The 56160-nt window shown below is 63.4% G+C and carries 55 protein-coding genes and 2 pseudogenes (2 of these 57 running past the window's edge); 25 read left to right on the forward strand and 32 right to left on the reverse strand.

Features of this window, described 5'->3' with window-relative positions; all coding sequences use genetic code 11:
* Together aroQ and J7I89_RS21505 are read left to right on the forward strand one after the other, a co-directional pair.
* Nucleotides 1–136 carry the end of a type II 3-dehydroquinate dehydratase gene (gene aroQ / locus J7I89_RS21500; protein ID WP_214974554.1) on the forward strand. It extends 341 nt beyond the left edge of the window, so only the last 136 of its 477 coding nucleotides appear in the window; the start codon falls outside the window, past its left edge; its stop codon occupies nt 134–136.
* Between the two features lie 173 nt (nt 137–309).
* Nucleotides 310–603 (forward strand): hypothetical protein, encoded by a 294-nt coding sequence (locus J7I89_RS21505; RefSeq protein WP_251045673.1) that lies wholly within the window; start codon nt 310–312, stop codon nt 601–603.
* Between the two features lie 442 nt (nt 604–1045).
* Here J7I89_RS21505 and J7I89_RS21510 read toward each other — a convergent pair whose 3' ends face one another.
* The 10 genes from J7I89_RS21510 to J7I89_RS21555 all read right to left on the reverse strand — a co-directional run bounded on the left by J7I89_RS21510 (nt 1046) and on the right by J7I89_RS21555 (nt 9977).
* Nucleotides 1046–1696 (reverse strand): aldolase, encoded by a 651-nt coding sequence (locus J7I89_RS21510; protein WP_214974559.1) that lies wholly within the window; start codon nt 1694–1696, stop codon nt 1046–1048.
* A complete protein-coding gene (gene otnK / locus J7I89_RS21515; RefSeq protein ID WP_214974561.1) occupies nt 1693–2946 on the reverse strand; it encodes a 3-oxo-tetronate kinase in 1254 nt (417 codons plus the stop codon). Before otnK ends, J7I89_RS21510 begins: the two co-directional genes overlap by 4 nt.
* Nucleotides 2943–3596 carry an aspartate/glutamate racemase family protein gene (locus J7I89_RS21520; protein WP_214974563.1) on the reverse strand — a complete coding sequence of 218 codons (654 nt, stop codon included), beginning with the start codon at nt 3594–3596 and terminating at the stop codon, nt 2943–2945. The genes otnK and J7I89_RS21520 overlap by 4 nt, the downstream gene beginning before the upstream one ends.
* Entirely contained in the window at nt 3593–4528 is a 936-nt protein-coding gene (locus J7I89_RS21525; protein ID WP_214974565.1) for an SMP-30/gluconolactonase/LRE family protein, read from the reverse strand. Before J7I89_RS21525 ends, J7I89_RS21520 begins: the two co-directional genes overlap by 4 nt.
* Nucleotides 4525–5313 carry an HpcH/HpaI aldolase/citrate lyase family protein gene (locus tag J7I89_RS21530; protein ID WP_214974567.1) on the reverse strand — a complete coding sequence of 263 codons (789 nt, stop codon included), beginning with the start codon at nt 5311–5313 and terminating at the stop codon, nt 4525–4527. The genes J7I89_RS21525 and J7I89_RS21530 overlap by 4 nt, the downstream gene beginning before the upstream one ends.
* Before the next feature lie 9 nt (nt 5314–5322).
* Nucleotides 5323–6102 (reverse strand): IclR family transcriptional regulator, encoded by a 780-nt coding sequence (locus tag J7I89_RS21535; protein WP_214974569.1) that lies wholly within the window; start codon nt 6100–6102, stop codon nt 5323–5325.
* A gap of 71 nt (nt 6103–6173) precedes the next feature.
* Entirely contained in the window at nt 6174–6923 is a 750-nt protein-coding gene (locus J7I89_RS21540; RefSeq protein ID WP_214974571.1) for an SDR family NAD(P)-dependent oxidoreductase, read from the reverse strand.
* A 44-nt stretch (nt 6924–6967) separates the two neighbouring features.
* Nucleotides 6968–8359 (reverse strand): MFS transporter, encoded by a 1392-nt coding sequence (locus tag J7I89_RS21545; protein ID WP_214974572.1) that lies wholly within the window; start codon nt 8357–8359, stop codon nt 6968–6970.
* Between the two features lie 552 nt (nt 8360–8911).
* Nucleotides 8912–9739: a Gfo/Idh/MocA family oxidoreductase gene (locus J7I89_RS21550; RefSeq protein ID WP_308159997.1), complete on the reverse strand. Its 828-nt coding sequence runs from the start codon at nt 9737–9739 to the stop codon at nt 8912–8914.
* Nucleotides 9740–9806: 67 nt separating this feature from the next.
* Nucleotides 9807–9977, reverse strand: coding sequence for a hypothetical protein (locus tag J7I89_RS21555; RefSeq protein ID WP_214974574.1), 171 nt, complete (start codon nt 9975–9977; stop codon nt 9807–9809).
* A 1710-nt stretch (nt 9978–11687) separates the two neighbouring features.
* Between J7I89_RS21555 and J7I89_RS21560 the strand changes: the two genes are divergently transcribed.
* Nucleotides 11688–12335: a DUF3223 domain-containing protein gene (locus J7I89_RS21560; RefSeq protein WP_214974581.1), complete on the forward strand. Its 648-nt coding sequence runs from the start codon at nt 11688–11690 to the stop codon at nt 12333–12335.
* Between the two features lie 213 nt (nt 12336–12548).
* Here the strand turns inward: J7I89_RS21560 and J7I89_RS21565 are convergent, their stop codons facing one another.
* The 9 genes from J7I89_RS21565 to J7I89_RS21605 all read right to left on the reverse strand — a co-directional run bounded on the left by J7I89_RS21565 (nt 12549) and on the right by J7I89_RS21605 (nt 23188).
* Nucleotides 12549–13001, reverse strand: coding sequence for a hypothetical protein (locus J7I89_RS21565; protein ID WP_214974583.1), 453 nt, complete (start codon nt 12999–13001; stop codon nt 12549–12551).
* Between the two features lie 360 nt (nt 13002–13361).
* The gene (locus J7I89_RS21570) at nt 13362–15767 is read right to left on the reverse strand and encodes a carbohydrate-binding protein (RefSeq protein WP_214974585.1); all 2406 of its coding nucleotides are present in this window, start codon (nt 15765–15767) and stop codon (nt 13362–13364) included.
* A gap of 127 nt (nt 15768–15894) precedes the next feature.
* A complete protein-coding gene (locus tag J7I89_RS21575) occupies nt 15895–16902 on the reverse strand; it encodes a sugar phosphate isomerase/epimerase (protein WP_214974587.1) in 1008 nt (335 codons plus the stop codon).
* A 2-nt stretch (nt 16903–16904) separates the two neighbouring features.
* Nucleotides 16905–18077: a Gfo/Idh/MocA family protein gene (locus J7I89_RS21580; RefSeq protein ID WP_214974589.1), complete on the reverse strand. Its 1173-nt coding sequence runs from the start codon at nt 18075–18077 to the stop codon at nt 16905–16907.
* 9 nt (nt 18078–18086) lie between these two features.
* The gene (locus J7I89_RS21585) at nt 18087–19241 is read right to left on the reverse strand and encodes a Gfo/Idh/MocA family protein (RefSeq protein ID WP_214974591.1); all 1155 of its coding nucleotides are present in this window, start codon (nt 19239–19241) and stop codon (nt 18087–18089) included.
* The gene (locus J7I89_RS21590; protein ID WP_214974593.1) at nt 19238–19990 is read right to left on the reverse strand and encodes a sugar phosphate isomerase/epimerase; all 753 of its coding nucleotides are present in this window, start codon (nt 19988–19990) and stop codon (nt 19238–19240) included. The genes J7I89_RS21585 and J7I89_RS21590 overlap by 4 nt, the downstream gene beginning before the upstream one ends.
* 48 nt (nt 19991–20038) lie before the next feature.
* Complete coding sequence (locus tag J7I89_RS21595; protein ID WP_214974595.1) at nt 20039–20947, reverse strand: carbohydrate ABC transporter permease; 909 nt, start codon at nt 20945–20947, stop codon at nt 20039–20041.
* Between the two features lie 8 nt (nt 20948–20955).
* On the reverse strand, nt 20956–21903 hold the full coding sequence (locus tag J7I89_RS21600; RefSeq protein WP_374102035.1) for a carbohydrate ABC transporter permease: 948 nt from the start codon (nt 21901–21903) through the stop codon (nt 20956–20958).
* A 1-nt stretch (nt 21904) separates the two neighbouring features.
* Entirely contained in the window at nt 21905–23188 is a 1284-nt protein-coding gene (locus J7I89_RS21605) for a sugar ABC transporter substrate-binding protein (RefSeq protein WP_308159998.1), read from the reverse strand.
* A gap of 245 nt (nt 23189–23433) precedes the next feature.
* On the opposite strand from J7I89_RS21605, the gene J7I89_RS21610 reads away from it, so the two are divergent.
* The 4 genes from J7I89_RS21610 to J7I89_RS25680 all read left to right on the forward strand — a co-directional run bounded on the left by J7I89_RS21610 (nt 23434) and on the right by J7I89_RS25680 (nt 26289).
* A complete protein-coding gene (locus tag J7I89_RS21610; protein WP_214974597.1) occupies nt 23434–24534 on the forward strand; it encodes a LacI family DNA-binding transcriptional regulator in 1101 nt (366 codons plus the stop codon).
* A 243-nt stretch (nt 24535–24777) separates the two neighbouring features.
* Nucleotides 24778–25449, forward strand: coding sequence for an HAD family hydrolase (locus tag J7I89_RS21615; protein ID WP_214974599.1), 672 nt, complete (start codon nt 24778–24780; stop codon nt 25447–25449).
* Nucleotides 25450–25490: 41 nt separating this feature from the next.
* Complete coding sequence (locus J7I89_RS21620; protein WP_214974601.1) at nt 25491–25958, forward strand: GNAT family N-acetyltransferase; 468 nt, start codon at nt 25491–25493, stop codon at nt 25956–25958.
* Nucleotides 25959–26055: 97 nt separating this feature from the next.
* Nucleotides 26056–26289 carry a DapH/DapD/GlmU-related protein gene (locus J7I89_RS25680; protein WP_308159999.1) on the forward strand — a complete coding sequence of 78 codons (234 nt, stop codon included), beginning with the start codon at nt 26056–26058 and terminating at the stop codon, nt 26287–26289.
* Nucleotides 26290–26744: 455 nt separating this feature from the next.
* Here the strand turns inward: J7I89_RS25680 and J7I89_RS21630 are convergent, their stop codons facing one another.
* Nucleotides 26745–27299: a pyridoxamine 5'-phosphate oxidase family protein gene (locus tag J7I89_RS21630; protein ID WP_214974605.1), complete on the reverse strand. Its 555-nt coding sequence runs from the start codon at nt 27297–27299 to the stop codon at nt 26745–26747.
* A 189-nt stretch (nt 27300–27488) separates the two neighbouring features.
* Between J7I89_RS21630 and J7I89_RS21635 the strand changes: the two genes are divergently transcribed.
* From J7I89_RS21635 to J7I89_RS21645, 3 genes are all read left to right on the forward strand, one after another.
* Nucleotides 27489–28145, forward strand: coding sequence for an alpha/beta hydrolase (locus J7I89_RS21635; protein ID WP_214974607.1), 657 nt, complete (start codon nt 27489–27491; stop codon nt 28143–28145).
* 112 nt (nt 28146–28257) lie between these two features.
* Complete coding sequence (locus J7I89_RS21640) at nt 28258–29148, forward strand: aminoglycoside 6-adenylyltransferase (protein ID WP_214974609.1); 891 nt, start codon at nt 28258–28260, stop codon at nt 29146–29148.
* Nucleotides 29149–29186: 38 nt separating this feature from the next.
* Nucleotides 29187–29594 (forward strand): RidA family protein, encoded by a 408-nt coding sequence (locus J7I89_RS21645; protein WP_214974611.1) that lies wholly within the window; start codon nt 29187–29189, stop codon nt 29592–29594.
* Between the two features lie 137 nt (nt 29595–29731).
* On the opposite strand, the gene J7I89_RS21650 is transcribed toward J7I89_RS21645, so the two are convergent.
* Nucleotides 29732–30622: a dienelactone hydrolase family protein gene (locus J7I89_RS21650; protein WP_214974613.1), complete on the reverse strand. Its 891-nt coding sequence runs from the start codon at nt 30620–30622 to the stop codon at nt 29732–29734.
* A 130-nt stretch (nt 30623–30752) separates the two neighbouring features.
* On the opposite strand from J7I89_RS21650, the gene J7I89_RS21655 reads away from it, so the two are divergent.
* From J7I89_RS21655 to J7I89_RS21665, 3 genes are all read left to right on the forward strand, one after another.
* Nucleotides 30753–31133, forward strand: coding sequence for an HIT family protein (locus J7I89_RS21655; protein WP_214974615.1), 381 nt, complete (start codon nt 30753–30755; stop codon nt 31131–31133).
* Between the two features lie 127 nt (nt 31134–31260).
* On the forward strand, nt 31261–31950 hold the full coding sequence (locus tag J7I89_RS21660; protein ID WP_214974617.1) for an HAD family hydrolase: 690 nt from the start codon (nt 31261–31263) through the stop codon (nt 31948–31950).
* Between the two features lie 87 nt (nt 31951–32037).
* On the forward strand, nt 32038–32625 hold the full coding sequence (locus J7I89_RS21665) for a GNAT family N-acetyltransferase (RefSeq protein ID WP_214974619.1): 588 nt from the start codon (nt 32038–32040) through the stop codon (nt 32623–32625).
* Nucleotides 32626–33109: 484 nt separating this feature from the next.
* On the opposite strand, the gene J7I89_RS21670 is transcribed toward J7I89_RS21665, so the two are convergent.
* On the reverse strand, nt 33110–33733 hold the full coding sequence (locus tag J7I89_RS21670) for a DUF402 domain-containing protein (RefSeq protein WP_214974621.1): 624 nt from the start codon (nt 33731–33733) through the stop codon (nt 33110–33112).
* A gap of 182 nt (nt 33734–33915) precedes the next feature.
* Between J7I89_RS21670 and J7I89_RS21675 the strand changes: the two genes are divergently transcribed.
* On the forward strand, nt 33916–34467 hold the full coding sequence (locus J7I89_RS21675; RefSeq protein ID WP_214974623.1) for a class IV adenylate cyclase: 552 nt from the start codon (nt 33916–33918) through the stop codon (nt 34465–34467).
* A gap of 130 nt (nt 34468–34597) precedes the next feature.
* Nucleotides 34598–35222, forward strand: a pseudogene (locus J7I89_RS21680) (hypothetical protein).
* Nucleotides 35223–35354: 132 nt separating this feature from the next.
* Here J7I89_RS21680 and J7I89_RS21685 read toward each other — a convergent pair.
* The 5 genes from J7I89_RS21685 to J7I89_RS21705 all read right to left on the reverse strand — a co-directional run bounded on the left by J7I89_RS21685 (nt 35355) and on the right by J7I89_RS21705 (nt 38268).
* Nucleotides 35355–35882 (reverse strand): AAA family ATPase, encoded by a 528-nt coding sequence (locus tag J7I89_RS21685; protein ID WP_214974624.1) that lies wholly within the window; start codon nt 35880–35882, stop codon nt 35355–35357.
* 103 nt (nt 35883–35985) lie between these two features.
* Nucleotides 35986–36375, reverse strand: a complete 390-nt coding sequence (locus J7I89_RS21690; RefSeq protein ID WP_214974626.1) for a tautomerase family protein — start codon at nt 36373–36375, stop codon at nt 35986–35988.
* A gap of 9 nt (nt 36376–36384) precedes the next feature.
* The gene (locus tag J7I89_RS21695; protein ID WP_214974628.1) at nt 36385–36972 is read right to left on the reverse strand and encodes an NUDIX hydrolase; all 588 of its coding nucleotides are present in this window, start codon (nt 36970–36972) and stop codon (nt 36385–36387) included.
* A gap of 289 nt (nt 36973–37261) precedes the next feature.
* Nucleotides 37262–37789 (reverse strand): AAA family ATPase, encoded by a 528-nt coding sequence (locus tag J7I89_RS21700; RefSeq protein ID WP_214974630.1) that lies wholly within the window; start codon nt 37787–37789, stop codon nt 37262–37264.
* Between the two features lie 176 nt (nt 37790–37965).
* Nucleotides 37966–38268, reverse strand: a complete 303-nt coding sequence (locus J7I89_RS21705; protein WP_214974632.1) for a hypothetical protein — start codon at nt 38266–38268, stop codon at nt 37966–37968.
* A gap of 220 nt (nt 38269–38488) precedes the next feature.
* On the opposite strand from J7I89_RS21705, the gene J7I89_RS21710 reads away from it, so the two are divergent.
* Entirely contained in the window at nt 38489–38686 is a 198-nt protein-coding gene (locus J7I89_RS21710) for a DUF1508 domain-containing protein (RefSeq protein ID WP_214974634.1), read from the forward strand.
* A 181-nt stretch (nt 38687–38867) separates the two neighbouring features.
* Here the strand turns inward: J7I89_RS21710 and J7I89_RS21715 are convergent, their stop codons facing one another.
* Nucleotides 38868–39266, reverse strand: coding sequence for a nuclear transport factor 2 family protein (locus J7I89_RS21715; RefSeq protein ID WP_308160001.1), 399 nt, complete (start codon nt 39264–39266; stop codon nt 38868–38870).
* A gap of 349 nt (nt 39267–39615) precedes the next feature.
* On the opposite strand from J7I89_RS21715, the gene J7I89_RS21720 reads away from it, so the two are divergent.
* Entirely contained in the window at nt 39616–40545 is a 930-nt protein-coding gene (locus J7I89_RS21720) for an RNA polymerase sigma factor (RefSeq protein ID WP_214974642.1), read from the forward strand.
* Nucleotides 40546–40564: 19 nt separating this feature from the next.
* Here J7I89_RS21720 and J7I89_RS26030 read toward each other — a convergent pair whose 3' ends face one another.
* Complete coding sequence (locus J7I89_RS26030) at nt 40565–40945, reverse strand: nuclear transport factor 2 family protein (RefSeq protein ID WP_214974644.1); 381 nt, start codon at nt 40943–40945, stop codon at nt 40565–40567.
* A gap of 1012 nt (nt 40946–41957) precedes the next feature.
* On the opposite strand from J7I89_RS26030, the gene J7I89_RS21730 reads away from it, so the two are divergent.
* The 4 genes and pseudogenes from J7I89_RS21730 (at nt 41958) to ftsY (ending at nt 47674) form a co-directional block, all read left to right on the forward strand.
* Nucleotides 41958–42299, forward strand: coding sequence for a hypothetical protein (locus tag J7I89_RS21730; protein WP_214974646.1), 342 nt, complete (start codon nt 41958–41960; stop codon nt 42297–42299).
* A 238-nt stretch (nt 42300–42537) separates the two neighbouring features.
* Nucleotides 42538–42705: pseudogene (locus tag J7I89_RS25410) on the forward strand (DNA-formamidopyrimidine glycosylase); the annotation flags it as partial.
* 110 nt (nt 42706–42815) lie between these two features.
* Entirely contained in the window at nt 42816–46415 is a 3600-nt protein-coding gene (gene smc / locus J7I89_RS21735; RefSeq protein ID WP_214974648.1) for a chromosome segregation protein SMC, read from the forward strand.
* A gap of 50 nt (nt 46416–46465) precedes the next feature.
* The gene (gene ftsY, locus J7I89_RS21740) at nt 46466–47674 is read left to right on the forward strand and encodes a signal recognition particle-docking protein FtsY (protein WP_214974650.1); all 1209 of its coding nucleotides are present in this window, start codon (nt 46466–46468) and stop codon (nt 47672–47674) included.
* Between the two features lie 97 nt (nt 47675–47771).
* Here ftsY and J7I89_RS21745 read toward each other — a convergent pair whose 3' ends face one another.
* A complete protein-coding gene (locus J7I89_RS21745; protein ID WP_214974662.1) occupies nt 47772–49031 on the reverse strand; it encodes an MFS transporter in 1260 nt (419 codons plus the stop codon).
* A gap of 227 nt (nt 49032–49258) precedes the next feature.
* On the opposite strand from J7I89_RS21745, the gene J7I89_RS21750 reads away from it, so the two are divergent.
* Nucleotides 49259–50620, forward strand: a complete 1362-nt coding sequence (locus J7I89_RS21750; protein ID WP_214974664.1) for an ammonium transporter — start codon at nt 49259–49261, stop codon at nt 50618–50620.
* On the forward strand, nt 50617–50955 hold the full coding sequence (locus J7I89_RS21755; protein WP_214974665.1) for a P-II family nitrogen regulator: 339 nt from the start codon (nt 50617–50619) through the stop codon (nt 50953–50955). The genes J7I89_RS21750 and J7I89_RS21755 overlap by 4 nt, the downstream gene beginning before the upstream one ends.
* 144 nt (nt 50956–51099) lie before the next feature.
* On the opposite strand, the gene J7I89_RS21760 is transcribed toward J7I89_RS21755, so the two are convergent.
* On the reverse strand, nt 51100–52506 hold the full coding sequence (locus tag J7I89_RS21760; protein ID WP_308160003.1) for a glucose-6-phosphate dehydrogenase: 1407 nt from the start codon (nt 52504–52506) through the stop codon (nt 51100–51102).
* Nucleotides 52507–52649: 143 nt separating this feature from the next.
* Here J7I89_RS21760 and ffh point away from each other — a divergent pair, with 143 nt between their 5' ends.
* Entirely contained in the window at nt 52650–54233 is a 1584-nt protein-coding gene (ffh, locus tag J7I89_RS21765) for a signal recognition particle protein (RefSeq protein ID WP_214974668.1), read from the forward strand.
* 55 nt (nt 54234–54288) lie between these two features.
* Nucleotides 54289–55023, forward strand: a complete 735-nt coding sequence (locus J7I89_RS21770; RefSeq protein WP_214974670.1) for an alpha/beta fold hydrolase — start codon at nt 54289–54291, stop codon at nt 55021–55023.
* Between the two features lie 18 nt (nt 55024–55041).
* Here J7I89_RS21770 and thiC read toward each other — a convergent pair whose 3' ends face one another.
* On the reverse strand, nt 55042–56160 hold the 3' portion of the coding sequence (gene thiC, locus J7I89_RS21775) for a phosphomethylpyrimidine synthase ThiC (RefSeq protein ID WP_214974672.1). It continues 699 nt past the right edge of the window; 1119 of the gene's 1818 nt are visible here — the last part of the coding sequence; its start codon lies off the right edge, out of view; it ends in the stop codon at nt 55042–55044.

Raw genomic sequence — 56160 nt, forward strand, 5'->3', positions numbered from 1 at the left:
CTCCTTCGTCTCGCCCGTGGCCAAGGCTGTCATCGCCGGCGCCGGCGTCAGCGGCTACGCCTTCGGGGTCGACATCATCGCCGCCCGGCACGCCGCGAGGTCCACTTCGGAAACCACGACCGCACAGGAGAGCTGACACGTCGCAGCGAAAACTCCGCGTGGGCATCATCGGTTGCGGAAAGAACGCGATCAACCACGTCGAGGCCCTCCAGAGCATCCCCGAGGTTGCGCTGGTGGGCCGCCGCCAGGAATGGGCTGCACGTCCTGTGTGAGAAGCCCATAGCCATCACCCTCGAAGAGACCGACCGCATGATCGAGGCCTGCCGTAACGCCGGCGTGAAACTCGGTGTCCTCTTCCAGCGGCGCTTCTGGCTCGCCGCCCAGCGCATCCGCAAAAGCACTCGACGACGGGACGCTAGGCACCCCGATCCTAGGCACCTGCACGTGCGGCTGGGACGCGATGCCGACTTCTGGGCCGAGCCGTGCCGCCGCAGCTGGGACACCGAAGGTGGCGGCGTGATGATCAACCAGGGCATCCACTATCTGGAACAACCGGCGGAGTTCTCCCCGACCATAGCTCAACCAAAGGATGTCAGCGTCTGATGTAGTGCCTCTACGCGACCGTAGCGCACGGGGGTCCCGGCCTGGGACCTCCTCCGAAGAGACAGCGGGCCCAAAACGTGCTGCACTCCCCCCGTTCAATTACGACATCGATGCGCCTAAGGAGTGCGACTGATGTCGGGCTGTCGCCGTCGTAACTTGTTTCCATGATTCTCATCAATCCCAGCGCAGATTCACGGAAAGCGTTCCAAAGAGCGGGACACCGGGACGGGTCCTCAAACGGTGCTGGGTGACCAGAATGCCGTGCTTGCCCTGGGCGAGGGCCTTCGTGCGGACCGCATCCACGGCTCGGTTATCCCGTTCATGAACGCTGCCGGCGTCTTAGGGACCAACTTCTGTGAGGACGGTCGATGGAGTGGCTGTCATCCGCTCTCTTTCGGGGGATGCAGTGGGAAGTCTGATGTGGGAACGGGCGGTTTTCGCCCTACCAATGCGCCCCGAAACGCTCGCGCAGTTCGTTGATGGAAGACTCTGCCAGCCCTGAGGGTCGGGTCCTGTTCCACAGGAAGGCTGTTTCCTCCAGTTCCTCCAGCGTTGCCATGGCCGACGCCGGGGAGGCGTGCCACACGTTTGGCCCGAGCCGATCGAGCATGACGCTGCGGATGGGGGCGCCCGATTCCTTGGCAGCGATGATTGCGTCGTGCACCAGATCGGCTGCCTCGGCCGAACCGGGCGTGAAGTACGGGATGAGCGGTACTCGGCCGACTTTCATCACGAAGTAGGGCGTGATGGGAGGAAGGAACTCGCTGGCAGGGCCGGTGTGGGCCAGGGACGCGGCTACCAGTTCGCGGCTGTGCGTGTGGATGACGCACTTGGCGGCTGGATCAGCGTCATAGATCCGGCGGTGCAAGACGATCGTCTTACTCGGGCGCTCACCGGACACGTGGTTCCCTGCTGCATCGAGGAGGCTGAGGGCTTCCGGTTCCAGCCGCCCGAGCGAGGCATCGGTCGGGGTGACGAGGTATCCGTTATCGAGGCGGATGCTGATGTTTCCGGTCGTGCCGTGCACATATCCGCGGGAAAACAGTGATGCGCCGATTCTGCAGATCTCAGTTCGTGCGTCAAATTCGTTCATGTCAGTTCCTCGAATGCGAAGGTAAAGAAGTTGGGCCCGCCAAAGTTGCCTGACTTAAGCGCGACATGAAGGGGTCCGGCGAACGACTCGCCATAGGCCCAGGGGACCCCGGGGTCTATCTGCCGGCCGATGTGCAGTTCGCGGATGCCCAGCGCCTGGACGCATGCGCCCGAGGTCTCGCCGCCGGCGAGAACAAGTTGCCCCACTCCAAGGTTGACCAGCCCGACGGAAATGGCTGACAACGCGCCTTCGACAATGTTTCCGACGGACGCCGCGCCGGCAATTGCCTGTGTGGCGGAAACCGCCTCGGGGCAGGCTGTGGAGTAGAGGAGTATGGGCTCCGCCTCCTGTAGGGCGGCGGCGGCCCAATCCAGCGCTTCGGTGACGATGTCGGCGCCTGCCATCAGACGTATCGGATCAACTGCGAATTTCGGCCCGTTAAAGAGTGCTACTTGTTCGTTTGTTGCCGCGGACACGCTGCCGGCAACTATGGCGCGTTTCCCGCGGGCGGTGGGTAATTCGCCTGCACCGCTGTTGTCAAGGTTCCAGGCCGCCGGGAGCGTCAGCCCGAGCCCTGAGCTGCCTGTGACGAGCGGGAAGTCGGCGACTGCCCGGGCGATGATGGTCAGGTCGGTGTTTATCGTGGTGTCGACCACCGCGATCTCTACGCCCATGGACTTCAGTTCCTCCAGGCGCTCCCGGACCCGCCCGCTGCCGGAGGCAATGTCATCGGAGTCAACGAGGCCTACCCGCCGCCGGGTTTGGGGGGTCAGCAGCCGCACGACGTCCGAGTCGGTCATTGGGGTCAGTGGATGGGTACGCATGCTCGACTCACTGAGTGGCACGTCGTCAACGAATAGCCGGCCGTCATGGACGGTGCGGCCGGCATCGGGAAATGCCGGGGCGGCGATTGTCATCGTCGCGCCCAGGTCGTCCATTGCCGCGTCGATGACGGGTCCGATGTTGCCCGTTGGGGTGCTGTCAAAGGTTGAGCAGTATTTGATGAAGTATTTGCCGGCGCCTCTGGCGCGGAGCCAGTCCAGGGCCGCTCGTGACTCGCCCACGGCTGCCTCGGCCGGTGCCGTCCGGGACTTCAGGGCGATGACGACAGCGTCGACGTCGCCGGGGAGGTCGGAAGAGGTGGGCAGTCCGTTGATCTGTAGAACCCTTAGCCCTGCCCGCACGAGGTTGTTGGAAAGGTCCAGGGCGCCTGTGAAGTCATCGGCGATTGCCCCTACTGCCAGCGTCATGAGACGCCCACCAGGGTGTGGAGTTTTTCGAACAGCAGGTCAGGGCTGGCGAGCACCGGCACCTTGACCGACGAGGCTAGCTCCTCTTGCAGGGGTGCAAGGGAAGCCTGTGCCAGAACCAGCAGCTCCACGTTCGTGGCGAGCTCGCGCGCTGCAGATAGCACGATCCGGTCGTGTTCGGCCCGGTCTCCGGCGAAGAGGGCGGCGTAGGCCCGGGGCAGCAGGACCGGCTGGATGACGATCTGACGCGAGGCGTCCCGGGCGTGCTGAAGGAGCAGTGCGGTGCTCGCCTGAAGAGTGCTGGAGGCGGTGCAGACCAGTCCGATCCGGGTCGCCGACGTTACAGCAAGCGATGCCATGGGGTCATCGATCTTGAGGACCGGAGTTTTTAGCGAGTTCCGGGCGATGTCGACACCGGGGGACGTGGACGAACAAGTCACAACGATGAGGTCAGCGCCGGAGGCTTCGGCGATTTCCAGCTGTGTCGCGAGGCGCTCAAACACGGCGGCTGGAGGTTCTTCGCGGAGCAGATCCTGGAGCAGGCTTTCATTGAGAACATGAAATGCATCGAGGTCGGGAAATTCCGAGCTGACGCGGTCCCGGAACTGGTCCAGCACCGCGCTGACGGTGTGTACGAAGGCTAGTCTCACAATGCACCCCGGGTGTTGACGTTGATTGCGTAGAGGGAGGTTCCTGCTGCCATGAACACGCGGTTCCTGGATCTTCCACCGAAGGTGACATTGGCGCAGCGTTCGGGAAGGGCGATGTGGCCGATCGGGTCGCCGTCAGGGGCGAAAATGCGTACCCCGTCGAGTTCGGGCGTTCCCATTCCCCAACCGCACCAGAGGTTCCCGTCTTCATCGACCCGCAGCCCGTCAGGGATGCCGTCTTCGGCGTCGATGAGGACGCGCTGGTTCGTCAGGAGGTTATTGGCAACGTCGAAAGCGATGATGTTGCGGCGGGGGACGGCGCGTGACTGCACGACATACAGGGTGGATTCGTCCGGGGAGAAGGCGAGGCCGTTGGGGGAGAGGATGCCGGACGCCGCTACGGAAAGCTCGCCGGTGGCTCCGTCGATCCGGTACAGGTTGGTGGGCAGTTCTGCCTCCGCCCGGTATCCTTCGTAGTCGCCTGAGATGCCGAAGGCAGGGTCGGTGAACCACACGGAACCGTCCGACGTGGCGACAACGTCGTTGGGGGAGTTCAGAGGTTTGCCGTCCCAGGAGTCTGCGAGGACCGTGATGCTGCCGTCGTATTCGGTGCGTGTCACTCGTCGTCCGCCGTGCTCGCAGGTCACGAGGCGGCCGCCGCGGTCGCGGGTGTTGCCGTTGGCGTAGTTGGCCGGTTGCCTGAACACTGTTGATTCACCGGTCTGTTCGTCCCAGCGCATGATCCTGTCGTTGGGGATGTCGCTCCAGAGGAGCTGGCGCCCGTCGCCGAACCAGACGGGCCCTTCGGCCCATCGGAATCCGGTGGCGAGTCGTTCGACCTTTGCCAGGACTACTACGTATTTCTGGAAGCGTTCATCGAGGACCCGGACGGCGGGGTCGGGGAACCTGTCCGCGGGGCGCCAGTCGTTCACGACGCGGCCTCCTCTGCGACGCCCCCGCCCAGTCCGTCGACGATCTGGGCTGCACCGCTGTTGACGATGGAGGTATCTGTGGCGACGCCGACAACGTGGATGCCCTGGGTGAGCCTTGACTTGGCTTCGCGCTGGTTGAGGGTGAGGTAGCCTGCGGGTTTGTTGATGGCGCGCAGCCGGCGGAAGGCGTCCTCGATGGCTGCCTGGACCTCGGGATGCTGGGTCTCTCCGAGGTGGCCGAGGGATGCGGCGAGGTCCGCTGGGCCTATGAAGATGCCGTCCACGCCCGGTACGGCCGCAATCTTTTCCAGATTCTTGAGGCCGGTTGTGGTTTCAATCTGGACGAGGATGCAGATATCTGCTGCCGCGGTTTTCAGGTAGGCCGTGTTCTGGCCATAGTCTGCTGCCCGGGAGCTGCCTGAGACACCTCGCACGCCTTCGGGCGCGTAGCGGGTGTAGCTGACGGCGGCGGCGGCGGCTTCGGCTGTGTCCACGGAAGGGATGAGGAGGTTACGGGCGCCGGCGTCGAGCAGACGTTTGATGAGGACCATGTCAGACCAGGCGGGGCGGACGATAGCGCCGACTCCGCTGTTGTCAAGTACACGCAGTTGGGAGATGACGTCGGCCATCTCGGTGGGCGAGTGCTCTGTGTCGATCATTACCCAGTCGAATCCCCACCCGGCCAAAAGCTCGATGAGAGAGGCACAGTTGAGGGTCGCGAACAGGCCCATCTGCTGCTCACGGGCCAGCAGGCGGCGTTTAAAGTGGTTCTCTGTCGTCGTCATGGTGTTGTCCTAAGAATGGTTGGTCAGGGGGATGGTGTCGACGGAGTCGGCCAGGGCACGGGAGAGCGTCGCCGCGATCTGCAGCACTCGGGGGGAGCTGGTTGCGACGAGTTCGTCGATGGTCATCCGAGATGCGTCTACGGTCAGACTCACGGCGGCGACGGGCACCTTGGCGGAGTTGAAGATCGGCGCGGCAACGGTTCGGAGGCCGTAGGCGTTTTCACCGTCGGAGACGGCATAGCCACGTTCGCGGACCTCGACCAGGCGGGCCAGGAGATCGGGGAGTTCAGTCAGGGTTCGTTCGGAAAGCTTCCGGCGTTCTGTTCCTTCGAGCACCTGGATCTGCGTAGTCTCGGGCAGAAACGCGAGGATGGCATGTCCGAGTGCGGCCGCGTAGGCCTGGACGCGCCGGCCGGGCCTGATGTCTACATTGTGCCGGGCGACCCCGTTGTCGAATCGCTGGAGGTAGAGGATGTCTGATCCCTCCAGGGTGCCCAGCGACGCGGCATCGGCAACGTCGGGCACACAGTCTTCCAGCAGCGGGGCCGCGTGCTCCCAGAGGTCCTGGGAGGACAGGGCGATGAAACCGAGTTCCAGGCATTTGAGGCTCAGCCTGAAACGCTTGCTCGGAACACTGGTGAGATAACCGAGGCCCAGGAGAGTGTTTAGGAGACGGTACGCCGTTCCGCGGTCCAGATCAGTGGCCGCAGCGACTTCGCTGACGGTCATGACCGGTGAGGTGGGTTGGAAGGCCTTCAGCACGGCGAATGCTTTGGCAACCGAGTGCACGACATTCTTTGGATTGTCGCTTCCCGGCGCCCGCCGGGCGGATTCGGGAAGATGCTTCGTATTTGTCTGTGTCATGAGTCGAAGAGCTTAATCGTGGAGAGGCCGCCGTCGAGCGTCAGCACGGAGCCGACGCTCGAACGGTTACCTGGGCGGGCGAGAAACAGGACAGCGTGGGCAACTTCATCAGCGGTGACCATGTAGCCGGTGGGCTGGCGGTCGTTGTAGACCGCCAGCTGTGCTTCCGGGTCGGGGGCCTGCTCGACGAGGCGTGTGATGAACGGGGTATCAACGGTGCCGGGTGAAACCGCGTTGACAAGGATGCCCTCGGACACGAGATCGGCGGCCATGGCCCGGGTCATGCCCTCTATGGCACCTTTGGTACCGGAATAGAGCACGCGGTTTCGCAGACCGGTAGTCGCGGTGCACGAGGACATGTTCACTATCCGCGCCGCCTTGGAGCGTCGAAGGTAGGGCAGCGCGGAGCGTGTCACGCGGACATAGCCCAGCACGTTCACGTCGAAGACCTTGGCCCAATCTTCCAGAGGGCCCTGTTCGACAGCTGCCGGATAGCTGACCCCTGCGTTGTTCACCAGAACGTCGAGGCCGGCGCTTTCGCAGAACGAATTGACGGCGGCGTCGACCGCTGCAGGGTCCGCCACGTCAACGGCGTAGCCCCGGCATCGGGCGGGTGCGCCGTCGAGATCCTTATCCAGGATCCCCACGATCGCTCCCTCCTCGATGAAGGCTTCGGCAACAGCATGGCCTATGCCTGATGCGCCTCCCGTGACCAGCACGGTCAGTCCGGCAAATTCATTCTTCACTTCTGGTGTCCTTCACGGTCCGGGGAGATGGATGCGGCGAGTGGCTATTTGACGTGCTGCGGGGCGGGGCTTACTGCCTCGTGGCTGTCGTCATACGAAAGACTCCACTGTTCGTCTTTGTTCTGCGTGTGGAAACCTTTTCGCTTGGTCGGTGCAACGGCACCCTTGGCGAATACCGTCCCGATGATGGAGACGACCTGCCAGAAGGCGAGGAAGGCGATGACGAATCCGGCACCGCCGCCGGCGAAGAGGATCAGCGCTGAAGCGATCAGCGGCGTCAGCCCCGAGACCGCTACCCCGTTGAACTCACGTGCAACGGCAACACCAGTGAGCCGGAACCGCGTTTCGAACAATTCCACGAGGAAGGCGCCCTGGGGGCCAAAGGTCGATCCGAGTCCGATGCCGTAGGCGACGGACATGGCCAGGATGATGAGCCCCGTGTCCTTCGTCTCAAGGAGGGCGAAGAACGGATAGGCGAAAAGAATCATGAAGATGCCGCCCCCGATCATCACTGCCCGGCGACCGACCCGGTCAGACAGTGCCCCGAAGATGGGCGTGCAAATCATGCCGGCAACGGCGGCCGCCACGAGGCCAATAGTTGCCACGTCCGGGGACAGGCCCAGGGTGGTGACGATGAAACCCACGGCGAAGACATCGACGATGGAACCGGTGGCGTTGAGGCCAGAGATCGAGAGGAAGCCCATGAAAAGATCCCGGGGACGTTCGCGGAAGACCTGCAGGAACGGTACCTTCGGGATCTCCTTCGCCTCGAGCTCGGCAATGAATGCCGGAGTTTCACTGAGGCGGTAGCGGAAGTACAGCGCCACGGCAAGGAAGACGGCGCTTGCCAGGAAGGGAACCCTCCAGCCCCACGCAGCAAATTCAGCATCTGTGGTGAATGCGGCAATGACGGCGAACGCTCCGGACGCCAGGAGCAGTCCGCCGGAAGTCATGGCGCAGGCGATCGCCGTGAAGAATCCGCGGCGTGCCGCAGGAGCAAATTCGGCGATGAAGGTGATGCCGCCGGCCAGTTCGGCGCCGGCCCCGAAGCCTTGTGCGATAAGAAGGACGACGAGCAGGATCGGGGCCCAGACTCCGACCATGTCGTATGTCGGGAGTACGCCAATGAGTACAGTCGAGACACCCATCAGGGTCAGGGCGAAAATCATGACCGGCTTGCGCCCGAACCTGTCGCCCAGGTTGCCCAGGATAATTCCGCCCAAAGGCCGTACGAGGGAGCCAACCGCGAAGGCGGCAAACGCGGCCAGGGTTCCTGCGGCGGGATCCAGAGTGGGAAAGAACAGGTCGTTCAGGACCAGCCCTGCGACAATTCCGTACAGCGCGAAGCCATACCATTCGATAATCGTGCCGACCGCTGCTCCGGCCGTTGCGCGCCACAGGTCACCTGTGGTCACTTCATTTACATCTGCGGACACTTGTTTTCCTCCATCGACATTGACGGGCGATCCAAGGCGCGTGGCGCTGGATGCTCAAGGGGTGTGAGGAATGTCCGTCCCACAGATCAGATTGATCGGATTGCGAACAAAGGTTCGCTTATTCCAAGTTTCCATTAAAACCACCGACATGTCAAAGTGCTCGTTTCCGGAGCGCTCACAGGCAAGAACGAAGGCGAATGACCTGGCAGACGCCGTGTTGGAAGCGATCGAAGACACCGCATGCTTAATTGCGGCTAGAGACATGTTCCAAGCCAGTCCTGCGGGCCCGTTCGATAACCCTCAACACCTCGACGCTGTTCTGAGGGTCGACAGGGGGACGATCGCCTGTCAGCAGGGAATGGGCGAGTTTGGCATAGAACAGCGGGTAGCTGCCTCGCTCTGCGGGCACCTGCGTGAGGGAACCAACGGTTCCAAGCGACCCCCAGGTGTCGGGGCCTTCGACTCCATATGCAGAGTCCGTCGGCAGGACTCCTGCCGCCAAGATCGCTTCCTGTCCGTCAAGGCCCCACTTTGTGTAGCCTGCTTTTGAGCCTAGGACTTGGAAGCGGGGCCCTGCTGTGGGGCGTGGCTGTTCATCCACAGGCGGGAACGGGTGCCCGATTCGTGGAGTAGCGACACAAACGCGGCCTGATCGGCATCCGACCTCGCAGAATCGAACCGCGAAATTTCACCATAGACATCGACGACGGGGCCGAACAGTTCTATCGCCTGATCGATGAGGTGGGCGCCCAGATCGTGCAGGATTCCACCGCCCTCGTTCAAACTGGCTTCGCCGCGCCAGTTCCCAAATCCTTCAGGCATCCACCATTCGAACCTGGACTCGAAGGTATGGACGTCTCCCAGCTCTCCATCCTCGATCAACCGCCGGAGCGTCAGGAAATCCCCGTCCCACCTTCTGTTCTGGAAGACAGTGAGGCTGACTCCCTCGTCAGCCGCCGTCGAAATCAGTTCCTCAGCGTCGGTTGAAGCCGGCACGACGGGCTTGTCAACAACGACGGCCAACTTACGGCGAAAGGCTTCAAGCGCGAGATTCTTGTGGGTGCCCGGCGGCGTTCCCAGGACAACGAGATCCAGCTCCAGTTCTCTAGAGTCAATTCGGGCAAACATTTCTTCCGCTGTTGGGATCAAGAGAGTATCTGGATAGCTGGCTTGGGCGTTCCTGGCCCGCTCGGCTTGTGAAGTAACGACGGCGGTCAGCGAGTAGGCGGAATCCGCCGCGACCAGTGTGCATCGCGGGGTGAGGCGGGTAGACGACTCCAGGACAACCCGGTCACCCGGTCGCGGCCATTCCGGGTGTCCATCTGCGACGTCGCGCTTGCCGCCGACTCTACCGGTACAGCGACCTGGCGTTCTGCCCAAAGACCGCGCGGAATGCCGTGACGAACGCGCTGGGAGAGACCACCAGCCGCAGCGCTGGCTGTCTGGCTCACATACCCCCAGCGAGCATCAGAGTCGCCAGGTGCAGCCGGAGGTGGCTGTGCCACACGGTGTGGCCCATGCTGACATCGTCGCGGAACAACCGGGAGAGCGTGCGCTCGCTCGCCCCGACCCGGCGGCCGAGCTCGGCCAGGCCGGGGGAGACGGTGCGAGGATCCATTCCAGGTCGGCCAGATTCAGCGCGACATTGCGGAGGCGGCGACTCCATCGCAGTGCCGGAGATCGCCAACACATGAGCATGTGGTGGCGAGGGCGATATTGGCGTGCTGGCACGGATCTGAAGCTCGCTTTTCGCTCGTTTACGAGCACATCACGAGGCCGATACACACTCCTCCGGGAGTAGGCAAGACGATGCACGTTCGGTGGGACGGCGAATTTCGCCCGATCGCGACGACGCCGCGCCGCGGTGACCATTCGAGTCTGTCCACTCCGATTCCCGGGTGACAGCATTTCGGGAGACAATTGGCGGCGCACCTGTTGACGGCGGCCACCTCCGGACACGGGTAATCGTGACCGAACTCGAGCCCGCGTCTCACGGGAGGATCATCCATGCGCCCGATTGCTCCTACGTCAGTCGGCCGCTGGTTGGTTGAGCGAGCACGGTGCGACCTGGGCCCATGCCGACCCACCTCGTTCTTAAACGTTCGTCAATCAGGCTCCTCTCAAATGGTCTCTCGCAAGGGCGCTATCGTCCTCCGGTCAAGCTCGGCCCGGTCGACTTGATCGCCGTGCCAGGGGCCGAGAACCTTGCCTGAACAGGGGAAACACGGGCCTGAGCCGACCCATCCGACCCATCTCCTGTATTAACATTCACTGGCACGAATGACTGAAAATTTACATGGGTTCGAATTGGGCAATTTCGCACATTTCTGCAGGTCAAACTGTTCTTGGTACCCATCTCTGGAGAATAGTTAGTGGCCCACCAAAGTTGAGCTTAGATGTGCTTCACGCGCACCGCTGAGACTTCACTCGACGCGAAATCCTGCTCACCACCACCGGGGCCGCGGCTCTTGAGAGTCGCACCCTCACCGGCGAAAGTTGGTGGTGGGTTTCGCGGCCCTGCCGCGCCACAAGCCTAAGCACAGGGGCCGTTCAGGGGTTGAGAGTTGGTGCGACTCTGACGATCTTCAGGCCGCGCCTATGCATCACGGGTCCAGAGGGGTTCACGAGTCCAGGCCCGGTCACGGTTATTCCGGATGTCCATCTAGAACGTCGAGCATGCCGTCGGCTCTGCCGGTTCTGGTCAATCCCAGGTCTGCCGGCACCAGCAGCGGCCTTCCTTGTCGTCCTGGATGGACGAGGACTCGTTCCTCTCCGAGCATGATGATGTCTTCGCAGCTAAGCATGGGTCCAGTTCAGCATCAGCGGCGGCTGCCGGTAGCGGTGTCGTGGTGTCTGTGGAATGAAGACCGATGGGACTGCCGCGAGCCTACGCATCGTCTTTCCTGCTCCATCATGCTGGATAGATGTAGACGTCGTGAGTGGTGGCGGCCCGTATTTACGCGGTGTCGTTACGGCTCGCAAGCATTGTCTATAACCCACATGCGCTCACCTCCGGGTCTATGTCCTTAAGCGTGTATGCGTGAAGGTATACGAGCGGTGGCCGACTTGCCGTCAAACATGCGCGCGACATTCATCGCGGAAGCAGCGCCAGCCCGAGCTCGGCCGAGCTGTGCCCGGGCTCGCCGTGGGCGACGTGCAGCGGTGAGCGCGGACCTCGACGCGGCGATGAAGGCCAGCGGGTGCTCGATGTCACATCTCTCGTCATGTTTGTTACTCATTGTCGCCAGTCCAGCTTGCGGTGTCTTGCGCCCACTGTCGGAGATGATGGTTAGAACGGCAAATGATCCGAAGAAAGAAATGGGGCGGAATGGCAAGGTATGTGGTGGGCGAATTCTCCTTCGCAAAGAAGGGGGAGGTCGAGCAACTCCTTAGATCAGTGCTGGAGGAGCTGGAAGTCGGTGCGTTGGTCACGGATCCTTTCGTGGCTGATCTCCTCACAGCCTTGGCCAGAGAGCACCCCGCGGCAACGGATAAAGTCGGCGCGGGGATTGAACAGTGGGTTGTCGCCTCGAACAGGGACCTCGGATACACGTCGAAGGGATTTCGCGCTAAGCAACTGGGCCGGGACGAGCCTGTTCGCTTCAGCTACACCGACGTCTTAAGGCCGCCGAAGCAACGAGCACTAGTGGCTGAGGCCCTCACGCAAGAGGCTTTGGATATCACCCGACGGTTCCGGACGGAAGCTTTTGCTGGCGGCCCCGTTCATTGTGCTCTCACTGGGAAGATGATCCCAGACATGACCATGGCTGATGCCGTCCACCTCACTCCACCTAGAGGGCAGCTGCACGAGACGTTCTTGGAGTCGGAAGGACTGACCTACGAGTCGGTGGAGCTGGTGAAGCATCCGGTCGAGTCCGGATACCGGCTAGTTGATCGGGAACTGGCTGACCGGTGGAGGAACTTTCAGGAAGAACACCTGGGCGGGTTGGCGATCGTCTTTCGTCGCGAGCATTAAGGCCTAGCTCTCGTTCCCCGTGTCGGCGAGCTGAATTCGAAACGGTCCGCCGCATCCAAGATGGATTCCTCGGAGCGCGGCCCCCGTTATGCCGTCTTCGGCATAGGCGTGCCCCATCGGGCCGGCAGTTTGCATGCGCGTCGCGGGCAACTGCTGTTCCAACCTTTTGTAGCCTTGTCTATTTGGGAATGTCAAAGCCTCATACCTTCCAGCTCAGCGCTTGGGCGGGAGGTCCTTGATGTCCTCGTGGGCAGTCCAGATCCGGCTGAGTACCATGAGAACGTTCATGATCAGGTGAACGACAAGTCCCACGAGTATGCCCACCCAAAGCGGCTCGAGCGCGGTATTTGGTTTCTGCGTGGCGGCGGCTGAGGCTAAGAGAACAACGAGAACCAGCCCCGTGATCACGGTCCAAGCTGCGTTGGTCATCAGTTCGTCAACAGTCCGAGCAAGCTGCTGCTCGGGACGAATCTTCTCATCGCGTCGGATCTTAACGCTGAAATTGAACACATTGACCAAGAGCGCGACGAGTAAGCCGGAAAACACCGACGCCCCGGTCAGTAGACTCCCCACCGAATACACCGCCGGACCCCAGACTGCGGACAGCACTCCGATGCCGATAGCTGCGCGTGTTTTCAGGAAGTCGAGGAAGCTGATTGCGTGCACGATGGGGTGAGTCCATGAAAGGCCAACCCGCCTTCGATCCACGCCATTTCCGTTTGGCGGGAAAGGCCAACGAAACTATCCAGAACGGAGGAGATGGTCCTCTAGGCACCCTGGCGTCCGCTGGTATCACTCCGGTTCCAGGGTGCCCCGTCCTGGGCTGGGCCCGGAGGAGGTTTCGACAATACGCCGGGAGACCATGACGGGCCTGTTCAAGAACGAGGCCCGTCATGGTCTCCGTTTTGGATCACAGCGCTGAAGGCTGAAGGCCGAATACTACGTGATCGAGGTCGTGTTCGAGTGGTCCACTGACACCACCAGGCTCTGCCTTCTTTCCTCAGACACCAATGATCGTCACGAGACTCAGTGCGTGAAGGCGAACCAGTTGAGGTTGGTGAAGTCGGAGGTTTGATCGCTGCTGAAGGTTATGTACACGGTATGGGTGCCGGTGATGCCGGTGATGGCAGTGGACTTGGTGGTCCAGGTCTGCCAGCCGCCGGTGTTGGATACCGGAATGCTGCCGACCGGGGCACTCGAGGGTGAGTCGAGCCGGACTTCGATCAGGCCGGTGACGCCGGCGCCGGCGCCAGATGCCACCCGGGCCTGGAATTGGGTGGCGGCCTGGGCGCCGAACACCACGTTGGGGTACTCGGCCCAGTCGCCGGGGGAGACCCACGCGATGTCCTGCCCGCCGCCGGTGTCGCCGGTGCCCTCGATAACGACGCCGGATGCGTTGAGGTACTTTTCGGCCTGGATCGGGCCGTACGCGTCGGTGCCGGTGTCGTGGGTGAAGGTGAACCAGTTGAGGTTGACGAAGTCGTCTGCCCCGTCGCTGGCGAAGGTCAGGTAGACATTGTGGGTGCCGGTGACGCTGGCGAGGTTGGCGATCTTCGTGGTCCAGGTCTGCCAGCCGCCGGTGTTCCCTACCGTGATGCTGCCGATCGGTGTGCTGGTGGGTGAGTCGATGCGGACTTCGATCCGGCCGCTGACGCCGCTGGCGGCCCCGGATGAGACCCGGGCCAGGAACTGGGTGGGGGCCTGGGCGCCGAATGCCACGTTGCCGTACTCGACCCAGTCGCCGTTGCCAATATAGTTGACGTCCTCGCCGCCGCTGCTGTCGCCGGTGGCCTCGACGCCGACGCCGGAGGCAGCGGTGTACGCCTCGGCCTGGATCGGGCTGTACGCGTCGGTAATGCCGGCGGGCGCTGCCGAGGGTGTCCAGACGTACGTGCCGACCGTCTTCGCCGGGAGGGTGTCGATGAGCTGCTGCTGCCCACCACGGAGCGTGAAGTCCTGGGGCGTGGAGGTTCCGTTCACAACGATGGTTGCCACCGTGCCGTCAGGGTTGAGGAAGGCCACCGTGGTGACGGTGTCGGTGCTGCCGTAGTCGCTCCAGATCCGCTTGGCGCCGCGCTGGACGAACTTCGAGAACTGGGCGAACAGGTAGTACTCGGGCAGGGCCCAGTACTTGTTGCGGTCGTCGGGATTCTGGATGAGCGGCGAGGGGTCCGGCGAACCATACTGTTGGGTGTCCCGGTTCTGGTCGAGCATCGTGACCCATGAAATGTAGCCCGTTGACCAGCAGCGCATGTACCGTGCGATCCGGTCTGCGCCTGCCGTGCCCCACCACATCCGCTCGGTCATGACCATGTCGAGGTCGGGGTAGGTGGTCTTCGCCAGGGACATTGTGCTGGGGTCACCGGAGTAGTCGTGCCAAGCGATGCCTTTGGTGTTGTGGTAGGCGTCGGTGTATCCGGAGTCCCTGGTGCCGAGCGCGTCGGTGATGTAGTTCCCGGTGTCGCCGAAGTTCCAGTCCCAGGCCCAGACCTGCGTGGTGATGCCGTGCGCGTCGAACTCCGCGCGCATGGCGTTGATGAGCTGCTTCTGCTGCTGCCCCGATACCAGCATGCTCGGGTAGTGGCCAGCAGGCCAGCCGGGCTCGTTCTGGGGCGTCACCGCGTGGATGGTGATACCCTGCGCGGCGTAGGCCTGCATGATCATCCGGTAGTAGCGGGCGAGGGTGGGGACGTGCTCGTCGAGGAGGTGGCCGTCGATGAGGCTGTTGTTGTCCTTCATCCAGGCCGGGGCGCTCCAGGCGGTGCCGCAGATGGCCAGGTTCGGGTTGATCCGGAGCGAGTCCTTGAGGGTGGAGATGATGTTGTTGTCGATGTCCTTCTGGATGGAGAACCGCGACAGGGTCGGATCGGCCGGACCGTCGTCGTAGGTGTAGAACTCCGAATGGCTGAAGTCGGAGGAGCCGAAGCAGATGCGGACGAGGTCGAACCCGGCACCCTTGGCGGGGTCGAAGAGTGACCGCAGGACCTGGGACCGCACGCTTGGGCTCATCAGCGACAGGTTGTGGATGGTGGTGTCTTCCATCGAGCAGCCGATGCCGAGCATGCTCTGGTACGACTTCGCTGCGTCGACCGTGATCACGGTCCCGGAGTTTCTGCCCGAGGCGGACAGGGCGATGTCGTTCCGCTGGCTGAGCTTGTAGGGAACCGAGGCCATGCCGACTGCCGGATCAGCGAACCAGGCGCTGCTCTTGGGCGCATAGCCTGCGGCTGTGGACTCGGAGCTCCAGGTCACTTTAGCCGCACCAGAGGCGGGCGGAGGCTTTGGGGCGGCGTTCGCCACGCCGGGCTGCGTGAGCACAGATCCTGCTGCTGCTGCCGCGACGGCGGCGACGGTCATGAAGCTCCGGCGGCTGAAACGGCCGAAGCCCTGCGAGGACGAGGATTGTGCGGGCGTGGAAGGGGAATCGGACATGGAACGGCTCCTTTGGATTGGGTTTGGGTTTGCGGTTTGGGGCGGCTGCGGGCGGCGCTCACTGTCGGCGGTATCCCATGGTTGAGTGGGGTTTCCCGGAGACGATCCAGTTAATAGTTCCTAGGGTTCACGGGCGAGCTTTGCTGCTAAAAGCGGCGTCGAAGCTGGTCTGGGAGGCGGGGTAGTCGAACTTCTTGAGTGCTGCGAGGGCTTCGGGCGCGCCGTGAAGGCGGTCCATGCCGGCGTCTTCCCATTCGATGCTGATCGGGCCGGTGTAGCCGATCGCGGTGAGGGCCCGGAAGGAGGATTCCCAGGGGACGTCGCCGCGTCCGGCGGAGACGAAGTCCCAGCCGCGGCGCGGGTCACCCCAGGGCAGATGGGAGCCCATCACGGTATTCCGGCCCGTAAACCGGAGCTTGGTGTCCTTGCAGTCCACGTGGTAGATCCGGTCCTTGAAGTCCCAGATGAAGGACACGGGGTCGATGCCCTGCCACATGAAATGGGACGGGTCCCAGTTCAGGCCGAACGCGGGGCGGTGTCCGATCGCTTCGAGGGTGCGCACGGTGGTCCAGTAGTCGTAGGCGATTTCGCTGGGGTGGACTTCGTGGGCGAAGCGGACGCCGCATTCGTCGAAGACGTCCAGGATGGGGTTCCAGCGGTCGGCGAAGTCCTGGTAGCCGGCGTCGATGACTTTTTCCGGGACGGGCGGGAACATGGCCACGTACTGCCAAATGGAGGAGCCGGTGAAGCCGACGACGGTGTCCACGCCGAGTGCCTTGGCGAGCCGGGCGGTGTGTTTCATTTCCTCGGCGGCGCGCTGGCGGACGCCTTCGGGATCCCCGTCGCCCCAGACTTTGGCTCCGACGATCGCTTTGTGGCGGAAGTCGATGGGGTCATCGCAGACGGCCTGGCCCTTGAGGTGGTTGGAGATCGCCCAGACTTTGAGGTTGTATTTTTCCAGGATGGCGAGTTTGGATTCGACGTAGCCGGGTTCGTCCCAGCGCCAGGCGTCCAGGTGGTCCCCGGAGACGGCGATTTCGAGGCCGTCGTAGCCCCAGCCGGAGGCCAGGCGCGCGACTTCCTCGAAGGGCAGGTCGGCCCACTGGCCGGTGAACAGCGTGTACGGGCGGGGCATGGTCAGGGTCCTTCGGTGGCTGGCGCCGGCTGGTCGACGACGGCCAGCGTGCTCTTGTTGTTGGCTGATTCTTCGATGGCCGCCAGCACGCGCTGGATCTGAAGCCCGTCGTCGAATGACGGCGACGGCGGGGTCCCGGCGTCGATGGCGGCCAGGAAGTCGCGGATCTGGTGGGTGAAGGTGTGTTCCCAGCCGATCACGTGGCCCTGTGGCCACCACGCGCCAATGTAGGGGTGAACGGGCTCGTTGACCAGGATCCTCCGGAAGCCCTGTTCCCGCACCGGGGCGGTGGCGTCCAGGAAACCGAGCTCGTTCAGGTTCTCCAGATCAAAGAGCAGCGCGCCTTTGGAACCGTATATTTCGAGTTTGAGGCTGTTCTTCCGCCCCGTGGCTACACGTGAGGCCTCGACGGACGCGCTGATCTCGCCGGACATTCCCAAGGTCGCCCAAACCGCGTCGTCGACCGTGACCTCTTCGGGACCATCCGGTCCCTGACGTTCCGCCACGAATGTCCGAAGAGTGCCGGTCACCTCCATGACACGCTGTCCTGTGAGGTGCTGGATCTGGTCGATCGCGTGGGAGGCGATGTCGCCCAGGGCCCCGGATCCGGCGGTTTCTTTGCGTAAGCGCCACGTCATCGGGGAATCGGCGTTGGAGAGCCAGTCCTGCAGGTAGGAGGCCCTGACGTGCCGGACGGTCCCGAGTTTGCCCTCGGTGATCAGTTCCTGGGCCAGCGCCAGGGCCGGGACGCGGCGGTAGTTGAAGCCGATCATGGACTGGATGCCCCTGGCCCTGGCCTTTGCTGCTGCGGCGGTCATGAGTTCGGCTTCGGCGAGGGTGTTGGCGAGAGGCTTTTCCACGAGGACGTGCTTGCCCGCCTCCAGGGCCGCGGTGGCGATTTCGGCGTGCATCCAGCCCGGAGCGCAGATGTCCACGATATGGATGTCATCGCGTTGCAGGACAGTGCGCCAGTCCGTGGCGGACTCGCTCCACCCGTACTTGGCCGCAGCCTCGGCAACCTGCACCGGATCCCGGCCCACGAGCACTTTCTGCTCGAAGGCCGGAACATCGAAGTAGCTGGCCACGTTCCGCCAGGCATTGGAATGGGCCTTGCCCATGAACGCGTAGCCGATGGCCGCCACGCCGAGAGTTTTGTTGGAGGTGGAGCTAGTCATGAGTGATTCCTAGAGTGTGGCTGTCGTGGGATTCCAGTCCTCGGGGAGGGCTGCGGAGACGGGGGCGGCGCTTTCGACATCGACGAAGGTGCCGGATTCCACGGACTCGGTGATCGAAACCAGGGTGTCCAGCACGTGGTAGGCGAGGTTGCCCGTGGCACGGTGCGGAACCCCGGCCCGGATGGAGCGGGCCAAGTCCAGCACACCCATGCCGCGGCCGTTGGACGGTCCCGTGGCCGGGATAACTGTCCAGTCTTCATCGCCGGTACGCCAGAGCCTGATGTCGCCGTCGAAGTTGTTCGGGTCCGGCAGGGAAATGGTGGCCTCCGTGCCGGTGATCTCCACGAAGCCAGCTCGATCGCGCGGTGATTCGAAGCTGAACACGCTGTGCGAGGAGGCGCCGCCGTCGAACTCCGCCATGGCGGAGACGTGGGTGGGGACCTCGACGGCGAATTCTTCGCCGGCCCTGGGCCCGGATCCGATCACGCGGGTTTTCTTGGAAGCAGAGCCGACGGCGGCCACCCGGCGGACCGAGCCGAAGGTCTGGACCAGGGCGGTGAGGTAGTAGGGGCCCATGTCGAACAGCGGCCCGGCGCCGTGCTGGAAGAGGAAGGCCGGGTTCGGATGCCAGGATTCCGGGCCGGGGGTCTGGAACATGGTGATGGCGGTCAGCGGGGTGCCGATGTCGCCGCGTTCGATGAGCCTGCGGGCGGTCTGCAGCCCGGCGCCGAGGAAGGTGTCAGGGGCGCAGCCCAGTCGGATTCCGGCGGCGTCGGCTGTTTTCAGCAGGCCCAGTCCGGATTCGCGGTCCAGGGAGAAGGGCTTCTCGGTCCAGACGTGCTTGCCGGCATTCACTGCAGCGGTGGCGACCTCCACATGCGCGGCGGGGATGGTCAGGTTGACGATGATTTCGACGTCGGGGTGGTTCAGGGCGGCGTTCACGCCGCCCCATTCGGGAATGCCGTATTCCTTGGCCCTGGCTTCCGCGGCGTCCTCGTAGAGGTCCGCGATCACGTGCACCTTCAGGTCCGGGAAGACAGTCAGATTGTCCAGGTACTGCTTGCTGATGTTTCCGGCGCCTATGACGCCGACGCCGACCGGCCCCCGGCGGGAAGACGCGGAGAATCCGGGAGACAGCTCGGCGCGATACGTTGCGCCGCTCATGCCTTGGCTCCGGCAGGCTCGAGGGAGTTGAGGAAGGCGAGGGACTGGGCGACGCCGTCGAACACGTCACCTGCGTAGTCGTCGAATTCCACGACCCCGACCTCGAGGTGCTTCGCGGCCGCTATGACTTCGGCCACTGGGATCTTTCCCTGGCCTGCCGGGAGCTGGGCCTTGGTGTCGGTGTCCACGGGCCCGTCCTTGATGTGGATGGCAATGACGCGGTTACCGAGCTTGGTGAGGATGTCCACGGGGTCCTGGCTGCCCACGGCCACCCAGTAGGTGTCCACTTCCAGGACCAGTTCAGGGTCCAGCAGGTCCGCGAAATATTCCAGTGCGGTGCGGCCCTCGATGATGGACTCCAGTTCCCACTGGTGGTTGTGGTAGCCCACGCGGATCCCGTACTCCGAGCCTTTCCTGGCGGCGGCGTTGAGCTGCCTGGCGATGTTGCCGATGGACTCGGCGTCCTGCCAGTGTTCGGCCGGGACATAGGGGTCGATCACGGTGCCGATGCCCAGTTGTTTGGCGGCGGCGAAGATCTCGTCCTTGTCCTCGGTCATCAGCAGCGGGGCGTGGCCGGTGGCGGCTGTGATCCCGTTCTCGGCGAAGGCCTGGGCGAATTCCTCGACGCGGGCGGCGAAGTTGTACGGTTCCACCTGGGTGAAGCCGATCTCTGCCAGCCGCTTGATGGTACCGGGCAGGTCTTGCTCGACGGCGTCGCGGACGGTGTAGAGCTGGACTGCATAGGGCATGTCTTTACCTCGTTGGGTGGTCGGTGTGAAAGGGCAGCGGGACGCCGGCTACTTGATGCCGGTGGCCGCGACGCTTTGGATGAAGTAGCGCTGCAGCATGATGAACAGCAGGATGATGGGTGTGATGACCAGGACCGAACCGGCCAGCAGCAGTCCGTAGTTGGTGGCGTTCTGTCCCTGGGAAAACAGGGACAGTGCTACCGGCAGGGTGTACTTTTCCTGGCTTTGGGCCGCGACCAGGGGCCAGAGGAAGTTGTTCCATGACGTCAGGAAGGTGAGGATCCCGAGGGTTGCCAGTGGCGGTCCGCACAGGGGCATGACGACGCGGGTGAAGATGCGGAGTTCGCTGGCCCCGTCGATCCGCGCGGCTTCGATGATTGAATCGGGAATGCCCATCATGAACTGGCGCATGAGGAAGACACCAAGGGGCCCGGCAAGGAATGGCAGGAACAGGGCCGGGTAGGTGTTGACCAGGCCAAGCTTGCTGACCATGACGAAGAGCGGCACGAAAGTGACAACGCCGGGAACCATCAAGGTCACCATGACGATCAGGAACAGGAACTGCTTGCCGGGGAAGTCCATCTTGGCGAGGGCGTAGCCGACCATTGAACAGAACACCAGGTTTCCCAGCACCGTGACCACGGCCACGAGGAGGCTGTTGATGAAAAAAGTGTCGATGTGCAGGGTGGTGAACCATTGGTTGTAGTTCTCCAGGGTGGGTGCTTCAGGCCACCAGGTGATGGGCCGGCGCAGGAGTTCGCCCTGGGTTTTGAACGAGCCCAGCAGCATCCACACGAACGGCAAGAGGGTGGCGACGACCCCGAGTATGAGCAGCACATACGTCAGGTTTTGAGGGCGGACCCGACGGCGGCGCTTGCCCGGGCGGGTCCGTCCGGGATGGCTGCCCATTGCTGTTCTCGATGATTCGGTTTTCAGGGTTTCGGTGGGAGTTGTCATGGCGATCCTTAGTCCTTCGACCGGAGGGCACGGAACTGGACGAGGCTCAGCAGCGCGATGGCTACAAACAGGACGTAGCTGGCAGCGGAGGCCAGGCCGTACTGTCCGAACCCGAACTGGTTGAACGTGAAGTAGCTGATGGACAGCGTGGAATCGAGCGGTCCGCCCTTGGTCATCACGAACGGCTCCTCGAAGAACTGCAGGTAGCCAACCGAAAGCAGGACGGCTCCCAAAAGCAGCGTTGGACGGAGGGTAGGGAGGGTGATCCGGGTAAAGCGCTGCCAGGCATTGGCACCGTCCACCTCGGCTGCTTCCAGCATCTCGGCCGAAACGTTCTGCAGGCCGGCCAGGAAGATGATCATCAACGTGCCCATGTTGCGCCAGACGGCCATGAGGATCATCGCCGGCATGGCCCACGTGGTGCTGTTGAGCCAGTCCGGTCCCTGGATGCCGACGGCACCCAGGACGGTGTTCATCAGACCGTCAGGCTGCAGGATGAAGCGCCAGACGACGGCGATGGCCACGATGCTGGTGACGACCGGCGTGTAGAAGCCCACCCGGAAGACCGTGCGGAAGCGCTTGATTCCGCTGTTCAGGGCTACTGCCAGGCCCAGGGCTACCGCCATGGTCAGGGGGATGCCGACAATGACGAAGTAGCCGGTGTTCAGCATCGAATGCAGGAACTGCGGGTTGGCGAACAAGCGGCCGTATTGCTCCAGCCCGACGAATCCGACCGAAAATGGATTCTGGACGTCCCGGCTGGTGAAGTCCGTGAATGACATCGCGAACGACGAAATCAGCGGGACCAGCATGAACACGCCGAAGAGCGCCACGAACGGGAGGGCGAAGCCCCAGGCAATGAACGCCTGCCGGCGCCGGCGGTAGGAGGATCCAGTCCTCTGTCCGCCGGCCCGGCTGGTTGTTCCAAAACGTGGACGGCTGGATGTCGCCGTCACGTTAGTGGCCTGTTCCTGCTGAATCAGCCGTGGACTGCAGTTCCGTCAACGCAGCGGCCGGGTCCTTGCCGGCCTTGACGATCTGCTCCAGCTGGGTGTCAGCGGCTGCGGAAACCTGGGTCCAGGTGGTGATCGCCGGAGGAGAGTTTGTGTCCTTCAGCTGGTTTCCGAAGACGGTGAGCTTGGCATCGCCGGACAGGGAGGTATCGGTCCAGGCAGCCTGCTTGGCCGGCAGGTCGCCGGTGAGCTTGTGGAACTTAAGCTGAACCTCGGGCTGGGAGAGGTACTGGATGAACTTCCACGCGGTGTCCCTGTTCTGGGTCTTTTTGAAGACCACCAGATCGGAGCCGCCGACGAAGGAGGTAGCGGACTTTTCCTTGGGGATCATTCCTACCTTGTACTTGTCCGCGAAGCCCGGGCCGCCTGCCTTATCCAACTGGCCGATTTCGGACGGGCCCGCGATCAGCATGGGCACTGAGCCATTGACGAAGGCCGCCTCGGCCGCGCCGGCGCCGGTTGCCGGCGTCTTATTGGCGATGCCCTCCTGAAAGAAGCTGTTGAAGTACTTCAGGGCACCCACCATTTCGGGTGTGTCCAGCGTCCATTTGGTGCTGTCGGCGTTGACAAGCTGGGCTCCGTTGGACCAGGGGAAAGGCAGCATGGACTGGAAGTCGTCCGCGATGCCGGTCGGCAGGGCCACTCCGTACTTGGCGCCGGCCTTGGTCTGCAGATCCTTGGCCAGGGATTTGAACCCATCCCACGTGGTGGGGAAGCTGTCGTAGCCGGCCTGGGCCGCCAGGTCACTGCGGTAGTAAACCACCCGCGTGTCCACATACCACGGCACGCCGACATGGGTACCGGCCACTTCCGTTGCCTTCAGGGCGCCCGGAAAGATCCCGGTGGTATCCACTTCGGCCGGGACCGGCTCAAAGGCGTCGCTGAAGTCGCTCATCCACGTGGTACCCATCTGGGCGACGTCCGGCGTGGTGCCGCCGGCGATGGCGGTTTGGTACTTGTTGTGGGCGGCATCCCACGGTACCGCCGTCACGTTGACCTTCACGCCCGGGTTTGCAGCCTCGAAGTCTTTGGCCAGCTGCGGGAGTGCGGCCCCTTCGTCGGCCTGCGCCCACACCGTGATGGTCCCCGTCGCTTGCCCCGAGGCAATCGGGGCAGCGGAAGCTGCACTTCCCGCAGGTGAGCCGGCATCACGGCCGCAGCCGGTCATCAAAAGCGCGGCTGCCACGCCAAGAACAGCCACTTTTCGGGCCTTATGAGAGAGCATCATTGATCCTTTCGGAGATCTTCAAGTTGCGAGATGGCGGGCTTTGGGGATCCGGCCGCCTGTTCGGAGGCGTCCTTGCAAAACCGAATCTATGCGCTTTACGTAATCTCGCTTGGAAAGAATTTATGCGCATTGATGCGGGAGCACAAGTGTTTGGAGAAAGTTTCTGGAGAATTGGGCCAGAATGACGCGCCCAGCCTGAATTGCCATATGCTAAGCGCATAACAACTCAGGTGAAGGGGGAGCCGATGGTCAGGCGACCGACAGTCTATGACGTGGCGGAGCGGGCGGGTGTATCGATCGCGACCGTTTCGTTCACCTTCCGGCAGCCCCACCGCGTCAAGCCGTCAACCAAGGAAAACGTACTTACGGCGGCTAAGGAGCTGGGCTATGTTCCCAGCGGGAATGCACGCGGTCTGGCCCGCGGCAGGACGGGCGCGCTGGGGATCTATTCCTATGACTACTATTCCCTAGGGACCGGGCCGGAGGACGGTCCTGCAGCCGGGGCGGACGGGGCCGGGGGGCCGGCCGTTGATGCGTCCAATGCAGACCTCAGGTTGTTTCCCGTGTACGTTGACGAGGTCCAGCGCGGCGTGGCCTTGGAATGCCGACGGCGGGGGTACACGCTGATCGTCAGCGGCGGCAGCCAGGCAAACAGCGAAACGGCGTTTGCAGACATAGCGGGCCAGGTAGACGGACTGGCTGTGTTCCCGAGGTCTGTGTCCGACGACGTCCTCGAGAGGATCTCCAGGATGATCCCCGTTGTCGAATTTTCCGAGCGGCCCCACAGTGACACGGTCAGCGGCGTCACCTGCGACAATGCGGGCGGAATGAGGCGTTTGACCGAGCACCTGATCTCTACCCACGGGTTCGAAGACCTGCAGTTCGTTGGGCCGGCCCGCATATTCCCGGACGCTCTGGCACGGTACGAGGGCTACCAGTCCCAACTTCGATCCTCGGGATTGAAGGAACTTCGCGAGCCGCTGGTGGCCGACGAAGGCAAGCCCGGCTGGTCGGAGAAAGTGGCGGACATACTTCTGGCCCAGGAGTCCTTGCCCGCAGCCCTGGTATGCGCCCAGGATGAAATCGCCCTCGGCATCATGGGTGAACTCGCGGCCCGTGGCATCAGCGTCCCGGGACAAATCGCCGTTACCGGATTCGACGGAATCGCAGCAGGTCTCATTTCCCGTCCGCCGCTGACCACCATCCGTCAGCCAATGGAACTCATGGGCAGGACAGCTGTCGGAATACTGCTCGACAGGTTCGAACACCCTGAAAAGCCTGCCCGGAGCCAGGAGCTGCCGGTTCAGTTGATCGTGCGCGAGAGTTGCGGCTGCCTGCCCGTCTGATTCCGGGAGCCCAGGCTCGCAATCCTCTAGCGGATCGCTCGGTCAGGCTTCAGTGAAGCGGCTCTCGGCTTCGTCGATCACTTGATCAAGGACACGGGAGTCGGCTCGTAGTCCTGCGACTAGCTGATCGATGTCACGCAATCCAGCACGCTCCAGGAGCCGCTTCTCATTCGAGACCCACTCACCGCGAGCAGCAAGGACCGCATTTGGCGCGAGGACTTGAGCGGGCCTTAGTCTGAAGGGATGTTGCTACTTGTCGATTTGGACAACACTTTGGTCGACAGGGCGTCCGCCTTCAATCTCTGGGCAATGCATTTTGTCCGGTCGCTCGGGCGACCCGATTCGGAGGCAGAGTGGCTTATCGCCACAGACCGTGACGGCTACGAACCACGAGAATCTTTGGCTCGCGCGATCAGGAAACGGTTCAAGACGAACAAGTCGATCGACGCTCTTGTGAACGCACTTCTCTACGAACACGTGGATCTATTGACGATGGATCCCCTCACGATCGACGCCCTCGGGAACGCGCGGGAATCCGGCTGGAAAATAGGTATCGTCACCAACGGAACGACTGCGCAGCAGACCCTCAAAATTGAAACGGTCGGGCTTGGACGATATGTCGATGCTGTTGTTATCTCCGAAACGGAACGTGTCAAAAAACCGGACCCCGAGATCTTCCGCATTGCTGCGGATCGACTGGGCGCCGACCTGCCCAGCGGTTGGATGATCGGCGATCACCCGACTGCTGACATTGCGGGCGGCAGGTCAGCTGGCTTGGAAACAGGCTGGGTTTCTCGCGGGATGGATTGGCCAGCAGATCGGGCTGTTCCCACGGTCACGGCAACAACCGCCGCCGAGGTCCTGGACGCAGTCGTTCATCTAGGCCCCAGGCCAATTGAGGAACGGATCTTTTAGCCTGGATATGGTCTCCTTCGCCGGTGTGAGAGCATGGCGCCATGGACGATGAGGCGATCCGGCCTGCTGTAGATAAGGACTTTCCCGCAGTAGCTGCCCTTCGATGGCAATGGCTCGTCGAAGGGAAAGGATCCGCACGGTCCGACTCGAAGGAGACGTTCGTCGGACTGTTCGCTTCGTGGCTACGCGGCCACGCGGACACGCACAGATGCCTCGTCGTCGAACAGGACGGTGTTTTGGTCGGATTTGCCATCGTCGCCTACTTTGACCGAGTCCCCACCGCTCAGGCGCTCGAACGAACGTCCGCGGAGCTGCAGTCCCTCTATGTCGTTCCCTTCGCACGAAACACTGGTGTGGGCGCGCGTCTGATCGATGCCGCCCTGAACGCGGCCCGGGATTCGGGGGCCGAACGGATCACCGTCCATAGCAGTGAGCGGGCGGTCACCGCTTATGTTCGCGCAGGGTTCAGCTCATCTGCACAATTCATGGAACAGGGCCTCCACTCCTGAGGAATCGGCTGCCGGCATGAGCGGTTGCAGGGAGCGAATCGCCTCCGGGGGGATTTTTACGATAGGGGCCGATGTGCGGATTGGGCCAGGCGTCCAATTGCTCACCGCACTTCATCCAATCAGCGACCACCAAAAACGGCGAGATGGCTGGGAACGGGCGGAGCCCATAGAGATTGAGGACAACGCTTGGTTGGGTGGTGGCGTCATCGTTTGTCCCGGCGTGACGATCGGTGCGAATACCGTCATCGGTGCCGGTAGCGTCGTATTGAAGGACATCCCGGCTCAAGTCTTTGCGGCCGGAAACCCAGCCAAAGTGATCCGGCAACTCTGACCATGTGGCATGGCCTTGGGCCAGCCCGCATGTCGTCACCGCGAGCAAGCACATTTTCATCTACGACCCTCGTGCAAAATTCTGTTAGCCGTGCCGTGGCGCCCTGAAAGTGTCCCACAAGGGTTTCCCCCTTGCGGGCAATATTTTCGTCAGTCCGGCCAATGGATTTCGGCTTCCCTGGAACGCTCGCCCGCGGCTGCTCGACGGCCTTTGCACACTCGGGCCACCCGAAGGACTGACCTCGACCAGCGCGCTCCTATGCTGCATGCCCTGTTTCCTGATCTGCGAACTCTGGCATTTGGCGCCGCCGCCCGGGCCGTAACCGCTGCCAGGACTGCAGATGCCGGTGTCGCGGCAACTAGCCGTGCTGCCACCATGAGCCCATATGAGGATCCCTCAGCGAACATGTCTATTTCGAGACCGGGACAGATCGCGAGAGAATCACCTCCCGCGTGTCAACTATGCATCTGGGGGAACCCGGGCAGACCGTCTATGCTCCGCGCGTTCCTCTCGGCGCGGTATTCGGCCATGCCGTCTGCGCCCTTGTTCTCGGCCCGTAAGCGAAGAAGGTCACGCTCGCCGGTCATTTCCATGATGGGGACGCCCCAGCCACACGAGTCGCTGATGCGGGTGACGTCTACCGTGATGACCGCTCGGGTGCTTGGGTGCTCGGGGTGAAGCGCCAGTACTTCTTCGAATGTTGCCTCACCCGGGAGGAACACCGAGCCTCGGCCGTGTAGTCGAACGATGCGGGGCCTGCTGCCGAACGAATTGAACATGATACACACGCGGCCGTTTTCTCGGATGTGTGCGATTGTCTCGACGCCGCTGCCGGTGTAGTCAATCCAGCCGACCCGGTGGGTGCCCAAGACAGAGAATGAGTCGTGGCCGCGGGGGGACAAATTCACATGTCCGTCTGCTCCAAGGGGCGCAGTTGCGACGAACCACATGGGCTGTTCCTCGATCCACGCTTTGAGGTTCTTGTCGATGGAATCGAATATTTTGGCCACGTTCAAAGCATAGTCCGTAGGATCGGGCCCTCTCGATTCCGTCCGACAGGGATCCCCAAATCGGACGCAGCGGCGTCCGCTGAGCCACCGGCTTACGGGCGCGACATTGCGGCTGTCAGTTGGCTTGCTTAGAGGCTCTTGCGCCCTCATGCTCCCCACAGGTTGCATCTCTAAACGTAGGCTGACTGGATGAATCAGCAGACTGAAGTGGTGCTCGTCCATGGCTTGTGGCACCAGCCGGCCCACTTCGACCAGTTGGCAGACGATCTGCGCCGCCTCGGCGCCACTGTCCATGTTCCTCGTCTGCATAGGGGTTCACTAGCTGCGGATACTGCAGTCGTCCAAGAGACGGTCGATGGATGTTTGGCACCGCCAGTCGTCCTTGGCCATTCATATGGTGGATCTGTCATCACTGGCCTGGAACGGGTCCGGCACCTCATGTACGTTGCGGCGTTCGTTCCGGCAGCCGGTGAAAGTGGCGCCATTCTGGGTGGTCCCTCAGCGCTGGTCAACGACGCCATCCGGCATAACGAGGATGGGTCAACCAGCATTCAGCCGGAACGGGCTCGTGAGGTTTTGTACGCAGATTGTTCCGCCGCCGATAGTGCACGGGCCACGTCGCTCCTAGTACCTCAACAACCTGGTCATGGTCGCGGGGTGCCCAGCCGCATTGCCTGGCAAACCACCGAGAGCACCTATATTCACTGTGAACAGGACAAAGCGCTTAGTCCTATCCTTCAGGAACGAATGGCCGGCCGATGTACCAAGGCTGTCAGTTTAAACTCGAGCCATTCACCCTTCATCAGCCAACCTAAGTGGCTCACGAAACGCATCTTGGAGATATAGACACCCCGTTGGCCGAAACGAGGCGCCGGTGAGCAAAATCTCACGTGCCCCCAAGGACCGGCTAACGGGCGGCCGACGCGCTTGCCGCCGAACCTCGTGGAAACCTAGAGGCATGGACTACAACAAGGTAATCGACAGGCTGACCGCTTGGGCTCAGGACAACGTCAATGTGCGCGCGATGGTGCTGACCGGTTCCGCGGCCGCCAACGAGACGCATCCCCTATCGGATCGCGATATCGAGGTGTACGCCACCGACCCGGCCCCGCTCCTTTCAGACGATTCCTGGTGGGATCAACTCGGGGAGGTCCTTGTTGTCGAGCGCCTGGCGAACCCCGGTTGGCACCCCACCCGCTTGGTGTACTACGTCGGCGGCAAGCTCGACCTGACCGTCATCAAGGCCGACGCGCTACCGACGATGCGCTATGAACGGCGCTTCGCCGTCCTCGTAGACAAGGACGGTCATTCCGGCTCACTTCGCCAGGCTGCGGTGCGGAATTCGTTGCCCGACGAGACGGCATTTCATGAGCGACTGGACTGGGGATATGCCGCTGCACTGATGTGTGCGAAGGCGATCGTCCGAGACGAGCCGTGGTCAAGCAAGATCCGCGACCGAGACCTGAAAGCGTCGCTGCTGATGCTGATCGAATGGGATCACCACGCCCGCTACGGACTTGACTACGACGTACGCTTCCTCGGTTCCCGAATGCGGGAATGGATGGACCTCGACGTGCAGCAAGCGCTTGAACAGTGCTGGGGCCAATTCGACGCCGTGGATTCTGCCAATGCCCTGCGCGCTTCAATCATCCTGTTCGCCGACCTTGGCGCGCGTATCGCGGACAAGCTTCGCTTCCAACCCTTCGATCACGACCGCGTTCACCGCGAGGTCGAAGCCATCCTTGCGATGCATACAGATGTCCGCAAGAGGATCCCCAACGGGCACCGAGTGCCCGTTGGGGCAACGGTCTGCGGTCCATGCTGCATGACTCGTTGTCGGCGCCGATAGGGTGGGATTTGCCAGCGCATTCCAACAAGAGGACGCCCATGCCCAGCGCAGTTACCCTCATTAGCTCGAGCACCCTTAGTGCCTCCGCGCAGTACGCGTATGCGGCGACCGTTCCCGGCGCCGCACGCCTCATTTTCCTGGCCGGATCATGCCCCTTGAATAAGGACGGTACGACCGCAGGGCCAGGGGACTACGCAGCACAGGCTGCAAAAGCGATTGAGAACTTGTGCCTTGCCCTGGAAGCCGCCGGTGCCGGCATCGGGGATGTAATCTCCACACGCATCCTTGTGGCATCGACCGAGCGGGCCGACCTGGTAACGGCGTGGGACGTGGTTCGGGCAGCCTTTGGCGAGCACGATGTGCCAAGCACGCTGATGGGAGTCACGGTGCTCGGCTATGAAGACCAGTTGGTAGAGATCGAAGCAATCGCCGCAGTTATTGATTGAACCGGTGCTGTCCGCTCATCAACAGCGAACCGAGTTCCTTTGCTGGATCGATGACGCAGCCAATACCTGAGAACGAAGACATCCCCGAATCTGTCACTAGGGGATCCCTCACCGGGAGAGCCTTGCAGCTTCTGCCGTCATGAGGGCCGGTCTGCGAAATGCGAGCAGGCAAGTTCCATCGCCTCGGCAGGGAACTCGTGCTCTCCATCGAACAGGTATGAGTCGCACACTCTGGGACCGAAGCTGGCAAGCACCGACCGCACTCCGTCCATGGGAAACCACGGGTCCGAGGTCGCGGCTGAGAGGAACACTCTCTGGCCTTGGAGTGTTCTAGCCACCGCAGGCACGTCCCCCGCGGCTGCCAAGCCCGGTACGAACCATGCAGAATTGTGCTTAAGGCGGTGCTTGGCGAACGAGGCCAGCGTGCCGACACCGCAGTTGATCACCCCAACAGAAAGGCGCGGATCGAACGCAAGACTGAAGAATGCCACTTGGCCGCCGAGGGAGTGTCCCATGATGCCGAGGCTCCCGGTAATCTCAGGTTGATCCGTGAGCCACGTCGTCAAGGTCGCTATGTCGCTGGCGTGCTTCGCCTGCAGGCTGCTGCCCCCAGCGATGCGCAGCAGCGCATCGAATTGTTCGTCGTCCCCGCCGCTGGCCGACCAGTTCCGTTGACGTTCTTCGAACCCGATCAGGTCGGGGATGAGCACTCGGACTCCACGTTCGGCGAGCCGGAGGCCATACGCCATTGTTCGGTCGCCGGAGAGGCCAGCCACTTCGGTCTTGCCCAGTGAGAAAGCCCGGGCATGCTGGTGGACGGCAATCACGGTGGGTCCGGCGGGTGCCTGGGGCGTCAGGAGCAGGCAAGGGATAGTGTCATCGTCCCAGGTGTCCACTTCGATCCGTTCGCGTGCTATCGAACCAACGGGGGCGAGCACGCGACGACGGACTGCCTTCGGCGCATAGTGTTCAGGGTCCTCCAATCCCAAGAGTCGACGAACTCCCTCGCGGCCCAACATGTCGTCCATGCCCCAATCCTCTCAGCCCGTCACGGGTTCTGACTGTCAATTTTCCGAAGTCGTCTTCCCGGATAATGTGTGCGCTGCCGTACCGGCGGGGCCTTGCGATTCCTGGCACTCGGTGTGCTTGGATGACAGCATGGATGCCGTTTCCCCCTTCTTGAGCATTCCCGAGGACGTCTGGCTGGCCAGCAATGCCTTGACGTTTGCGTTCTTCGACACGAATCCGACCTCGCCTGGGCACGCTCTGATCGTGCCCAGGCGTCCGATTGCCTCGTGGTTCGATGCGTCGGCCGACGAGCAGACGGCCGCCCTCGCGCTCCTGGGTAGTGTCAAGCGTGAACTGGGCCGACGCTTCAAACCGCATGGGTACAACGTGGGCTTCAATGATGGCGCAGCCGCGGGACAGACCGTGTTCCACGCTCACCTGCATGTCATCCCGCGATATACCAATGACGTGATCGACCCTCGCGGCGGCGTCCGGCACGCGGTCATCGGGCGCGGATACTACGGAAACTAGACGCTCGGGCTCCTGACAAGTTTCAACCGTTCCAAAGCGTCCTTGTTGCGATGGCCCCCTGAATCCGCCGAACTACCAACGAGACTCTCAACGACATAGTTCCCGCCGGAAGCACGCGTCTGTTTTGATGGCATCTGTGGCAGTCTTCTTCTTTGACGGTGACCAGACGCTGTGGGATTTCCAGGCGATGATGAGGCGTGCCCTGGCAGCCACGATCGAAGAGCTCCGCAGGCTTCGGCCCCAGACCGGAGGAGACCTGAGCGTCGAGGCCTTCGTCACCGACCGGGAAGCTGCCGCGGAACGGTTGCGGGGCCAAGTGACCAACCTCGAGCAGGTGCGGCTCGAGGCCTTCAAGCAGAGCCTCGCGCGCCTTCGATTCCGGGACGACGATCTCGCAGCCCACCTCAACGAGTTTTACCTGCAGCATCGCTTTGCCGACGTGATGCTCTACGACGATGTGCTGCCGGTCCTGGCAGAGCTAAGACGAAACCACCAGGTCGGACTCCTATCCAACGGCAACTCGTATCCAAAGAACCTGGGCCTGGAGGATTCCTTCCAGGCCGCCGTCCTGTCACAGGACCACGGCATCGAAAAGCCAGATCACCGGATTTTTGACATCGCCTCAGACCTGTTGCCCGGGGAACCGCGAATCATGGTCGGTGACTCACTGGCCAATGACGTCACCGGAGCCCAAGCCGCAGGTTGGACCGGCGTCTGGCTCAACAGGGAGGGCGCCTCGGCCCCGAACGCTGCACCAAACCTGGAGATTCGAAGCCTGCACGAACTCCTCCTCATGGCGAAGACATTGTGCCCTTAGCAGCTCGATGGGGATCCGCTTTGCGGCACAGATTTGCCGATGCCGATTGCCGGCTTTCGGCACGAAACGGTGGCATATTGTGGTCGAATGAACTTCGCAGCGACTCCGGTACTGAAGAACAGCAACGTGATCCTCGAGCCTTTGCACCCGGCACACCGAGACGATCTCGCTGAAGCCGTAGCGGCTCAAGAACTCTGGCGCACCTGGTACACCCACATCCCAACGCCAGAAATGATGAGCGATGAAATCAACCGTCGGCTTGCGCTGCAACACGAGGAGCGCATGGCGCCGTGGGCCATCATCGAGGCCTCATCCGGACGAGCCGTTGGCATGACAACATACTGCAACCTCGACCCAGCGAATCGACGCCTGGAAATCGGATCAACCTGGCTAGGCAAAAGAGCCCAGCAGGCCGGGATCAACACGGGAGCCAAGACACTCCTGCTGACGCGCGCGTTCGAGGAGCTTGGCTGTCTTGCGGTCGAATTCCGAGCTCACTGGCACAACAGACAGTCACGAGCTGCAATTGAACGCCTGGGAGCCAAACAGGACGGGGTACTCCGCAAACACACGGTGTTCGAGAACGGTACGATCCGCGACACCGTCGTGTACTCGATCATCGACGACGAGTGGCCGACGGTGAAGTTCGCCCTGCACGAGCGGACCGCTACATGAGAACAGCCCGCTGACGGACCGACTATCCGGGCACGCGAGCCAGATAGTGTAGTCGATCATGATCTGGTTGTTCGTAGCAATTGCGCTGGTGTTCGCAATCTTGCTCTGGGGAGAGTTTGCCCATTGGCGGTCGTCTCGGCGCAGACTCGGAGGCCAGCTCAGTCACGGGACTGACGAGGTAGTTGTCGTCCTCGGCTCTCGGAACCGTGGCGCACGCGTCAACCTCATCAATCGGTGGCGTGTGCGCGCAGGACTCAGGTCGCTAACGCCAGCCTCAGGGTCCTCGGTGCTTGTGCTCTGCGGTGGTGCCGTCGGCAGCGATGTGACTGAGTCGGAGCTGATGGCGGTTTATGCGCGTGAAAAGCGCCGCTACGCGGGACCGATTGTCACCGAGAGTTGATCTTGCTCAAGCCCGTGATGGCTGCGTTCGGTGTCAAGAACCTTCCCTCTACGCCAGTCTGAGCCCACTCCGGTCAGCCACCGGCTAACGGGACACCGAGACCGCTCCCCATCCGGCGCCGGTGGCTGGCGGGGTCCAACCTCGCCACCGGATGTCCCACGGAACAGTGCCTTGACTCAGGCTCTGCTCGACGGCGGCGCACGACGCAATGAGTCGCTGGGCGTCGGCCGGGTCATAGATGCCCATCGACACGGCGAGTTCAAGCTCGTCTTCGTCGCGGCGCTCCCATGAGGAGAAGTCGGCAGCGACGATGAGGTCCAGTGTTTCGTCCATGGTGTCGAACCCAAGAGCGGTCCGCTTCAGCGGTTGTTGGAAGTTTACGTACCAGGATATGACGCCTCCGTTCTCGGGGACTGAGGCGAACACTTCGAAGGGCTGGCCGTGCGGTGCGATACGGAGCATCCCCGGGGCGACGAATTCTTTCTTCCTCAAGCCCCATTCGCCGGACAACCACATCGAGAAGGTCTTCTCGCCGTGCTCGACGGCCAGGGGATAGTCGATGAGCGTGCCCGGGGCCAGATAGGACACCAACTGATCATCGGTGTCCTCGATCACGGTGACGGGCCGGGCCGTCCATACTTTGCTGTCAAGCACCTCCCGGATCAGGATCCGTTCGCCGGGCCGAAAGGTGCGCAATTCCACAGACATTGACTCAGGCTACCGGCACTTCTTTGGGATGGCGGGCAACGATGCCTGCCATGTCATTGTGCTGCAGACAAGGACTCCACACGGCCTTCAGGCTTCCGCGGTGGACCCCGACGGACGTCCGGGCTGTGGTGCCTGCGGCGCGCTGGGGTCATGTCGATGGTCGGTCGTGATTGAGTGGGGTCATGCCGACAAATGTTGAGATCAAAGCGCGTGTGGACCGTCTCGAAACGCTGCTGCCGGTGATCGCGGCGCTTGCTGATGCGGGTCCGGAGCACGTCGTGCAGGACGACACGTTCTTCTCCTGCGAGGGCGGCCGGCTCAAGCTCCGGGCTCTCCGCGATGACCACGGCGTGCTGATCTACTACCGCAGGGCAGATGAACTGGGCCCGAAAACCTCGTTCTACGTCCATTCGGAGACCTCCGACCCCGACGGGCTGCGGTCGGTCCTGGCGCTGGCCTACGGCGAGTCCGGCCGTGTACGGAAGCGCCGCATGGTGTTCCGGATCGGCCAGGCACGGATCCACCTTGACCGCGTTGACGGCCTGGGTGACTTCCTCGAACTTGAGGTCGGGGTAGAAGACGGGCTAGAGCCCGACGCCGCGACGTCTGAAGCGCATCGTCTGGTCGCTGCGTTCGGTATTGAGGCCGGCGCCATGGTCAGTGGTGCCTACGTGGACCTCCTCAGCGCTCTCGCAAGTGATTCCACACGTGGGCATGATGCCAGGACCACCTGACGCGGCATTCCGCAGATCCGGATCAGCGGAGAGTGTCCACACAGGGCTGCCGAATCCAAGGAATTGAAACGCCCCACGTTTGCAATCGGACGGCCTCCCCGCGGATGCCCGGCCCTTTAGGCTGAGTGCCATGGCTATCGTTCACAAAGCAACGCTGACTCCTTCGAAAGTGGAGCTCCTCCAGCAGTGGCTGCCCAACCAAACGTGGTTCGCGGGGAACGGGGCAACGCATCTTAGGCGTATCGGCTCCTTCCGCTTTGACGATCCTGACGGGGACGTCGGCATCGAAACACTTCTCGTGGCGAGTGACATATAGAGGTTCCCCTCTCCCGGAGGCCGACCTGTTCCTGATTGGCACCCTGGAGCACTCTTTTCTCGGAACACGATGGATTTATGATGCTGCTGGTGACCCCGTGTATGTATCCGCCCTGACCGCCGCCATCTTGACCGGCCAGCCACAGGCCGACCAATCTTTCGAGGTCGACGGAAGGCTGGAAATGATGCCTGAGTCGGTACACCTGCAGAGCTCGGGAACGCCGGACACCAGCGTTCCAATCATCTGCTCATCAGTGTCTGGCACCGTGGACGGCGTGACAGCCATACTTGCGGGGGACCTGGAGTTGTCGGTTAACCGGGTGCTAAATCTCGTCCAAGAAACGGCTGAACAGAGGGTCCTCACAGCCACATGGTGCGAACAAACCATCCCAGTGCAACTCGCATCGGTCAGATGCCGAAAGGGTGTCGTCCACTCTTGAAGAAACGATCTGCGCACCCGACATCGACATTCCTTGCAGACGCCCTCAGAAACTGACAGATCCGGAGCAGGGGAGTGTCCCGTCATGGGGTGTCCCGGCTCCAAGGAAATGAGACTCCACTGCGGCCACCCGCTACCACCCGATGATCGCGCGAATAGCAAGCGCAGTGTCCTTGGGCCTTTCATTGCCGATGGCCATGACATGCGCATCAAGTCGAGCTTCGCTCAGGATCTGGTTTAGTTCCACGCTGCGATGCAGGTGCCAGGACAACTCCGGACTATCGGGCTCGTGCCGATTCCTAAGCCGCTTCTGAACAGTGTCGAGAGGCGGATCCAGACGGACAACGGTCAGGTCTCCTCCGCCCAGGGCCGTGCGATAGCGTTCAACCTCGGTAGGGCTCTCAATGACCCCGGCCAGGATGAAACGTCGTACTCCGGCCTCGCTGTAGTTTGTTGCAACTGCTTGGAGGTTCCGGAGTTCGAGTTCATGGTTGAACCGATCTGTTGGCGGTGCGGGCCAGCTTCGCCGCAGCTGATCCAGATCGATGATGGCATTGCTGATTCCGTCCTCAGCGAGGATCCGGTGCAGGGCTTCGCCCGTTGTCGTCTTTCCGGAACCAACCGTGCCATTGAGGAATACGCTCTGAAGATGAGGGGCCATCCCAGGAGTCTAGGTGACGTGTTAACTTCAACAGCCTCGGCAGCTGTCCCTCTTCGAAGGGAATTGGGACAGCCGAGGGCTCAGGTCGGATGAAGTGACGAGTTTAGATGTTGACGTGATAGTTGAGTGCCAGGTCAGCAGCGTTGACGCCGCGGATGCCCCAGTTGACTCGCGGACTCTCGAGGATCGTTATCTCAAGGCTGTGTGGGTCAATGCCTGCCTCGGCTTCGATGCGCGCAAAGAGTTCGGAAATGAGGTTGCGTTTCGCCTGCTCGGTCCGCCCTTCGAACATCGAGATTTCGATGATCGTGTAGTCCCCGCCGCGGTCCTCGGGATAAATGAAGTTGTCCTCGGTAAGGGGAACGAAGCGCTGGAATTTCTTCTCAGGTGGGTAATCAAGGGTCGCGACGATCGCGGTGTGTATCGCGCTTGAAAGCGATGCGCGGTGCTGCTCGATCGAGCTCCGGAGTCCGTAAATAGTGACCTGTGCCATGCCGCCACTCTACTGATGCTGCGGGCGCGCTAGCAGGTCAGCGCGAACTGCTTGCTCAACTCCTCCATGGCTGAGCCGTTCTGCCAGGAGGGATGTGAGTTGGTGATACGACTGCTGGAGGCTCATGGGGTCGAAGTCCGACCGCGAAATCACGTGAACGCGTATTTGCTCTGACTCGTCAAGGGTCGGCTCCCCGACCCTGTGGCAGCCAGTCGCAAGGACGTGGTGTACTCGGTTCGTTTGGTTGCCCCAGTTGGCCCATGTTGCGCCCAGGGATGTCAGCTGCTCGGCCCGGAAGCCCGTCTCTTCGCGTAGTTCCCTGGCTGCTGCCTCAATCGCTGACCCGTCGGAGGCTTCAACGACACCCCCTGGAAGCCCTATGCCGACCGTTCCTGCTCCATGGTGGTACTCCTCCACCAGGACAACCTCTCCTCCGGTAGTAAGAGCAAAAACGGATACCCACTCGCTTTGCGTCAGAACGTAGAAAGGATCGATCGTGATGCCGTCGCTGCGAAGACAGGAGTCGGCCCGGAGGTTGACCCAGCGATCTGAAATGACTGGTCGTGAGCTCAGCGTCGCCCATTTTTCGATGCTCATCGTTCCTCATTCCTCGTGGGAGTACGTTTGGGGCCACGATATCTCCATGCGTGGCCTGGCATAATCGCTGCCACGCCGTTCGCGGGACCGCCGCCGAACGCTGTGAGAAGCACCTTATAGCCGGCCATGGGTCGCCCGTGCTCGATCGAGCTCTCGTGTCTGTAAATAGTGACCTGTGCCATGCCGCCACTCTACTAATGCTGCGGTTCCGGGCCCTGCAAGCCATGACTGGCGGTACGCGGTCGGGCACGTAGCAATTGCGCGACGTGTTTGGGCGCTGCCCTGCTCCTCATAAGGCGAAGTGCTTGAGGACATCTCTTGCCACTTGGCCGGGTTTGCGTTGTGTTGTTTCGATGATGGCTTCGTCCAGGCCTGCTGCGGTAAGTGCGGAGTTGAGCTGGCGATAGCGCTTGAGATGCCATTGAAGGCTGGAGTCCTGCTCGGGCGTGTAGCGGCGGCGGAGCCGCTTTTCTGTCTCCTCTTCGGTGGCTATGAGACGGATGGGCCGGACGGGTAACTGGAATATGGCTTCGTAGCGCGTGCGGTCCTGGAGGCCGGCGATGACTCCGCTAACGACGAGTTGTCGTGCACCCGTGTTTTGGTAGTTGCGCCAGACGGCAGCCATGTTGGCGGCTTCAGTCTCAGTGTTTGTGGGGTCGTTTTCGCTTGGGGGCCATGAACGATGGAACCAATCGACATCCATCAGGCTGAAAGGCTTCCGGGCTTCTGAAAGCAAGTCACCAATGTGGTCCAGGGCTGATGTTTTCCCGGCACCGTAGGTCCCGTTGAGGAAAATGACGAAGTCTGTTGGGCTCACGTTGAGTCTCTCTGAAGCGGTATTGAGCAATCGAACCGGAACGGCAGGCTGGTCTTCGCCAAGCGAGGCATCTCCGGCTTAGTCCACCGTTCCAAGTGATCAGGCCGGCGGCAGCGTCGCCTCAGCTGCCGGCCAGCTCCAGATCCCGGATCGGAGCAGCAGGACTGACCTTACCTCTACTTGGAGATGGTCCGGGTCTGGAGAAGCAGCGAATGCAGGACTTCTGTGTTGAGACTGAAGTGACCTTCGTCGTGCAGGAGGATGCCAAGTTCCTGGAGCACAGCCAGGTGCGGCAAGGCTTCCTGTGCTGAAATCCCGATCAGGTCTTCGATCTCTTGGCCGGTATGCCAATTCCCGGCTCTGATGCTTCTGAGGATCGCCATCCTGGGTGCACGACGGATGGCGTTCAGCGCGTGCAGGGCAGCCCCGTGGCTCCCGTTGACCGGCGCCACAGGAGCCGTGATCAGTGCATTGGGCATGTCTGTCCTCTCATTCCATGCGCCGCCGGTTCGGGGAATCCGCTGAACCAGGAGCATCACTGTCTATACCGGACAGGGCCTGATTCGTGACGCTATTGCGTTGGAAGGACGGGGTTCTCTGTCCGTTCGGCGTCACGAAATGCGGCGCGGCCGGTACTAAACCAGGACGGTTTTGTTGGAGTCGGGGCATGAAGGCCCCGCGTCAGGTTAGGAGAACACCATGGCCGCTGGCTTTGAACTGTATCTGGACGGGGAGGGGGACCACAGGTTCCGTTTGGTCGCAGTGGATGGTTCGGTGATGCTCACCTCGGAGGCTTATCCCCATGAGGACGCTGCCATCGCCGGCATCCGGTCCGCGCAAGAAATCGCAGTAGCCGGGCGCATCGTGGATCTGACGGGTTCAGTCGCCAATGCCTGACGCTTCTCATGGCTGAACATGTAGTTGGTACCGGATCGGAGTCCTTTTGGACGAGGGCCACGAACGTCGACCCCGGCTGTAGCTGCCCGCGATGGCGTTACCATCCCGTGTACCCAAAACCCACTGATCCGCACTGCCCTAAACACGGCGATAACGGCTGATTCCGGGGAGAGGCTAACGGCTAATAGATCTCGGTGATGTGCGACCAGACCGCCCGCCAGGCACCGTCGGTCAGCTCATAGAGGTCCGTGTGCCAGTAGTTGGCTGGGGGCATCGGAGATCCTCCGAAGATCACTTCCCGGCGTGCCCGACAGCGCAGAACGGCGGCGTCCCCGTGAAACCGCACAGCGATGTCTCCTGGTTCCCACCGCACATACTTGACGGTTCCGGACTCCACCGCAGAGAGGTACTCGTCCCGACTCATGTTCTCGCCGATCGCCGTGATGATCTGAAAGGCCGGACTGTGAAGTAACCGGGCGACAGCCATATCTCCTGAGACCAGAGCCTGAATCCGAGTTCGTTCGACTGAGCGCAGCTGCTCTGTTGGATCTGCCAGCGGGTTGTTCATTGTTCCTTTCATCCGGCCGGATGCGAACGTTTCGAGGTAGCCGAAGACAAGTTGGCTTATATTTTGGCACGACAGGGGAGAGGCAGGGTTCCAGCGGCTTTCTTGCTCTCTCCGTTCCGTTCCGGCGCCGAATCCAAGCCGCGATGAGGCTTGTTGTCCACACGAATAAGGATTCCAGTTCGGCTGGTATCACGTCATTTATGAAGATAATTCGGGAGATTGTCTACATGTGAGTAGGATCACTACCTGGGGGAAAGACACAGTCTCAACGTGGAGGACATGTGGAAAAGATCCGCCTTAGTGTGATGACGGCCTTGATGTGAACGCTCACGACGTGGCCGAGACCCGGGAGAGCGCCTCTGTGACCCTCTCTGATCCGGACGGTGAGGCCGGAATTGTCCGGGCCAGCGCCGCGGCGGACCCTCATGCGATGACGATGCTGCACCTGGAACATTGGGATGCCGGCGTTGCTTTTGCCTACAGCCTGACCAGGGACCATAACGACGCCGAAGAACTGGCGGCACATGCCTTCCTCAAAGTCCTGTCGGCTATGCGGTCAGGGAAGGGCCCCTCAGGACCCTTTCGTCCCTACTTTTTCCGTGCGATCCGTACCAGCACAGCGGATCACTGGCGCAGGCGAAGCTACGAATACGCCACGGAACACGTTCCCGAAACTTCTGCCGAAGACGGTGGATATGCATATGTCGACGGAAAGCGGGAACGGGACATGGCATCGCGGGCCTTCGCGGCGCTTCCCCGGCGATGGCAGCAGGTTCTTTGGCATGTTGATGTGGTTGGGCTGCGACCACGGCAACTGGCGCCGATCCTGGAAATTGAGGCCAACGCGGTTTCCGCGTTGGTGCGAAGGGCGCGCCGTGGACTGCGCGAAGCCTATCTCGTTGAATATGTCGGGAGTGCAGCCGGGGAACGATGCCGGGAGTATTTGCCGCTGCTGGCCCGTATGGTGATGGATACCGCCTCGCGCCGAGACATTCTGAAGGTGAATCTTCACCGCCATATCTGTTCGGACTGTACAGCGGCCGTGCAGGGCCTGCGTGAAGTGCATTCACGAATGCGGGCTGCCGGCACGCCGCTGGTCTTTGGTGCAGTGATTTCGATGCACATGGCAGGGCACTTGGATTCCGGCATATCCGTCCAGGGGTTCCTTCACGCTTCCGGCGTAGCCGATGTGGTCGATCGAATGAGCACCCTCACGGACGTGAAGAAGGCGATTCTCGGGGCGGCCGTGCCAGTGCTGCATGCGTTGGCGCGCACATTGGGACTTCGTTAACCGTTCCAGTTCCGAAGACTCATCGGGCCGCTGTGGCCTGAGACCACACCGCCTGCCAGATGGGCCCCTTCCTCTCATAGCAGTGAGTGTGCCAGTACGCGCTGCGCGGGACAGCCTGACCATCATAGGTGGCCTCAAGTTCGGCCCGGTATCGAAGTATCGCCAAGTCACCGCTGACGCGAACCGACATCTCTCCGGGTTCGAATATTGCGTAGTCAATGCGGCCGCTCTCTATCGCACCGAGATACTGATCCCGTGTCATCGAAACCCCGCCCGGCGTGACCAGATGGAAGTCCTGGCTGTGGAGCCACGGCTTACCGACCGCATCCTGCCGTATTCCCGGGCTCCTGGGTTCGCGCAGCAGAAAGCTGGTATTCCTCCTCAAACCAAGTATCAGCATTGGCAGAAGAAGCTACGGATAACGACTGGGTGCCGAACGTTCCGCGCATATAGTTCGATGTCTTCGTAGCTGACGACCGCTCCAGTGCAGCACCAGTGGCCGGCCGCCGGTAGTGGTGTCTTGGTGTCTGTGGAAAACGGATGCGATTGCAGCCCCTGCGGGCGGGCGCTGGCGATGGAAGCGTGTCATCGACTGTGCGACGCGGACTCTTCGGCGTGTCCCTGTTTAGGTCGTGAGTGCGGCCGCCGCAGGTGGGCGCGGTGCGGTAAGTCTGGCTGTGCCCTATCGGCTCCCTATGTGTGAGAGGGGAGATGCCAAGGTGTCAGGCATCTCGTCTCTTTTCCATCACGGGGTCGGAACTCGACAGTTAGTGAACATGTGGTGATCGCAGTGATGTGAGCCTTTTTGTGCTGATTTAGCAGGGATCTTTTCTCCTCATCTATGGTCGCAAAACCTGCCCTTGCATAGACCGCCGGGAGCCGGGAAGACCATGCTGTCAAAGGTCCCAAAACAGCTTTCTGCGTAGGCGCAGCCATCGAGAGGCACTCTTGAAGCCCCTGGCTACGATGAGAGCTGGGGAGGCCCGAACTAAGTCCCGCCTTGTAAAAGGCCCTCAAGCCCGGGGACAAAGCGCGGGTCATTCTCGCCGTAAAGTCGTCGCGTTCCTAAGGACTCCCGGCCGTCTCAAGGGCTCACTCGATGATTGCGAAGAACTCCGAGTTCATGAGGGCTCATTGAGAATGACTACAAGAGGCGGATCGCGGCGTCCTCGTTCCATCCCGCTGATGTAGGTGCGGTCGATCTTGACATGATTGGCGAAGGCTTCCTGGGATCATCACCTGCGTTGATGACGCAGGTCGCGCGTGCGTTGCGATGCACCAAACTGCTCATAGATGAAGCGATTTCGATAGGTCGCCGAAGAGTCCTCGGACTATGAGCATATTGAAGCGTTCGGGGTCATGAAAACGTTCGATCCGTTCTCTGGATGCTTATTAGACCTGGAGGAGCCCACATGCACGAAGACGAATGGCTCGGCGTCGCCGCTGCGGCCGAGCGCCATCATTGCAGCACCAAGACCATTTGGCGACGTATCAAGCAGGGTGGTTTGCCGGCGCGCACTGAGAAGATGAGTGGCCGCGACGGTCGCCCGGTCATCAAGACGATGATCCGAGTCGCCGACCTGAACGACGCATTCGGACGGACTGCACACGACGACCATGTCCGGAAGGTCTGTGAGGCTGCGCCTCCGTTGACAGCCGAGCAGGTGACCGTCATTGGCAAGGTGCTCCTGGACCATCTCCAAGAGCGTGACGCCAAGCGACGAAGCTCCGGCGGAGCTGGACCGTCGATGTAGAGGACCGACGGTCGGTCCCGGTTCTCCAGAGCGGCCTTGCCGCTCGACCGCTCTTCGGCGGCCTGGCGGACGGCCTCTCCCTTCGACTGCGTCCCTTCCAAGTTGAAGTCCACAGGTCGTACTCTGGTCCGTAGGCAGGGCGCGTTGTGGTGACGTCCTCCGGGCGAGAAACGACCGCTGACCTGCGGAAACGCGCCCCTTCTCACTATCTAAAGTTCAACGTATCTAACGTGTGTAGTCTGGCTACTTCGACCGGTCCCTCAATGCCTACGGCAGGGAGGGGGAGGAATGCCGACGCTGCGCCGCAGCGGGGATTGTCAGCCTGATGAAGCGCGAGCAGTTCATGAACCGGTCCTCCTACACGTGCCCCGTGTGCCAGCCGCGGCCCCGGAACGGCCGCTGGTGACCATTGCCACCGGCCGTTCCGGGCCGTAAATCCGGGGATCCCGGCCGCGTGGCAGTAGATTTAGGGCAGGACAAGCAGCCGCTGCCGCCACTCAGGAGATCCGAAAAACCTTGCACCTCAAAAGTCTGACCGTCCGTGGCTTCAAGTCGTTTGCATCCGCAACGACCTTCGACTTTGAGCCCGGAGTCACCGCTGTGGTGGGCCCCAACGGCTCGGGCAAGTCGAACGTGGTGGATGCCCTGGCCTGGGTCATGGGGGAGCAAGGTGCCAAAACCCTGCGCGGCGGCAAGATGGAAGACGTCATTTTCGCCGGTACCTCCGGCCGGCCGCCGCTGGGCCGCGCGCACGTCTCGCTCACCATCGACAACACTGACGGCGCACTTCCCATCGAGTACAGCGAAGTCACGATCTCCCGCACGCTGTTCCGTACCGGCGGCTCGGAATACGCCATCAACGGGGCCGGCTGCCGGCTGCTGGACATCCAGGAGCTGCTCTCCGATTCGGGCCTGGGACGCGAGATGCATGTCATTGTGGGCCAGGGCCAGCTCGACAAGGTCCTGCACGCCACGCCCGAGGACCGGCGCGGCTTCATTGAGGAAGCCGCCGGCATCCTCAAGCACCGGCGCCGCAAGGAGAAGACGGTCCGCAAGCTGGAGGCCATGCAGGCCAACCTCCAGCGGCTCAGCGACCTCACGGGAGAAATCAGGCGGCAGCTGACGCCGCTCGGCAAGCAGGCGGAGGTTGCCCGGCGTGCCCAGACCGTCCAGTTCGAGGTCCGGGATGCCCGGGCCAGGCTGCTGGCCGATGACCTCGTCCAGCTGCGGAACATCCTCGCCCAGGACGTCGCCGACGAATCCGCCCTCAAGGCCCGCCGCGCCGTCGTGGAACAGGAACTCGAGGCCGGCCGCCAGCGCCAGGCCGTCCTGGAACGGCTCGCGGCGGAAGCGACCCCCCGCCTCAATGCCGCCCGGGACACGTGGTACCAGCTGTCCGCAGGCCGCGAACGGCTGCGATCGCTTGGATCGCTGGCCCGGGAGCGCCACCGCCTGCTGGGCTCGGCGGACGCAGCGCCGGACCCCGGCCGCGACCCGGAGCAGCTGGAAAAGCAGGCCGCCCGCGTCCGGGGCGAACAGGCTGAGCTCGAACGGGACATCGTCAACCGGCGCAGTGCCCTCGAGGCAGCCACCCGCGCAAAAACCGAAGCGGAAAACGCCGCAGCCGCCGAAGAGAAGCGCCTCACGGCGGCGCTGCGCGCGGCGGCGGACCGTCGTGAAGGCCTGGCCAGGCTGGCCGGCCAGGTGGGTGCGGCGAGGTCACGCGTGGAATCGGCGCAGGCTGAAGTCGGCAGGCTCCGCGAATCACTCGCCGCCGGTGATGAGCGGCGGCGGCGGGCACAGACCGAGTTCACGGCGCTTGAATCCCAGGTCGCGGGCGTCGAAGACGGCGAGGAGTCCCTCGACGCGGAATACGAGGAAGCCAGCGCCGCGCTGGACGCCGTCCTGGCCGAGATCGAATCGCTCAGGGGTTCCGAAAGGGAAGCCGTGCGTGAACGCGACACCCTCAAGGCCCGGCGCGAGGCCCTGCAGCTCGGCCTCAACCGCAAGGACGGTTCCGAGCATGCCCTCGGTGCCGGACTGCCCGGCATCGTCGGATCGCTGGCCTCCGCCCTGGCCGTTGAAGCCGGGTATGAGGCAGCCGTTGCCGCCGCCCTCGGCAGCGCCTCGGACGCCGTCGTCGTGCAGGACAGCGGAACGGCTGCGGCACTGGTGCAGCTCCTAAAGGACGACGACGCGGGCCGGGCCACGCTCCTGCTCGAATCGCCGCCGGCCGCACACTCCGCTGCTGCTGACCGGACCGCGGACCGCGGAACGTTGCCGGCAGGTGCCCGCTGGGCCGCGGACCTGGTCGACGCCGCCGGTGCTGCCGCGGCGGCGGTACAAAACTTGCTCTCGGCGACGGCAGTCGTCGGGGACCTGGACGCGGCGGCGAGCCTGATCGCCGGGCGGCCGGACCTCACGGCCGTCACGCATGCGGGTGACGTGTTCACGTCACTGACCGTCACCGGCGGTTCCGCCAAGGCGCCGTCGCTGCTTGAGGTGCAGGCCGCCGTCGACGACGCCGGGTCACGGCTGGAGGCCGTCACGGCCACACTGGAGCAAAGCCGCTTTGCGCTCGCCGCCGCAGAGGCCCGGCGCGCTGAGGCGCAGGACCGGGCGGACGCCGCGCTGGAAAGGCTGCATGAATCCGACGCGCGCCTCGCGGCGGTGGCTGAACGGCTGGGGCACCTGAACTCCGTCCTGCGCAGCGCCGTGGGAGAGAGCGAACGGCTGGCCGCGTCCCTGGCGCGGGCCGAGGCCAACATCGGAACGGAGCAGGAGGCCCTGGCCGGGATCGCCGCGCGGCTGGCGGCGGCCCAGGACGCCCCGGCCGAGGAAGAACCGTCCACTGAAAACCGTGACGCACTGGCACTCGCCGCGTCCCTGGCCCGGTCTGCCGAGATGGACGCCCGCCTGTCGCTGCGAACCGGCGAAGAGCAGCTGGCGGCAATCGGCAACAGGGCGTCGTCCCTGGAGCGGGCGGCGGCCTCGGAACGCCGTGCCCGGCAAGAGGCAGCCGAGCGGGCCCGCCGTCGAAGGATCCAGGCCGGACGGGCGGCAGCCGTATCCGCCGCGGTGGAGCAGATCATCCGGTTCAGCGATGTCTCCGTTGAACTCGCCGGACACGAGCGTGACCTCGCCGAGCAGAACAGGGAGCAGCGGGACAGTGAGCTGGCGGCCGTCCGCACCGCCAACGACGCCCTGGCCCGGGAACTGGCTGAACTGACGGATTCCGTGCACCGCGATGAGCTGGCGCGGGCACAGCAGCGGCTCCGGATCGAGGCGCTGGAGACAAAGTCGGTGGAAGAGCTCGGGCTCACTGCGGACCAGCTGGTGGCGGACTACGGGCCGGACCAGCCGGTACCCGTGCCGGCTGAGGCGTCCGCGGACAAGTGGGCAGCCCCGAGGGCGCCGGTTGATGACGACGGCAAGCCCCTCGCGGAGGGCAAGCCCTTTGTCCGCGCGGAGCAGGAAAAGCGGCTCCGCAAGGCCGAACGCGACCTGTCATCCCTGGGGAAGGTCAACCCGCTGGCGCTGGAGGAATTCGCGGCACTGGAGGAGAGGCACCAGTTCCTTAATACCCAGCTGGAGGACCTCAAAGCCAGCCGCAAGGACCTGCTGGACATCATCAAGGAAGTCGACGACCGCGTGCAGAAGGTCTTCGCGGAAGCCTTCGCCGACACGTCAGCACAGTTCGTGCGGGTCTTCGCCAGGCTGTTTCCCGGCGGCGAAGGCAGGCTCGTCCTGACCGACCCCGGCGACATGCTGACCACCGGCATCGAGGTCGAAGCCAGACCCGCCGGGAAGAAAATCAAGCGGCTCTCCCTGCTCTCCGGCGGCGAACGGTCCCTGACCGCGGTGGCCCTGCTTGTGGCGATCTTCAAGGCTCGGCCCTCGCCGTTCTATGTCATGGACGAGGTCGAGGCCGCGTTGGATGACACCAACCTGGGCCGGCTCATTACGATCTTTGAAGAACTCCGCGAGTCCAGCCAGCTGATCGTGATCACCCACCAGAAGCGGACCATGGAAGTGGCGGACGCCCTTTACGGCGTGACCATGAGGGGCGACGGCGTCTCCACCGTCATCAGCCAGCGCCTAGGAGCCGAAGTCTAGGCAGCAGGCGTTGTCCGCACCGCCCGCGGCTGTTGTGAGAAGCTAGGGGAGTGAACGACATCCTCCCTATTCTCCTGCCCATTCTTGCTGTCCTGGCGGTCATCGGCGGCCTAGTTCCGGTACTGATGAAGGCCCGGAAGTCCGGAACCAAATACTCCGGAACCCGGGACGCCAACGATCCGGCGTCGCCGCTCGGCGGCGGAGGGACCCTTGTTGAGGACGGCCCCGTGGTGCCTGCCGAGCGCAAGGCGCCGGACGCCGTCGACCTTGAAGGCTTCGAAGCCGACGTCCCCGACGACGCCGCCAGCCTGGAAACCATTGCGGTGGAGACCCCGCTGCCCGTGGCGGGGCGCCTCACCCGGCTGCGGGAGCGCCTGGTCAAGTCGAACAACGTGCTCGGCAAGGGGCTGCTGGCGCTGCTCTCCAGCGACAAGATTGACGAGAACGTCTGGGATGAGGTGGAGGAGACACTGCTTCTCGCCGACCTTGGCACCGAACCCACCATGCAGCTGGTTGATGCCCTGCGCGAGCGCGTGAAGGTGCTGGGCACGCGCGATCCCGAGCACGTGAAGGCCCTGCTCCGCGAGGAACTCATCAAGCTCGTGGACCCGGACATGGACCGGAGCCTGCGGATCGAACGGCACGACGGCAAGCCGGCCGTGATGATGATCGTGGGCGTCAACGGAGTGGGCAAGACCACCACTGTGGGCAAGCTGGCCCGGGTACTTGTCGCCGAGGACAAGGATGTTCTGCTCGGTGCCGCCGACACCTTCCGGGCCGCGGCCTCGGAACAGCTGGCGACATGGGGCCAGCGCGTGGGGGTCCCCACTGTGAAGTCCGACATCCACGGCGCGGATCCGGCATCCGTCGCCTATGAGGCGGTCAAGGCGGGCATCGACCAGGAAGTCGACGTCGTCATGATCGACACCGCCGGACGCCTGCAGAACAAGGTTGGCCTCATGGACGAGCTCAGCAAGGTCAAGCGCGTCATCGAAAAACTGGCGGAGGTTGACGAGGTCCTCCTCGTCCTGGACGCCACGACGGGCCAGAACGGCCTGAACCAGGCTCGCGTCTTCTCCGAAGTGGTCAACATCACCGGCATCGTCCTGACCAAGCTGGACGGGACCGCCAAGGGCGGCATCGTCGTCGCCATCCAGAAGTCCCTCGGCGTGCCCGTGAAGCTCATCGGACTCGGCGAGGGCGCGGACGACCTCGCCCCGTTCGAGGCAGAAGGCTTCGTCGACGCCCTGCTGAACTAGGCGCCCCACCCAGCTCCGACCCAGCTCCGCCGCCCGCCCCCTCAACTAGGTAGCAGCTCGCGCCGTTTTCAGCCCTGAGAACGGCGTGAGCTGCTACCTAGTTGGGCCGGTCAGCGTCCTCAATGTGCCGCTGCACCGTCTCCCGGGCCAGCAGCCAGGCTGCCGCAGCGAGCAGCAGGACGCCGCCGGTCACGGCGAACGCCCAGCCGTAGCCCAGCTGGTCCGCCAGCAGCCCGGCGAACACCGGGCCGAGGATGGCGCCGATATCCGCCGTCATCTGATAAGCGGCCAGCACGCGACCCCCGGACCGCTCGCGGCCGATCACGTCCGCGACAGCCGCCTGCTGGGCCGGCCCCAGCAGCCCCGCACCGACGCCGGCGAGCGCGGACGCGGCCAGGAACCAGCCCAGCCCGTTTGTCAGGCCGATCCCGCCGGTCGCGGCGCCGGTGAGCACCAGCCCGGCGGTCATCATCGGCTTGCGGCCCAGACTGTCCGCCAGCCTGCCCGAAAAAGTAAGGGCAACAGCGTTGCCCGCAGCGAAGACCGCCAGCGCCCAGCCGGCCGCCTCCGGACCGGAGCCGAGTGCCGTGACCGCAAACAGGGGCACCGTGGCCATGCGCACGCCGAACGTTGCCCAGCCGTTGGCAAAGCTTGAAAAAAGCGCCGCCCGGTACGCGCTGTCCCCGAGGGCCTCACCGAGTTTCATGGGCGGGGCCGCAGAACCGTCGCGGCGTCCGTTGCCGGGCACATGGCTGAGCTGCGTCTGCACCACGAGCGCGGCCAGGACCAGCGCCCCCGCATAGGCGAGGAAGGGAACTCGCAGCCCGAACCCGGCCAGCAGGCCGCCCACGATGGGCCCACACACGTTGCCGATCAGGAACGCCGAAGCGTAGGCGCCCGAAACCCTGCCGCGGCTTTCGGGCGGTGCAAGCCGGATGACGAGTGCCATGGAAGCGACCGTGAACATCACCGATCCGGCGCCGCCCAGCCCCCGGAACACCAGAAGCTGCCAGTAGTCCTGGGCAAAGGCGCAGGCCGCCGTGGATGCCGCCACAATCAGCAGTCCCGCCACATAGACAGGGCGCTCACCCAGCCTGCCGATCAGCGCCCCGCCGGCAGGAGCGAACACCAGCCGCATGAAGGCAAAGATGCTGACAATCACGGCGGCGGCCGTGGCGCCGACGTCGAAAGTGGTCGCGAACTGCGGCAGTACCGGCGCCACGAGGCCGAATCCGAGGGCGATCAGGAACGCCGCGACGAGCATCACCTTGATGTCACGGGGCAGCCGGGCGTCGCCGGTCCGCCGGCCGACGCTAAACCGCAGTCTGCTGGCGGCGGGACGGGGGCGTGGCGTCATATACGGGTGATCCTTGCGAAAAGGGCCGGAAGGGCGGATTGCGAGTGGTGAAACATAACCGTAACAAGCCAGATATGCACCATTTACTTCCGGGAGGTTGTTGTAACAGGCCGGCAATCTAAATCCTCCGCCAGCGAAACACAGCGCGGCAAAACTTTATGTAGGACGCAAAAGGCGTTGGGCAGGCGGATCACTCCGCAGCATTCGATCAAGGGAGGACGTGCACCATGGAACTTACCGCAGGTCACGTATGGCTCATGGTTTCGGCGGCACTCGTGCTGTTCATGACACCAGGTCTGGCATTTTTCTACGGCGGCATGACGCGCGCCAAGGCTGCACTGAACATGATGATGATGAGCTTCATCTCCATCGGCATGGTTGGTGTGGTGTGGGTACTCTGGGGCGCTTCAATGAGCTCCGGCGAGGGATTCCTGCAGATTGTCGGGAACCCGTTCGCAACCTTCGGCCTCGAGGGCATCACTACCCCTGACGGCCTCATCAAGGTGGGCTACGCAGCCACCTTCGCAATCATCACCGTTGCACTGATCAGCGGCGCCATCGCAGACCGCGCCAAGTTCGGCGCCTGGAGCGTCTTCGTGCCCGTCTGGGTCACGCTCGTCTACTGCCCCCTTGCCTACATGGTCTGGGGCGGCGGGCTGTTTGGCGCCGAAGGCGCAATCGGCAAGGCGCTCGGCCCCGCGATTGACTTCGCCGGCGGCACCGTGGTCCACATCAACGCCGGTGTCGCGGCACTGGTCCTGGTCCTGATCATCGGCAACCGCAAGGGCTTCGGCAAGGACCCGAACCACCGCCCGCACAACATCCCGTTTGTGATGCTCGGCGCGGCCATCCTCTGGTTCGGCTGGTTCGGCTTCAACGGCGGCGCGGCGACCACGGCAGAGCAGGGCGGCCTGATCTGGATCAACACCCTCGCGGCTCCGGCAGCGGCCATGCTGGGCTGGCTCATCACCGAGCGCATCCGCGACGGCCACCCGACCTCGCTCGGCGCAGCATCCGGCGTAGTTGCCGGCCTCGTCGCCATCACCCCGGCCTGTGCAAACGTCAGCCCGGTCGGCGCCCTCGGACTCGGCCTCGTGGCCGGTGCCGCCTCCGCCCTGGCAGTCGGGCTCAAGTTCCGCTGGGGCTTCGATGACTCCCTGGATGTTGTTGGCGTCCACCTCGTGTCCGGCATCATCGGCACCGTGGCCCTGGGCTTCATCGCCCTTCCCGCCGACGGCGTTGGCGGCGGCCTCTTCTACGGCGGCGGCCTGACCCAGCTCTGGGCCCAGCTCGCAGCGGCCGGCGTCGCCATCGCATACTCGGCAATCCTGACCGCGGTGATCGCACTGGCCATCCACAAGACCATGGGCTTCCGCGTCTCCCAGGAGCAGGAAGCTGTGGGCGTGGACCTCAGCCTGCACGCCGAGACCGCCTACGAGTTTGGCATCGGCGGCCACGGCGGCAGCTTCCAGCCGCTGCACGAACTGATCACCGGCAACGCCCCGAAGAGCGGCACCGACGCGGTCCCCGCGGGCAGCGAAGGCGAGAAGGCAGAAGCAGCATCAGGCAAGGAAAGCGTGGGGGCATGAAACTGATTACAGCAATCGTCCGTCCGGAGAAGCTCGAAGCCATCCGGGAAGGCCTGGAGGCCTACGGGGTCCAGGGCCTGACGGTCAGTGCCGCCAGTGGTTACGGGCGGCAGCGGGGCTACACCGAGGTCTACCGCGGCGCAGAGTACAACGTGGACCTGCTGCCCAAGATCCGCGTTGAGGTCCTGGCCACGGACGAACAGGCTGACGACATCCTGGATGTCATCATCTCCAGCTCCAACACGGGCCGGGCCGGCGACGGCAAGGTCTGGACGATCGACGTGTTTGAAGCAGTGCGGGTCCGGACCGGTGAACGGGGCGTAGCAGCCATCTAGCCGCAGCCATCTGAAACGCACAGTCCCAGCCCAACGGGATGCAAGCACGGCCGGTCACCATCGCGGTGACCGGCCCTGTTGCGTGCCCGGACTAGCATGCCCGGGCTTGACTGTCCGGGCCTGCCTACCCGGACCCTGCCTGACCTATCCGGTGACCGGCGCGGAAGCGGACCAGCCCTCCGGGCCTGACGTGCCGGCGTCGTACTCCTCAAGCGGAACGTCGCCCCGGGACCAGGCCTCGAGCACAGGATCGACGATCCGCCAGCACTCTTCGGCGGTGTCACCCCGGACTGAAAGAAGGGGGTCACCGTTCAGGACGCCCTCCAGGACTTCGCCGTACGGCAGCAGCTCGGAGGCATTCAGGTCTGCGACCAGCGCGGCGCGGTCCAGGCTGAAGATGTCTCCCGGTCCGTTGACGTCGACGTCGAGCCGCAGTGTGTCCGGCCCGAACCCGATCCGGAGCTGGTTGGGGGAGTCCTGCCCGGTGAATCCGCCGGGCAGGTGCGGAACCGGGCGGAAGGTGACCACCGCTTCCTTGCGCTTGTCGCCGAGCGCCTTGCCGGACCGCAGGATGAAGGGCACGCCCTTCCATCGCCAGTTGTCGATGTCTACCTGGACCTCGGCCAGCGTCTCGGTATTGAGCGCCGGATCCACGCCCTCCTCGTTGACGTAGTCGGGAACGGCCCTGCCGCCGATGCTGCCGGCCTGGTAGCGCGCACGCCGTGTGCTTGCCGCGTAGGGCGGCTTGATGCTGCTGGCCCGCAGGACTGCGGCCACGGCGTCCCGCAGATCGCGCTCGCCGATCGTGGCCGGCGGTTCGATCGTCATCAGGGCCAAGATCTGCAGCAGATGGCTTTGGATCATGTCCCGCAGGGCGCCGGCGTTGTCGTAATAGCGTGCCCGCCCTTCCAGGGCCAGATCCTCGTCGAAAATGATCTCCACCTTGGCGATGTGCTCCCGGTTCCAGACCGGCTCGAGGAAGTTATTGGCAAAGCGCAGCCCCAGGATGTTCAGGACCGTCGCTTTGCCGAGGAAATGGTCCACGCGGTGGATGTGGTCCTCGGGGACCAGGGTCAGCAAGGTCCGGTTGAGTTCCCGCGCGGACTCCTCGCCGGAGCCGAAGGGCTTTTCCATGACGAACCGTGTTCCGGCAGGGACCTGGCCGGGGGCCAGTATCTGGCAAGCCTTCTCGCTGACCTGGGGCGGCAGGGCGAAGTAGACGGCCACGGGCCCTTCCAGGGCTGCCAGCAGGGCTGCCAGGTCGCCCTCTGCCGTGACGTCAGCCTGGGCGTAGCGCGAGGATTCACGGACGCGTTCCAGTTCGCTTTTGCCTCCGGCGTCGGCCTCGGACAGGGCCCCGGCGAAGGCGTTGTCGATCCGCTCCAGCCACTGTTCCTGCGTCCACGGGTCTGATCCGGCCCCCACGAGTTTGAGGCCGCCCGCACGGCCTTTGGCCACAAGACGGGCAAGGCCGGGCAACAGCAGCCGGCCGGTAAGGTCGCCGGTGGCGCCGAGGATGAGCAGGGTTTTTACAGCTGTTTGGCTCGTCACCTTGCCAGCATGCCATCTTGAGGGCGTGTCTTGGTACCCTAGATAGTCGAGTCCCGTCGTCGACGCCGTTGGAAGCAACAGCCGAGACGCTGGTGTGCCGCAGGGCCGCCATCCGTACATCCACTGAAAGAAGTGCACGGCGCGTGTTCAATTCACTCTCTGACCGGTTGACAGCAACCTTCAAGAATCTCCGTGGCAAGGGCCGCCTCACCGAGGCCGACGTCGACGCCACAGTCCGCGAGATCCGCCGGGCCCTGCTGGACGCCGATGTTGCCGTGCCCGTGGTGCGGGAGTTCACCGGCCAGGTCCGTGAGCGCGCGCTCGGCGCCGAGGTCTCCGGGGCACTGAACCCCAGCCAGCAGATCGTGAAGATCGTCAACGAGGAGCTCGTTGAGATCCTCGGCGGCGAAACGCGCCGCATCCGGCTGGCAAAGACCGGGCCCACCATCATCATGCTCGCCGGCCTCCAGGGCGCCGGCAAGACCACCCTCGCCGGCAAGCTCGCCAAGTGGCTCAAGGCGCAGGGCCACAGCCCCATCCTGGTTGCCGCCGACCTCCAGCGCCCCAACGCCGTGACCCAGCTGCAGGTCGTCGGCCAGCGCGCCGGTGTCCCGGTCTTCGCCCCGCACCCGGGCGCCACCTCCGAACTGGAGCACCCGGCGGGCGACCCCGTCGCCGTCTCCCGGGCCGGCGTGGAGGAGGCCCGCCAGAAGCTGCACGACGTCGTCATCGTGGACACCGCCGGGCGTCTCGGCGTCGACGCCGACATGATGGAACAGGCGCGCCAGATCCGGCGGGCCATCGTCCCCAACGAAGTGCTCTTCGTGATCGACTCCATGATCGGCCAGGACGCCGTCAACACGGCGATGGCCTTTGATGAAGGCGTCAACTTCACCGGCATCGTCCTGTCAAAGCTCGACGGCGACGCCCGTGGCGGTGCCGCGCTTTCCGTCGCGTCGGTCACCGGCAAGCCCGTGATGTTCGCGTCCACCGGCGAAAGCCTGGACGACTTCGAGCTGTTCCACCCGGACCGCATGGCGTCCCGCATCCTCGACATGGGTGACGTCCTCACCCTGATCGAGCAGGCGGAGAAGTCCTGGGACAAGGACGAAGCTGCCCGGATGGCGAAGAAGTTCGCCGACCAGGAAGACTTCACGCTGGATGACTTCCTGGCCCAGATGCAGCAGATCCGCAACATGGGTTCCATGAAGAAAATGCTCATGATGATGCCCGGCGCGCAGAACATCCGCCAGCAGCTGGAGCAGTTCGATGAGCGCGAGATCGACCGTGTCGAGGCGATTGTCCGCTCCATGACTCCGCACGAGCGGCTGGCACCGAAGATCATCAACGGCTCGCGGCGCGCCCGCATCGCCAAGGGTTCGGGCGTCCACGTGTCCGAGGTCAACGGGCTGCTCGAGCGCTTCGCGCAGGCCCAGAAGATGATGAAGAAGATGGCCCAGGGCGGCGGAATGCCAGGAATGCCCGGCATGCCGGGTATGGGGCCGGGCGGCGGTGCTCGCAAGGGTGCCAAGAGCGCGCCCAAGAAGAAGGCCCGTTCAGGCAACCCCGCCAAGGCGGCCCAGGAACTCCGTGACGCGGAGGCCCGGCGTGCCAGCGCCGCCAAGGCACTCCCCACCGGGGCTGCCTTCGGCCAGCAGGGCGGCGACTTCGACCCGTCACAGCTGAACCTCCCCAAGGGCTTTGACAAGTTCCTGGGCGGCAAATAGGCGCACGGTCATGTCGGCCGGCGCCGATGTCAGACCGCTGCCATAAGGTTGGGTCATGCTTAAGCAGCGGGTAGTGTTCGTCCACGGTGCCGGAAACTTCGGCTCCGCCGCTTGGCCGCGCCAGCATGGCATGGCCCTCCAGTACGACGCCCTGTTCCTGCGCCGGCACGGCTTCGACGCCGAGGCCGAACCCCTGGAAACTGATTTCGCCGCTGACGCCCAGATTGTGATGCGCTCACTCGCCGATGACGGCCGCGGCGCCGCCGGCGGACACGTCGTGGCGCACTCCCAGGGTGCCATTGCCGCGATGATGGCCGCCGTCGAACGCCCCGACCTGGTGTTTTCGCTGACGCTGGTGGAGCCCGCCTGCCTGTCGCTGACTGCCGAGCTGCCGGCCACGGCTGCCCATCGGGCACTGATGGAGCCCCTGTTCGACGTCCGGCACCAGCTGGGCGACGACGACTACGAGCGGGAGTTCGTCCGGCGGGCCTTTGCCGCGGACGCCCCCGGCCCGAGCACTCCCGAGGCAAGGCGCGCGGCCAGGCGGCTGCGTTTGCAGGCGCCGCCCTGGCAGGCTCCGCTGCAGATCGTGCCGGGCGTCCCCACCCTCGTCCTCACCGGCGGGTGGGAGCCCCTGTACGAGGAAATCGCCGGCTACCTGAGGGAGACCGGCGCCCTGCACCGCATTGCTGCGGGAGGGCACCGGCCCCAGGACTCGCCCGAGGGCGACCGTTTCATCCGGTCGTTTATTGCCGAGGTCAGCAGGCGGCAGCAGCCGCGGGCGTCCTGACCCCGGCGGGACCGGCGGTTACTGGACCGCCGTTTCGGGAACCCGCAGCTCCGGCAGGTAAACCTTGCCGCCGGCGGCGAGGAACTCCTGGCTCTTCTCGCGCATCCCTTCAGCCATCTCGGCCAGGGCCGCCTGCGCTTCCGCCGAGCCGTATTCGTTCCGGATGTCCTGGCTGATCCGCATGGAGCAGAACTTTGGACCGCACATGGAGCAGAAGTGCGCGGTCTTGGCCGGCTCCGCGGGCAGCGTCTCGTCGTGGAAGGCCTCGGCCGTGACCGGGTCAAGGGACAGCGCGAACTGGTCGCGCCAGCGGAACTCGAAGCGCGCCTTGGACAGGGCGTCGTCCCTCTCGTTGGCGCCGGGGTGTCCCTTGGCGAGGTCCGCGGCGTGGGCCGCGATCTTGTAGGTGATCACGCCGGTCTTCACATCGTCCTTGTTGGGCAGCCCCAGGTGTTCCTTGGGCGTCACGTAGCAGAGCATGGCCGTGCCGTAGCGGGCGATCTCCGTAGCGCCGATGGCGGACGTGATGTGGTCGTAGCCCGGTGCCACGTCCGTGACCAGCGGTCCGAGCGTGTAGAACGGGGCTCCCTTGCACAGCTCCTGCTGGCGCTCGACGTTTTCCCGGACCAGGTGGAACGGGACATGGCCCGGCCCTTCCACCATGACCTGGACGTCGAATTCCCAGGCCCGCTGGGTCAGCTCGGCGAGCGTGTCGAGTTCAGCGAACTGGGCGGCGTCGTTGGCGTCCGCCGTGGCGCCCGGCCGCAGGCCGTCTCCCAGCGAAAAGGCGACGTCGTACTTGGCGAAGATTTCGCACAGCTCGTCAAAGTGCGTGTAGAGGAAGTTTTCCTGGTGATGCGCGAGGCACCACCCGGCCATGATGGACCCGCCGCGGGACACGATGCCGGTCACGCGGTTGGCGGTCAGGGGCACGTAGCGCAGCAGCACGCCGGCGTGGATGGTCATGTAGTCCACGCCCTGCTCGCACTGCTCAATGACGGTGTCCCGGAAGATCTCCCACGTCAGGGCGTTGGCTTCGCCGTTGACCTTTTCCAGCGCCTGGTAGATGGGCACTGTTCCGATCGGCACGGGGGAGTTGCGGATCAGCCATTCCCGCGTGGTGTGGATGTCATCGCC

This window comes from Arthrobacter sp. ISL-5 (assembly GCF_018613835.1).
Taxonomy (GTDB): Bacteria; Actinomycetota; Actinomycetes; order Actinomycetales; family Micrococcaceae; genus Arthrobacter.

Coding starts and splice junctions, on each gene's coding strand:
- J7I89_RS21505 (WP_251045673.1), top strand. CDS start 310: ATGATCGAGGCCTGCCGTAACGCCGGCGTGAAACTCGGTGTCCTCTTC.
- J7I89_RS21510 (WP_214974559.1), bottom strand. CDS start 1,696: ATGAACGAATTTGACGCACGAACTGAGATCTGCAGAATCGGCGCATCA.
- otnK (WP_214974561.1), bottom strand. CDS start 2,946: ATGACGCTGGCAGTAGGGGCAATCGCCGATGACTTCACAGGCGCCCTG.
- J7I89_RS21530 (WP_214974567.1), bottom strand. CDS start 5,313: ATGACGACGACAGAGAACCACTTTAAACGCCGCCTGCTGGCCCGTGAG.
- J7I89_RS21555 (WP_214974574.1), bottom strand. CDS start 9,977: ATGGATCCTCGCACCGTCTCCCCCGGCCTGGCCGAGCTCGGCCGCCGG.
- J7I89_RS21560 (WP_214974581.1), top strand. CDS start 11,688: ATGGCAAGGTATGTGGTGGGCGAATTCTCCTTCGCAAAGAAGGGGGAG.
- J7I89_RS21570 (WP_214974585.1), bottom strand. CDS start 15,767: ATGTCCGATTCCCCTTCCACGCCCGCACAATCCTCGTCCTCGCAGGGC.
- J7I89_RS21575 (WP_214974587.1), bottom strand. CDS start 16,902: ATGCCCCGCCCGTACACGCTGTTCACCGGCCAGTGGGCCGACCTGCCC.
- J7I89_RS21580 (WP_214974589.1), bottom strand. CDS start 18,077: ATGACTAGCTCCACCTCCAACAAAACTCTCGGCGTGGCGGCCATCGGC.
- J7I89_RS21585 (WP_214974591.1), bottom strand. CDS start 19,241: ATGAGCGGCGCAACGTATCGCGCCGAGCTGTCTCCCGGATTCTCCGCG.
- J7I89_RS21590 (WP_214974593.1), bottom strand. CDS start 19,990: ATGCCCTATGCAGTCCAGCTCTACACCGTCCGCGACGCCGTCGAGCAA.
- J7I89_RS21595 (WP_214974595.1), bottom strand. CDS start 20,947: ATGACAACTCCCACCGAAACCCTGAAAACCGAATCATCGAGAACAGCA.
- J7I89_RS21605 (WP_308159998.1), bottom strand. CDS start 23,188: ATGATGCTCTCTCATAAGGCCCGAAAAGTGGCTGTTCTTGGCGTGGCA.
- J7I89_RS21610 (WP_214974597.1), top strand. CDS start 23,434: ATGGTCAGGCGACCGACAGTCTATGACGTGGCGGAGCGGGCGGGTGTA.
- J7I89_RS21615 (WP_214974599.1), top strand. CDS start 24,778: ATGTTGCTACTTGTCGATTTGGACAACACTTTGGTCGACAGGGCGTCC.
- J7I89_RS21620 (WP_214974601.1), top strand. CDS start 25,491: ATGGACGATGAGGCGATCCGGCCTGCTGTAGATAAGGACTTTCCCGCA.
- J7I89_RS21635 (WP_214974607.1), top strand. CDS start 27,489: ATGAATCAGCAGACTGAAGTGGTGCTCGTCCATGGCTTGTGGCACCAG.
- J7I89_RS21640 (WP_214974609.1), top strand. CDS start 28,258: ATGGACTACAACAAGGTAATCGACAGGCTGACCGCTTGGGCTCAGGAC.
- J7I89_RS21645 (WP_214974611.1), top strand. CDS start 29,187: ATGCCCAGCGCAGTTACCCTCATTAGCTCGAGCACCCTTAGTGCCTCC.
- J7I89_RS21650 (WP_214974613.1), bottom strand. CDS start 30,622: ATGGACGACATGTTGGGCCGCGAGGGAGTTCGTCGACTCTTGGGATTG.
- J7I89_RS21655 (WP_214974615.1), top strand. CDS start 30,753: ATGGATGCCGTTTCCCCCTTCTTGAGCATTCCCGAGGACGTCTGGCTG.
- J7I89_RS21660 (WP_214974617.1), top strand. CDS start 31,261: ATGGCATCTGTGGCAGTCTTCTTCTTTGACGGTGACCAGACGCTGTGG.
- J7I89_RS21665 (WP_214974619.1), top strand. CDS start 32,038: ATGAACTTCGCAGCGACTCCGGTACTGAAGAACAGCAACGTGATCCTC.
- J7I89_RS21670 (WP_214974621.1), bottom strand. CDS start 33,733: ATGTCTGTGGAATTGCGCACCTTTCGGCCCGGCGAACGGATCCTGATC.
- J7I89_RS21675 (WP_214974623.1), top strand. CDS start 33,916: ATGCCGACAAATGTTGAGATCAAAGCGCGTGTGGACCGTCTCGAAACG.
- J7I89_RS21685 (WP_214974624.1), bottom strand. CDS start 35,882: ATGGCCCCTCATCTTCAGAGCGTATTCCTCAATGGCACGGTTGGTTCC.
- J7I89_RS21690 (WP_214974626.1), bottom strand. CDS start 36,375: ATGGCACAGGTCACTATTTACGGACTCCGGAGCTCGATCGAGCAGCAC.
- J7I89_RS21695 (WP_214974628.1), bottom strand. CDS start 36,972: ATGAGCATCGAAAAATGGGCGACGCTGAGCTCACGACCAGTCATTTCA.
- J7I89_RS21705 (WP_214974632.1), bottom strand. CDS start 38,268: ATGCCCAATGCACTGATCACGGCTCCTGTGGCGCCGGTCAACGGGAGC.
- J7I89_RS21710 (WP_214974634.1), top strand. CDS start 38,489: ATGGCCGCTGGCTTTGAACTGTATCTGGACGGGGAGGGGGACCACAGG.
- J7I89_RS21715 (WP_308160001.1), bottom strand. CDS start 39,266: ATGAAAGGAACAATGAACAACCCGCTGGCAGATCCAACAGAGCAGCTG.
- J7I89_RS26030 (WP_214974644.1), bottom strand. CDS start 40,945: ATGCTGATACTTGGTTTGAGGAGGAATACCAGCTTTCTGCTGCGCGAA.
- J7I89_RS21730 (WP_214974646.1), top strand. CDS start 41,958: ATGCACGAAGACGAATGGCTCGGCGTCGCCGCTGCGGCCGAGCGCCAT.
- J7I89_RS21745 (WP_214974662.1), bottom strand. CDS start 49,031: ATGACGCCACGCCCCCGTCCCGCCGCCAGCAGACTGCGGTTTAGCGTC.
- J7I89_RS21750 (WP_214974664.1), top strand. CDS start 49,259: ATGGAACTTACCGCAGGTCACGTATGGCTCATGGTTTCGGCGGCACTC.
- J7I89_RS21755 (WP_214974665.1), top strand. CDS start 50,617: ATGAAACTGATTACAGCAATCGTCCGTCCGGAGAAGCTCGAAGCCATC.
- J7I89_RS21770 (WP_214974670.1), top strand. CDS start 54,289: ATGCTTAAGCAGCGGGTAGTGTTCGTCCACGGTGCCGGAAACTTCGGC.